49 protein-coding genes, 1 tRNA gene and 2 pseudogenes (2 of these 52 only partly in view) are annotated in these 57,223 nt (G+C 74.6%); 35 read left to right on the top strand and 17 right to left on the bottom strand.

Going from position 1 to position 57,223, the window contains the following annotated elements:
* From ABT006_RS22675 to ABT006_RS22665, 3 genes are all read right to left on the bottom strand, one after another.
* Positions 1–1,782, bottom strand: partial view of an AMP-dependent synthetase/ligase gene (locus tag ABT006_RS22675; RefSeq protein WP_350709312.1) — the 5' portion only. It extends 45 nt beyond the left edge of the window; 1,782 of the gene's 1,827 nt are visible here — the first part of the coding sequence; it begins with the start codon at positions 1,780–1,782; its stop codon lies beyond the left edge, outside the window.
* A 138-nt stretch (positions 1,783–1,920) separates the two neighbouring features.
* The gene (locus ABT006_RS22670) at positions 1,921–2,871 is read right to left on the bottom strand and encodes a terpene synthase family protein (RefSeq protein WP_350709310.1); all 951 of its coding nucleotides are present in this window, start codon (positions 2,869–2,871) and stop codon (positions 1,921–1,923) included.
* A 125-nt stretch (positions 2,872–2,996) separates the two neighbouring features.
* Positions 2,997–3,626 carry a TIGR03085 family metal-binding protein gene (locus ABT006_RS22665; RefSeq protein WP_350709308.1) on the bottom strand — a complete coding sequence of 210 codons (630 nt, stop codon included), beginning with the start codon at positions 3,624–3,626 and terminating at the stop codon, positions 2,997–2,999.
* 146 nt (positions 3,627–3,772) lie between these two features.
* On the opposite strand from ABT006_RS22665, the gene ABT006_RS22660 reads away from it, so the two are divergent.
* The 3 genes from ABT006_RS22660 to ABT006_RS22650 all read left to right on the top strand — a co-directional run bounded on the left by ABT006_RS22660 (position 3,773) and on the right by ABT006_RS22650 (position 8,405).
* Positions 3,773–5,653: an ABC transporter ATP-binding protein gene (locus ABT006_RS22660; protein ID WP_350709306.1), complete on the top strand. Its 1,881-nt coding sequence runs from the start codon at positions 3,773–3,775 to the stop codon at positions 5,651–5,653.
* A gap of 114 nt (positions 5,654–5,767) precedes the next feature.
* Complete coding sequence (locus ABT006_RS22655) at positions 5,768–7,570, top strand: ABC transporter ATP-binding protein (protein WP_350709304.1); 1,803 nt, start codon at positions 5,768–5,770, stop codon at positions 7,568–7,570.
* A gap of 76 nt (positions 7,571–7,646) precedes the next feature.
* Complete coding sequence (locus tag ABT006_RS22650; protein ID WP_350709303.1) at positions 7,647–8,405, top strand: DUF2470 domain-containing protein; 759 nt, start codon at positions 7,647–7,649, stop codon at positions 8,403–8,405.
* Positions 8,406–8,465: 60 nt separating this feature from the next.
* Here ABT006_RS22650 and ABT006_RS22645 read toward each other — a convergent pair whose 3' ends face one another.
* The 3 genes from ABT006_RS22645 to ABT006_RS22635 are packed head-to-tail and all read right to left on the bottom strand — an operon-like array spanning position 8,466 to position 10,623.
* Positions 8,466–9,074: a TetR/AcrR family transcriptional regulator gene (locus ABT006_RS22645; RefSeq protein WP_350709301.1), complete on the bottom strand. Its 609-nt coding sequence runs from the start codon at positions 9,072–9,074 to the stop codon at positions 8,466–8,468.
* 59 nt (positions 9,075–9,133) lie between these two features.
* Positions 9,134–9,889 carry an ABC transporter permease gene (locus ABT006_RS22640; protein WP_350709299.1) on the bottom strand — a complete coding sequence of 252 codons (756 nt, stop codon included), beginning with the start codon at positions 9,887–9,889 and terminating at the stop codon, positions 9,134–9,136.
* Positions 9,886–10,623, bottom strand: coding sequence for an ABC transporter ATP-binding protein (locus tag ABT006_RS22635; protein ID WP_350709297.1), 738 nt, complete (start codon positions 10,621–10,623; stop codon positions 9,886–9,888). Before ABT006_RS22635 ends, ABT006_RS22640 begins: the two co-directional genes overlap by 4 nt.
* A gap of 108 nt (positions 10,624–10,731) precedes the next feature.
* On the opposite strand from ABT006_RS22635, the gene ABT006_RS22630 reads away from it, so the two are divergent.
* The 6 genes and pseudogenes from ABT006_RS22630 to ABT006_RS22605 all read left to right on the top strand — a co-directional run bounded on the left by ABT006_RS22630 (position 10,732) and on the right by ABT006_RS22605 (position 15,696).
* Positions 10,732–11,118, top strand: coding sequence for a MerR family transcriptional regulator (locus ABT006_RS22630; RefSeq protein ID WP_350709295.1), 387 nt, complete (start codon positions 10,732–10,734; stop codon positions 11,116–11,118).
* A complete protein-coding gene (locus ABT006_RS22625) occupies positions 11,115–12,119 on the top strand; it encodes an aldo/keto reductase (RefSeq protein ID WP_350709293.1) in 1,005 nt (334 codons plus the stop codon). Before ABT006_RS22630 ends, ABT006_RS22625 begins: the two co-directional genes overlap by 4 nt.
* Positions 12,120–12,278: 159 nt before the next feature.
* Positions 12,279–12,872, top strand: a pseudogene (locus tag ABT006_RS22620) (phosphoribosyl-AMP cyclohydrolase); the annotation flags it as partial.
* A 183-nt stretch (positions 12,873–13,055) separates the two neighbouring features.
* Positions 13,056–13,493: a phosphoribosyl-AMP cyclohydrolase gene (gene hisI, locus ABT006_RS22615; RefSeq protein WP_350709388.1), complete on the top strand. Its 438-nt coding sequence runs from the start codon at positions 13,056–13,058 to the stop codon at positions 13,491–13,493.
* A complete protein-coding gene (locus tag ABT006_RS22610) occupies positions 13,490–15,079 on the top strand; it encodes an anthranilate synthase component I (protein WP_350709291.1) in 1,590 nt (529 codons plus the stop codon). Before hisI ends, ABT006_RS22610 begins: the two co-directional genes overlap by 4 nt.
* Positions 15,076–15,696: a Trp biosynthesis-associated membrane protein gene (locus ABT006_RS22605; RefSeq protein WP_350709289.1), complete on the top strand. Its 621-nt coding sequence runs from the start codon at positions 15,076–15,078 to the stop codon at positions 15,694–15,696. The genes ABT006_RS22610 and ABT006_RS22605 overlap by 4 nt, the downstream gene beginning before the upstream one ends.
* Here the strand turns inward: ABT006_RS22605 and ABT006_RS22600 are convergent.
* Positions 15,689–15,946, bottom strand: a complete 258-nt coding sequence (locus ABT006_RS22600) for a hypothetical protein (protein ID WP_350709287.1) — start codon at positions 15,944–15,946, stop codon at positions 15,689–15,691. The genes ABT006_RS22605 and ABT006_RS22600 overlap by 8 nt on opposite strands.
* A gap of 486 nt (positions 15,947–16,432) precedes the next feature.
* Between ABT006_RS22600 and trpC the strand changes: the two genes are divergently transcribed.
* From trpC to trpA, 3 genes are read left to right on the top strand one after another with little or no spacing between them, the layout of a single operon-like run.
* Positions 16,433–17,236, top strand: a complete 804-nt coding sequence (gene trpC, locus ABT006_RS22595; protein ID WP_350681602.1) for an indole-3-glycerol phosphate synthase TrpC — start codon at positions 16,433–16,435, stop codon at positions 17,234–17,236.
* 37 nt (positions 17,237–17,273) lie between these two features.
* On the top strand, positions 17,274–18,512 hold the full coding sequence (gene trpB / locus ABT006_RS22590; protein ID WP_350709285.1) for a tryptophan synthase subunit beta: 1,239 nt from the start codon (positions 17,274–17,276) through the stop codon (positions 18,510–18,512).
* 4 nt (positions 18,513–18,516) lie between these two features.
* Entirely contained in the window at positions 18,517–19,320 is an 804-nt protein-coding gene (trpA, locus tag ABT006_RS22585; RefSeq protein ID WP_350709283.1) for a tryptophan synthase subunit alpha, read from the top strand.
* 35 nt (positions 19,321–19,355) lie between these two features.
* On the opposite strand, the gene ABT006_RS22580 is transcribed toward trpA, so the two are convergent.
* Positions 19,356–19,985 (bottom strand): NUDIX hydrolase, encoded by a 630-nt coding sequence (locus ABT006_RS22580; protein ID WP_350709282.1) that lies wholly within the window; start codon positions 19,983–19,985, stop codon positions 19,356–19,358.
* A 101-nt stretch (positions 19,986–20,086) separates the two neighbouring features.
* Between ABT006_RS22580 and lgt the strand changes: the two genes are divergently transcribed.
* Positions 20,087–21,244, top strand: coding sequence for a prolipoprotein diacylglyceryl transferase (lgt, locus tag ABT006_RS22575; protein ID WP_350709280.1), 1,158 nt, complete (start codon positions 20,087–20,089; stop codon positions 21,242–21,244).
* Between the two features lie 13 nt (positions 21,245–21,257).
* A complete protein-coding gene (locus ABT006_RS22570) occupies positions 21,258–22,445 on the top strand; it encodes an FAD-dependent oxidoreductase (protein ID WP_350709278.1) in 1,188 nt (395 codons plus the stop codon).
* A gap of 30 nt (positions 22,446–22,475) precedes the next feature.
* Here the strand turns inward: ABT006_RS22570 and ABT006_RS22565 are convergent, their stop codons facing one another.
* The gene (locus ABT006_RS22565; protein ID WP_350709386.1) at positions 22,476–23,312 is read right to left on the bottom strand and encodes a GNAT family N-acetyltransferase; all 837 of its coding nucleotides are present in this window, start codon (positions 23,310–23,312) and stop codon (positions 22,476–22,478) included.
* A gap of 155 nt (positions 23,313–23,467) precedes the next feature.
* On the opposite strand from ABT006_RS22565, the gene gltB reads away from it, so the two are divergent.
* The 5 genes from gltB (at position 23,468) to ABT006_RS22540 (ending at position 35,000) form a co-directional block, all read left to right on the top strand.
* Positions 23,468–28,162 (top strand): glutamate synthase large subunit, encoded by a 4,695-nt coding sequence (gene gltB, locus ABT006_RS22560; RefSeq protein ID WP_350709276.1) that lies wholly within the window; start codon positions 23,468–23,470, stop codon positions 28,160–28,162.
* The gene (locus ABT006_RS22555) at positions 28,155–29,663 is read left to right on the top strand and encodes a glutamate synthase subunit beta (RefSeq protein WP_350709274.1); all 1,509 of its coding nucleotides are present in this window, start codon (positions 28,155–28,157) and stop codon (positions 29,661–29,663) included. The genes gltB and ABT006_RS22555 overlap by 8 nt, the downstream gene beginning before the upstream one ends.
* A 175-nt stretch (positions 29,664–29,838) precedes the next feature.
* A complete protein-coding gene (locus ABT006_RS22550; protein WP_350709272.1) occupies positions 29,839–31,386 on the top strand; it encodes an MFS transporter in 1,548 nt (515 codons plus the stop codon).
* A 127-nt stretch (positions 31,387–31,513) separates the two neighbouring features.
* The gene (locus ABT006_RS22545) at positions 31,514–34,111 is read left to right on the top strand and encodes an FtsK/SpoIIIE domain-containing protein (RefSeq protein WP_350709270.1); all 2,598 of its coding nucleotides are present in this window, start codon (positions 31,514–31,516) and stop codon (positions 34,109–34,111) included.
* 4 nt (positions 34,112–34,115) lie between these two features.
* The gene (locus ABT006_RS22540) at positions 34,116–35,000 is read left to right on the top strand and encodes a hypothetical protein (RefSeq protein ID WP_350709268.1); all 885 of its coding nucleotides are present in this window, start codon (positions 34,116–34,118) and stop codon (positions 34,998–35,000) included.
* A gap of 117 nt (positions 35,001–35,117) precedes the next feature.
* Here ABT006_RS22540 and ABT006_RS22535 read toward each other — a convergent pair whose 3' ends face one another.
* The 3 genes from ABT006_RS22535 to ABT006_RS22525 are packed head-to-tail and all read right to left on the bottom strand — an operon-like array spanning position 35,118 to position 37,452.
* Entirely contained in the window at positions 35,118–35,564 is a 447-nt protein-coding gene (locus tag ABT006_RS22535; protein ID WP_350709266.1) for a nitroreductase family deazaflavin-dependent oxidoreductase, read from the bottom strand.
* Positions 35,565–35,582: 18 nt separating this feature from the next.
* Positions 35,583–36,071, bottom strand: a complete 489-nt coding sequence (locus ABT006_RS22530; protein WP_350709264.1) for an isochorismatase family protein — start codon at positions 36,069–36,071, stop codon at positions 35,583–35,585.
* A gap of 31 nt (positions 36,072–36,102) precedes the next feature.
* Complete coding sequence (locus tag ABT006_RS22525) at positions 36,103–37,452, bottom strand: pentapeptide repeat-containing protein (protein WP_350709262.1); 1,350 nt, start codon at positions 37,450–37,452, stop codon at positions 36,103–36,105.
* 296 nt (positions 37,453–37,748) lie between these two features.
* On the opposite strand from ABT006_RS22525, the gene ABT006_RS22520 reads away from it, so the two are divergent.
* A complete protein-coding gene (locus ABT006_RS22520) occupies positions 37,749–38,567 on the top strand; it encodes a lipase family alpha/beta hydrolase (protein WP_350709260.1) in 819 nt (272 codons plus the stop codon).
* Positions 38,568–38,722: 155 nt separating this feature from the next.
* On the opposite strand, the pseudogene ABT006_RS22515 reads toward ABT006_RS22520, so the two are convergent.
* Positions 38,723–38,905: pseudogene (locus tag ABT006_RS22515) on the bottom strand (zinc ribbon domain-containing protein); the annotation flags it as partial.
* Here ABT006_RS22515 and ABT006_RS22510 point away from each other — a divergent pair.
* The 5 genes from ABT006_RS22510 to ABT006_RS22490 all read left to right on the top strand — a co-directional run bounded on the left by ABT006_RS22510 (position 38,904) and on the right by ABT006_RS22490 (position 43,866).
* Complete coding sequence (locus ABT006_RS22510) at positions 38,904–39,269, top strand: YciI family protein (protein ID WP_350709259.1); 366 nt, start codon at positions 38,904–38,906, stop codon at positions 39,267–39,269. The pseudogene ABT006_RS22515 and the gene ABT006_RS22510 overlap by 2 nt on opposite strands.
* Positions 39,270–39,800: 531 nt before the next feature.
* A complete protein-coding gene (gene pyk / locus ABT006_RS22505) occupies positions 39,801–41,249 on the top strand; it encodes a pyruvate kinase (protein ID WP_350709257.1) in 1,449 nt (482 codons plus the stop codon).
* Entirely contained in the window at positions 41,246–42,130 is an 885-nt protein-coding gene (locus ABT006_RS22500; protein ID WP_350709255.1) for an acyl-CoA thioesterase, read from the top strand. Before pyk ends, ABT006_RS22500 begins: the two co-directional genes overlap by 4 nt.
* 88 nt (positions 42,131–42,218) lie before the next feature.
* Positions 42,219–42,689, top strand: a complete 471-nt coding sequence (locus ABT006_RS22495; RefSeq protein WP_350709253.1) for an RrF2 family transcriptional regulator — start codon at positions 42,219–42,221, stop codon at positions 42,687–42,689.
* Between the two features lie 202 nt (positions 42,690–42,891).
* A complete protein-coding gene (locus ABT006_RS22490) occupies positions 42,892–43,866 on the top strand; it encodes a sulfite exporter TauE/SafE family protein (protein ID WP_350709384.1) in 975 nt (324 codons plus the stop codon).
* Positions 43,867–43,881: 15 nt separating this feature from the next.
* Here the strand turns inward: ABT006_RS22490 and ABT006_RS22485 are convergent, their stop codons facing one another.
* The 3 genes from ABT006_RS22485 to ABT006_RS22475 all read right to left on the bottom strand — a co-directional run bounded on the left by ABT006_RS22485 (position 43,882) and on the right by ABT006_RS22475 (position 47,207).
* On the bottom strand, positions 43,882–45,315 hold the full coding sequence (locus tag ABT006_RS22485; RefSeq protein WP_350709251.1) for a pyridoxal-dependent decarboxylase: 1,434 nt from the start codon (positions 45,313–45,315) through the stop codon (positions 43,882–43,884).
* Positions 45,316–45,640: 325 nt separating this feature from the next.
* Entirely contained in the window at positions 45,641–46,651 is a 1,011-nt protein-coding gene (locus ABT006_RS22480) for an LLM class flavin-dependent oxidoreductase (RefSeq protein ID WP_350709249.1), read from the bottom strand.
* 76 nt (positions 46,652–46,727) lie between these two features.
* Positions 46,728–47,207, bottom strand: a complete 480-nt coding sequence (locus ABT006_RS22475; RefSeq protein ID WP_350709247.1) for an Lrp/AsnC family transcriptional regulator — start codon at positions 47,205–47,207, stop codon at positions 46,728–46,730.
* A gap of 83 nt (positions 47,208–47,290) precedes the next feature.
* On the opposite strand from ABT006_RS22475, the gene ABT006_RS22470 reads away from it, so the two are divergent.
* Positions 47,291–48,469 (top strand): trans-sulfuration enzyme family protein, encoded by a 1,179-nt coding sequence (locus ABT006_RS22470; RefSeq protein WP_350709245.1) that lies wholly within the window; start codon positions 47,291–47,293, stop codon positions 48,467–48,469.
* 477 nt (positions 48,470–48,946) lie between these two features.
* Here ABT006_RS22470 and ABT006_RS22465 read toward each other — a convergent pair.
* Positions 48,947–49,029, bottom strand: a tRNA-Leu gene (locus ABT006_RS22465).
* An 81-nt stretch (positions 49,030–49,110) separates the two neighbouring features.
* Here ABT006_RS22465 and ABT006_RS22460 point away from each other — a divergent pair.
* The 9 genes from ABT006_RS22460 to ABT006_RS22420 form a co-directional block, all read left to right on the top strand.
* On the top strand, positions 49,111–49,731 hold the full coding sequence (locus ABT006_RS22460) for an ANTAR domain-containing response regulator (RefSeq protein ID WP_350709244.1): 621 nt from the start codon (positions 49,111–49,113) through the stop codon (positions 49,729–49,731).
* 158 nt (positions 49,732–49,889) lie between these two features.
* Positions 49,890–51,059: a hypothetical protein gene (locus ABT006_RS22455; RefSeq protein WP_350709242.1), complete on the top strand. Its 1,170-nt coding sequence runs from the start codon at positions 49,890–49,892 to the stop codon at positions 51,057–51,059.
* A gap of 259 nt (positions 51,060–51,318) precedes the next feature.
* The gene (locus tag ABT006_RS22450) at positions 51,319–52,479 is read left to right on the top strand and encodes a branched-chain amino acid ABC transporter substrate-binding protein (RefSeq protein ID WP_350709241.1); all 1,161 of its coding nucleotides are present in this window, start codon (positions 51,319–51,321) and stop codon (positions 52,477–52,479) included.
* A gap of 107 nt (positions 52,480–52,586) precedes the next feature.
* The gene (locus ABT006_RS22445; RefSeq protein ID WP_350709239.1) at positions 52,587–53,537 is read left to right on the top strand and encodes a branched-chain amino acid ABC transporter permease; all 951 of its coding nucleotides are present in this window, start codon (positions 52,587–52,589) and stop codon (positions 53,535–53,537) included.
* The gene (locus ABT006_RS22440; protein ID WP_350709237.1) at positions 53,534–54,643 is read left to right on the top strand and encodes a branched-chain amino acid ABC transporter permease; all 1,110 of its coding nucleotides are present in this window, start codon (positions 53,534–53,536) and stop codon (positions 54,641–54,643) included. Before ABT006_RS22445 ends, ABT006_RS22440 begins: the two co-directional genes overlap by 4 nt.
* Positions 54,636–55,481 carry an ABC transporter ATP-binding protein gene (locus ABT006_RS22435; protein WP_502891016.1) on the top strand — a complete coding sequence of 282 codons (846 nt, stop codon included), beginning with the start codon at positions 54,636–54,638 and terminating at the stop codon, positions 55,479–55,481. The genes ABT006_RS22440 and ABT006_RS22435 overlap by 8 nt, the downstream gene beginning before the upstream one ends.
* The gene (locus ABT006_RS22430) at positions 55,471–56,181 is read left to right on the top strand and encodes an ABC transporter ATP-binding protein (RefSeq protein WP_350709235.1); all 711 of its coding nucleotides are present in this window, start codon (positions 55,471–55,473) and stop codon (positions 56,179–56,181) included. Before ABT006_RS22435 ends, ABT006_RS22430 begins: the two co-directional genes overlap by 11 nt.
* A gap of 33 nt (positions 56,182–56,214) precedes the next feature.
* Complete coding sequence (locus ABT006_RS22425) at positions 56,215–57,126, top strand: ABC transporter substrate-binding protein (protein ID WP_350709233.1); 912 nt, start codon at positions 56,215–56,217, stop codon at positions 57,124–57,126.
* Between the two features lie 3 nt (positions 57,127–57,129).
* Positions 57,130–57,223, top strand: partial view of an amino acid ABC transporter permease gene (locus ABT006_RS22420; protein ID WP_350709231.1) — the start only. The gene runs 887 nt beyond the window's last position; 94 of the gene's 981 nt are visible here — the first part of the coding sequence; the start codon lies at positions 57,130–57,132; its stop codon lies beyond the right edge, outside the window.

The following is a 57,223-nucleotide window of genomic DNA, read 5'->3' as shown; positions in this document are numbered from 1 at the left end:
GGCGAAGTTGCTCTCCACCCCACTGCGCTTGATCTTGAGTGACGGGGTGATCTCGCCGTCCTCGATGGTCAGGTCGCGCGGCAGGATGGCGACCTTCTTGATCGTCTCCCAGCGGTTGAGCTTGGCGTTGAGCTCCGCGACGTATTCCTCGACCATGGCCTGCGCCTCGGGCGAGGCGACGATCTCGGCGTAGTCGCGGCCCTCCAGCGGGGTGCCGGCGGCCCAGCCCCTGATCGCGTCCGGGTCCAGCGTGACCAGCATCGTGCAGTAGTTGCGGGCCTGGCCGATCACCACCGCCTGGGAGGTGTACGGGCAGGTCGCCTTGAACATCCCCTCGATGTGCGAGGGCGCGATGTACTTGCCGCCCGAGGTCTTGACCAGGTCCTTCTTCCGGTCGGTGATCTTCAGGTAGCCCTCGGCGTCCAGCGTGCCGATGTCGCCGGTGCGGAAGTAGCCGTCCTCGGTGAACGCGGCGGCGGTCTCCTCGGGCAGGTTGTGGTAGCCGCGCATGACCGGCCGGCCGCGGACGAGGATCTCGCCGTCGGTGTCGATCCGGCACTCCAGATCGCCCAACGCCTTGCCGACGGTGCCGATCCGCAGCCCGTCCGGCGGGTTGACGAAGTTGCCCGCGCTGGTCTCGGTGAGGCCGTAGCCCTCGGAGATCGGCAGGTTGGCGGCGGCGAAGAAGGTGGCGATCTCCGCGCTGAGCGGGGCGGCGCCCGAGACGAGCACCCGGATCCGGCCGCCGAGGCGGGCCTGGAGCTTGCTGAACACCAGCTTCTCGGCCACCGCGTACTTCAGTCTCAGCCCCGTCGGGACCGGCCTGCCGGCCTGCTCCAGGGCGACCCTCTCCTTGCCGACCCGCACGCCCCAGGCGAAGATCTTCGCCTTCGCGCCGCCGGCGTCCTGGGCCGTGGTGACCGCCTTGTTGTAGACCTTCTCGAAGACCCGCGGAGCGCCGCACATCAGCGTCGGCTTCACCACCGCGAGCAGCTCGACCAGCTTGTCCACCCGCCCGTCGACGTACGTCGGCAGGCCCACGTGGATCACCCCGCAGAGCAGCGTCTTGCCGAACGAGTGGGACAGCGGGAGCCAGAGGTACTGCAGGTCGTCGTCGCGGAGCAGCCCCAGCTCGGCCTGCGCCACACCCTCCCAGCACCAGCCGCCGTGCAGCAGCTCGACGCCCTTCGGGCGCCCGGTGGTGCCGGAGGTGTAGATCAGGGTGGCCAGGTGGTCGGGGCCGATCCCGGCGACCAGCATCTCGATCAGGTCGGGCTCGGCGGCCAGCGCCCGGGCGCCCTGCTCCTCCAGCTCGGCGAGGGTGAGCTGCGGGACGGCGGCGGACGGGTCGGCCGCGCCGTCGAAGAGCACCACGTGGGTCAGGGCCGGCAGGTCGGCTCCGGCGATCTTGGCGGCCTGGGCCGGGTTCTCGGCGAACAGCACCCGGGAGCCCGAGTCGGCGATGATGTAGGTCGCGTCCTCCGGCTCGGTGGTGGGGTAGACGGTGGTGGTCGCGCCCCCGGCACACATGATGCCGAGGTCGGCGAGCACCCATTCGAGCCGGGTGTTGGCCAGGATCGCCACCGGATCCTCCTGGCCGACGCCGAGCCCGTGCAGCCCGGCGGCGACCGCCTTGGCGCGGCGGGCCACCTGTGCCCAGGTCAACCAGACCGGCCCCGAGTCGTCGGAGGCCGGGTGGGCAAAGGCGTCGCGGTCGGGGGACGCCGCCACGCGCTTGAGGAACATGTCCGGGATGGAGCGGTACGGTACATCGAGAGCCATCGCTGTAGCCGCCTTCGGGGGTGGAGGCGTGACGGTCGTCACGTCAGTATTCGTTACCGAAGAGTATTGCCTGCACCCCGGGCGTCGGCCAGCCCCGGTCGATCACGGCTGGGCCACGTCCCGGGACCTGGAACACCCTCAGGCGTACCGGGCGGCCCGCAGCGACCAGTCGTAGGTGGCCCGGATCCAGTTGCGGCGGGCGAGCACCGCCGGTCGCAGGCCCTCGTCGCCGGTGGCCAGCAGGGCCGACTCCGTCGCCAGGTAGGCCGCCAGGGACTCGTTGAACCGGTCGGCCGCCGCCCGCAGGGCCGACGGCTCGTCGCCGCCGGACCGCCCGGCGGCGATGACGGCCACCAGGTTGTGGCCGTCCGGCTGGGCGAGGTTCTCCTTGCCGTACGAGAAGACGTCGTTGCACCAGCAGACCAGGTCGGCGGCGAGCAGGTCGAGCGTGACCAGCGTGGGCTCGGCGCGGGCGGCCGCCTCCGGCCGACCGCCGGCGGCCAGTTCGGTGAGGGTGAAGCTGGGGTGGACCGCGCCGGTGTGCCGGCGCATCTGGACGTACTCCGCCAGCTCCGGCACCCGGCCGTGCTCGCGGTTCGCGGCCTCCCAGAGCAGCGCCAGCAGGTACTCCCGCACCTGGCTGGTGAAGCGCAGCAGCACCGCCGGCGTCCCGGCGGCGCGCACGCGCCGGCACAGGTCGGCCAGCGCGTCGCCCAGCGGGCCGGCGGCGCCGGCGGGCGCCACCGGGTCGCCGTGCCGGTCCAGCACGTCCAGCATGGCGGCGACGGTCGGTGCCAGCCGGGTGGGGCCGTCGCCGAGGCCGTCCTCGTCGCAGGCGTCGTCCATCACGAACAGCCAGGAGATCAGGTCGGCGAGCAGCCGCAGCCGGTCGACCGGCCCCTCCGGGCAGGCCCGACCGGCGAGGCCGGCGGCGTCGGCCCGGCGCAGCCGGTCGAGTCGGTGCCCGCTAGCGATCAGGCCGTGGCCGAGCACCCACTCGGTGCTCTCCTGTGCCACCTGATCCGTGGCGTCGTGCCGGCGCGCGGGAAAAGGGGGTTCCCGCAGCGCCGAGAGTGCGAAGGTCCGCATGGCGCCCCCTGTCGCGCCGCCCCCGGGCGGGACGGCGCGGGACAGCGTACGGGAGGGGGGATCGGCGGCGGTCGTTGGGGAGAGGCGTCCTGCCGGCGATATGGTGACCGCTTCCGTGCAGTCCGTCACATGCCCAGGTGGGTGTTGCGCAGCCGGTCGGCCAGCGCCGCCGGCCCGTCGATCTGCACCCGGGCCACCCGCTGCCGGCCGGAGAGGAAGAGAACCAGTTCGCCGGGTGCCCCGACGACCCGGACGGGTTCGCCGCCCCGGCCGACGGAGAGCGCGCCGTAGCCCGGCGCCTGCACGAAGACGTCGGCCGGGAACCGGCGCAGTGCCAGCCGGGCCAGCCCGGCGGCGCGCGTCCACAGTGCCGCCTGGAGCCGGGCCGCCAGGTCGCGCGGGAGCCAGCCCGGACGGGCGCGGCGCACGTCCTCGTGGTGGATGAAGAACTCCATCGTGTTGGCCAGCTCGTCGGTCACCGGGTTGCTGACCGGGCTCCACACCGGTGGCCGGCGCACCTGCTCGACGAGGCGGGGCCAGGGGCGCGCCGCGATGTGCCGGCGCACCCGCTCGGCGTACCCGCGCAGGGGCCGCAGCAGGATGCCGCCGGCGGCGTCCGGGCGGCGCTCGCGCAGCACGAGGTGGGCGGCCAGGTCGCGGGTCGTCCATCCCTCGTTGACCGTCGGGGCGTCCGGTCCCAGCGTGAGCATCAGGTCGGCGAGCGCCTCGCGCTCCGATCGGGCGTACCGCGGCATGGCATCGATCGTAAGCGCGGGCGCCCGGGTCGGCGCGCCGGCGCGGCGGGCTGGCCGTGACGGCGGACATAGCGGCCCGGGGCGGCGGAGCTGGCCCCGACCGGTAAGGATGAGGGAGATAATTGCGGCTTACGGCGGGGGAGAGCGTGGCGAGCAGGACAAGTCGGGACGTGCTCGGTCGGGGGTTGGCCGTCCTCGGGGTGGCCATCCGGGAGCAGCCGCGGATCTTCGCGGTCGCGGTGACCGGCAGCGTGCTCTTCGGCGCCATGACGGTGGCCAGCGCGTTCGTGGTGGGCGCGGTGGTCGGCGACGTGGTGGTCCCGGCGATCGAGCGCGGCTCGGTCGGGGTCGGGGCGCTCGCCCTGGCCGCCGTCGCGCTGTTCGGCATCAGCGTGCTGCGGGTGGCCGGCATCTTCGGCCGCCGGCTCGGCGCGGGTTACATGCAGTACCGCCTCCAGGCCGCCTACCGGCGCCGGGTCACCCGGCGCTACCTGGAGCTGCCGCTGTCCTGGCACCACCGCAACGCCACCGGCACCCTGCTGTCCAACGCCAACTCCGACGTCGAGGCCGCCTGGCACCCGATCGCCCCGCTGCCGTTCGCGGTCGGCACCCTGGTGATGCTGGTCGGCGCGGTGGCCTCGCTCTTCGCCACCGACTGGGCGCTGGCCCTGGTCGGCCTGGCGGTCTTCCCGGCGCTCTTCGCGCTCAACGTCGCCTACTCGCGCCGGATGGCCCCCCGCCAGGCGCGGGCCCAGCGGCTGCGCGCCGAGGTCAGCGGCATCGCCCACGAGAGCTTCGACGGCGCCCTGGTGGTCAAGACGATGGGCCGGGAGGCCCAGGAGACGGACCGGTTCGCCGCCCGCGCGGGCGAGCTGCGCGACGCGCTGGTGTCGGTGGGGCGGCTGCGCGGCGTCTTCGACCCCGTGCTGGAGACCCTGCCCAGCCTCGGCACCCTCGCGGTGCTGGTGGTCGGCACGTTCCGGCTGCGGCAGGGCGCGATCAGCGTCGCCGAGCTGGTCAGCGTCGCCTTCCTCTTCACCGTGCTGGCCTTCCCCGTCCGGGCCATCGGCTGGGTGCTGGCGGAGCTGCCGCGCAGCGTCGCCGGCTGGGACCGGGTCCGCCGGGTCCTCGACGCCACCGGCGAGATGCCGTACGGCGACACGACGCTCGACCCGGCCGACCTCCGCCCCGCCCCCCTCACCTTTACCGGCGTCCGGTTCGGCTACGAGCCCGCCGAGGCGCACCTGCCCGGCACGGAGGTGCTCGGCGAGGTCTCCTTCACCGTGCCCGCGGGGAAGACCGTCGCCCTGGTCGGGCCGACGGGCGCCGGCAAGTCCACGATCGCCTCGCTGGCCGTGCGGCTGGTCGACCCCCGGGCCGGCACGGTCGCCCTGGACGGGGTGGACGTGCGCCGGCTCACCGCCGCCTCGCTGGCCCGCACCGCCGCGCTGGTCGCCCAGGTGCCGTTCGTCTTCGACGACACGGTGCGGGCCAACATCACCCTGGACCGGCCGGGCATCGGCGACGACGACGTCTGGGCCGCGTTGCGGCTCGCCGAGGCGGACGGCTTCGTCGCCGCACTGCCCGACGGCCTCGACACGAAGGTCGGCGAGCGGGGCACCTCGCTCTCCGGCGGGCAGCGGCAGCGGCTCACCCTGGCCCGCGCGCTCGCGGGCCGGCCACGCCTGCTCGTCCTCGACGACGCGACCAGCGCCGTCGACCCCCGCGTGGAGGCGGCCATCCTGGCCGGGCTGCGGTCCTCCGCCGGGGAGCCCGGCGCGCCGGCCGCGTCGATCCTGGTGGTCGCCTACCGGCGGGCCACCATCGCGCTGGCCGACGAGGTGGTCTACCTGGAGCAGGGTCGGGTGGTCGCCCGTGGCACGCACGCCGAGCTGCTCGCCACCGTGCCCGGCTACGCCGACCTGGTCACCGCCTACGAGCAGGCCGAGGTCGACCACGCCAAGGACGAGACGTACGACGAGGTCGCCCCGCTGAACTCGGGCCTGGAGATCGAGGTGGACCGGTGAGCGCGAGGAGTGCAGCGGAGCGGAGCCCCGCAGTCGCGAACGAGAGGCGGGCCCGGTGAGCGCGAGGAGTGCAGCGGAGCGGAGCCCCGCAGTCGCGAACGAAAGGCGGGGCCGATGAGCGCGACCACGACCGAGCGCAAGGCGGAGTCGGCCGAGACGGCCGAGGTGACCGAGACGACCTGGCGGACGCTGCGGCGGGGCCTGGCGCTCTCCCCGGAGCTGCGGGTCGGCCTGGCCGGCACGCTCGGCCTGGCCCTGGTCTACATGGTCGGCCGGGCGGCCGTGCCGGTGGCCGTGCAGCAGGGCATCGACAACGGCATCGTCGGTGGTCTGGACCTGACCGTGGTCTGGACGGTGGTCGCCGCCACCGCCGCCGTGCTGGTGGTGACCACGGTCTGCGGCTACCTGATGATGCGCCGGCTGTTCACGGTCAGCGAGACCGCGCTGGCCAACGTGCGGGTACGGGCATTCCGGCACGTGCACGACCTGTCCATGCTGCACCAGCAGTCCGAGCGGCGCGGCTCGCTGGTGTCGCGGGTGACCAGCGACGTCGACCAGATCACCCAGTTCCTCCAGTGGGGCGGCGTGATCCTGGTGATCAACCTCGGCCAGCTGGTGGTCACCACGCTGGTGATGCTGGCGTACTCCTGGCAGTTGACCCTGGTCGTCTACGCCGCCTTCCTGCCCGCCGTGCTCGTGATCCGGGTGCTCCAGCGCCGCCTCGCCGGGGCGTACGGGGTGGTCCGGCAGCGCACGGGAGCGCTGCTCGGCGCGATCGGGGAGAGCGTGGTCGGCGCGCCGGTCATCCGGGCGTACGGGATCGCCGGGCGCACCGCGCGCCGGCTCGACGAGGCGATCGACGGCCAGCGGCGGGCGCAGCAGCGGGCGATCAGGATCAGCATCATGGGTAGCTCCGTCGGTGAGCTGGCCGCCGGGCTCGCCCTCGCGGGCGTGGTGGTGCTCGGGGTGACCCTGGGCGCCGACCGCACCCTGAGCGTCGGCGAGGTGACCGCCTTCCTCTTCCTGGTCACCCTCTTCATCCAGCCGGTGCAGATCGCCACGGAGGTGCTCAACGAGGCGCAGAACGCCATCGCCGGCTGGCGCCGGGTGCTGGACGTGCTGGACGTCGCGCCGGACGTCGCCGACCCCGGCGAGCAGGGGCGCGAGCTGCCGCCCGGCCCGCTGGACATCCGCTTCGCGGGGGTGGGCTTCGCCTACCCGGGCGGCCCGCCCGTGCTGCACGGGATCGACGTGGAGATCCCGGCGAAGAGCCGGGTGGCGGTGGTCGGCGAGACCGGCAGCGGCAAGACCACGTTCGCCAAGCTGCTGACCCGGCTCATGGACCCGACCGCCGGCCGGGTGCTGCTTTCCGGGGTGCCGCTGGAGCAGGTCCGGTTCGCCTCGCTGCGGTCGCGGGTGGTGATGGTGCCGCAGGACGGTTTCCTCTTCGACGCCACCGTGGCGGAGAACGTGCGCTTCGCCCGCCCCGAGCTGACCGACGAGCAGCTCGCCGCGGCCTTCACGGAGTTGGGTCTGGCCGACTGGCTGGAGGGGCTGCCGGCGGGCCTGCGCACCCCGGTGGGGGAGCGGGGCGAGGCGCTGAGCGTGGGGGAGCGGCAGTTGGTCGCGCTGGCCCGCGCGTACGTGGCCGACCCGGACCTGCTGGTGCTGGACGAGGCGACCAGCGCGGTGGACCCGGCCACCGAGGTGCGGCTGCAACGCACCCTGGACGCGGTGACGCGGGGGCGGACGACCCTCGCCATCGCGCACCGGCTCTCCACTGCGCAGTCCGCGGACGAGGTGATCGTGGTGGACCGGGGCCGGATCGTGCAGCGCGGCCCGCACGACGAGTTGGTCCGCGACCCGGAGTCGGTCTACGGCCTGCTCTACGCCTCGTGGCTGGAGCAGACCCGCTGACCCGATCCCGCTGGACGTCTCCGAACCGGTGCTCTAGTCTCCGGGTTAGGTAAGCCTAACCAAAGGAGGTCGTGTCATGCGGCCCAGCCCGGCGGAGATCGTCCGTACCCTTGTCGCGGGCCGGTTGCCCGGCATCGCCCACGTCGCGCACCGACCCGGCCCGCACCAGGTCCGGCACGTGACCGACCCGGACGGGCGGGTGCTGCTGCTGGTGCCGGTGGTCAGCGACCTCGCCGCCGCACTGCGGCCCGCCGACGGCGAGTCCGACGTGGCGTTGGTGCTGGACGTGCTCGACCTGCCGCCCGCCGCGGGCGCGCCGAGCCTCGGCCGGGCCTGGGTCTCCGGCTGGGCGACCCGCCTGGAGGGCGCGGAGGAACGCCGGGCCGCGCTGGACTTCGCGGCGGTCGAGCCGACCGGCGACCTGCTCGACGTCGGCACCCGGTTCCGGCTGCACCGCTTCGAGGTGGCCGAGGCCCGCTGGGAACGCGCCGACGCCGTGCGCCGGATCGACCCCACGGCGTACGCCGAGGCGGAGCCGGACCCCCTGCACGCGGTCGAGGCCGGGTTGCTGGCCGACCTCGCCGAGCACCACGCGGCCGAGGTGGCCGCCTACCTTCGGCGGCAGCTCGGCCTGGCCGACAGCGCCCCGGACGCCGCGCTCCGGGTGGTCCGGATCGACCGGTACGGCCTGCTGGTGGACCACGGCCGGCCCGGCGCCCGCCGGCGGGCCCGCCTGGCTTTCCCGCGCCCGCTCGACGGCGAGGAGGAACTGGCCCGCCTCCTGCACCCGATGCTCTGCCGCCACGCCGCCTCCCGGCACGCCGACCACGCCTGAGCCCGCCGCGGCTGGCCCGCCGCCGGGTGCCGCTCGGCCGGCCAGGGGTGCCGGCGCGGGTCAGCCGGCGAAGACCTCGGCGAGGTCGCCGGTCAGGTAGCGCTGCACCGTCGGGCCGACCGCCGCGACGAGCGTCTCCGGGGCGGCCGAGGCGACCGGCTCCAGCCGGACCACGTGTCGCATCATGGCCAGCCCGATCATCTGGCTGGCCACCAGCGAGCCCCGCAGCGGCAGCTCGGCCGGGTCGGCGTCGAGCTGGTCGAGGACCTTGCGGAGCACCTGGCTGACCAGGAACTCCCGCAGCAGGCGGGCGGTCCACTCGTTGCTCACCGCCGAGCGCAGCAGGGCCACCCCGGCGGTGCCGGCCGGGGAGTCCCAGACGCCCAGGAACGTGCGGACCAGCCGCTCCCCGAGGCCCTCCCGGTCTCCTGCGAGCACCTTCGGCAGCAGCTCGCCCGGGTCGACCGGCGCGTGCATCGCGGCCAGGAAGAGCTGGTCCTTGCTGCCGAAGTAGTGGTGCACCAGCGCCGGGTCCACCTGCGCGGCGGCGGCGATGGCCCGGATCGAGGCCCCGTCGAAACCCCGCTCGGCGAAGGCGGCGCGGGCGGCCCCGAGGATCGCCTCCCGGGTGTCCGGGTTGCCGGGTCGCCGTCCGGTCCGCCGCGCCATCGCCGCCCTTCGCTCGTCGTCGTCCGCCGCCGGTCCCACCGGGGCGGGTGCCGGTGGCGTCAGCCGCTGCGCCGCCGCAGGGTGGCCGCGGCGAGCACCAGCGCCAGCACCGCCGCGCCGGCGACGATCGCCATGTCCCGCCACATGGTGGCGGTCGGCTCGGCGTTCGCGCCCACCTCCTGCAGCGCCTCGACGGCGTACGACAGCGGCAGCACGTCACTGACCGCCTGCAACCAGCCGGCCATCTCGCCCCGGGGCACGAACAGCCCGCAGAGCAGCAACTGGGGCACCACCACGACCGGCATGAACTGTACGGCCTGGAACTCGGTGCGGGCGAAGGCGCTGCAGAAGAGCCCGAGCGCGACCGCGAGCACCGCGTTCAGCGCGGCGATCATGATCACCAGACCGCTGCTGCCGGCGGTGTCCAGGTCGAAGACCCCGTACGCCACGGCGGACGCGATGACGGCCTGGACGACCGCGGCCAGCCCGAACGCGATGCCGTAGCCGAAGAGCAGGTCGAGCTTGCCCAGCGGGGTGGTGAGCAGCCGCTCCAGGGTGCCGGTGGTGCGCTCGCGCAGCATCGCGATGCTGGTCACCAGGAACATGATCACGAAGGGGAAGAAGCCGAGCATCACCAGGGCGACCCGGTCGAACGTCGACGGCTGCCCCGGCGGGGCGGGCTGGTCGACGTACATGAAGTAGACCAGGGCGAGCAGCGCCGACGGCACCACCACGAGCAGCGCCACGGTGCGCCGGTCGTGCCGCAGCTGGCGCAGGATGCGGCCGGTGGTGGCGGCCAGGATCCGCGGGTTCACGACGCCTCCCGTCCGGCGGCGCCCGCCTCGCCCGCCCTGATCAGCCGCAGGAACGCCTCGTCCAGGTCGTCGACGCCGGCGGCGGCGCGCACCGCGTCCGGGGTGTCGTCGGCGATCAGCCGCCCCTCGCGGATCAGCAGCAGCCGGTCGCAGCGGGCCGCCTCGTCCATCACGTGGCTGGAGACCAGCAGGGTGGTGCCGGCGGCGGCCATGGCGTGGAACCGGGCCCAGAGGTCGGCCCGCAGGACCGGGTCCTGGCCGACCGTCGGCTCGTCGAGGACGACCACCTCCGGCTCCCCGACCAGCGCGCAGGCCAGGGACGCGCGGCTGCGCTGCCCGCCGGAGAGGCTGCCGACGAGTTGGCCGGCCGCCCCGGCGAGCCCGACGTCGGCGACCGCCCGGTCGGCGTCGGCCCGGCCCCGGCCGTGCAGGGCGGCGAAGTAGCGCGCGTTCTCCCGCACGGTGAGGTCGGCGTAGACGCTGGGCGCCTGGGTGAGGTAGCCGACCCGGCGGCGCAGCTCCGGCGTTCCGGCGGGGCGCCCGAGCACGGTGACGGAGCCGGCGCCGACCACCTGCACTCCGACGATCGCGCGCATCAGCGTCGTCTTGCCGCTGCCGCTCGGCCCGAGCAGGCCGGTGACCCGGCCGCGCGGCACGGACGCGCTGATGCCGTGCAGCACCCGCCACCCGCCCCGGTCGACGACCAGGTCACGGACGGCGATCGCCTCGTCCATCGCCCACCTCCCCGGAAACTCAACGGCTGTTGAACTCGACGCTAGTGGAGATGTCTTCCGGGTCGCAACGGTTGACTTCGCGTGCACTCGAACTGGAAGCCTGGGGGCGTGGACATCAGCACGCGGGAAACGACCCTCACCGTCGGCGAGGCGGCCGAGCGGGTCGGCCTGACCACCTACACGCTGCGCTGGTACGAGCAGGAGGGGCTGGTCGCCCCGGTCGGGCGGGACTCGGCCGGGCGCCGCCGCTACACCGAACGGGACGTCGACTGGCTGTTCCTGCTCACCCGGCTGCGCCGTACGGGCATGCCCGTACGGGACATGCGCCGCTACGCCGAGCTGGCCCGGCAGGGCGACGCCACCCTGGCCGCCCGGCGGGCGCTGTTCGAGGCGCACCGCTCCCGCGTGCTGAGCCGGATGGCCGAGCTGGAGGAGGACCTGAAGGTGCTCAACTACAAGATCGACAACTACCGCCGGGCGGAGGGGTGCCGATGATCCGCCGTCGGCTGGGCGCGGCCGGGCCGGAGGTCTCCGCGATCGGGCTGGGCTGCATGGGGATGAGTTTCGCCTACGGCGGGGCCGACGACGCCGAGTCGACCCGGACCCTGCACCGGGCGCTCGACCTGGGCGTGAACCACCTGGACACCGCCGACATGTACGGCCGGGGCCGCAACGAGGAACTGCTCTCCCCGGTGGTGCGGGCGCGCCGCGACGAGGTCTTCCTGGCCACCAAGTTCGGCAACCGGCTGCGCGGCGACGGCTCCGGCGCCACCGGCAGCCCCGGTGCGTACGTGGACAGCAGCCCGGCCTGGGCGCGCACGGCGTGCGACGCCTCCCTGCGTCGGCTCGGGGTGGACGCCATCGACCTGTGGTACCTGCACCGGCGCGACCCGGCCACCCCGATCGAGGACACGGTCGGCGCGATGGCCGAGCAGGTGGCCGCCGGCAAGGTGCGGCTCATCGGCCTGTCCGAGGTCAGCCCGGCGACCCTGCGCGCGGCGCACGCGGTGCACCCGGTGACCGCCGTGCAGATGGAGTACTCGCTGTTCAGCCGGGACGTCGAGGGCGAGATGCTGGCCACCTGCCGGGAGCTGGGGGTGGCGCTGGTCGCGTACTCGCCGGTGGGGCGGGGGCTGCTGACCGGGGCGATCACCAGCCGGGAGCAGCTCGCCGCCGACGACTGGCGCCGGGCGGCGCCGCGCTTCGCCGAGGGCAACCTCGACGCCAACCTGAAGCTGGTCGACGAGGTGCGGGCGGTGGCCGACGAGATCGGCTGCACCCCGGCCCAGGCCGCCCTGGCCTGGCTGCTCGCCCAGGGCGGGGACGTCTTCCCGATCCCGGGCACCCGACGGGCGCACCGGCTGGAGGAGAACGCGGCGGCGGCCGACATCCGGCTCACCCCGACGCAGCGGTCCCGGCTGGGCGAGGCGGTGCCGTCGGGCGCGGCGGCCGGCGAACGGTACCCCGAGGCGTCGATGAGGTTCGTCGGGCATTAGCCTTCGGACCGGACACCGGGTCCGCCATCGGGCATTGCGCACCGATCGGGCGTACGGCACGATGGCGCCGTGGGTCACGCTCCGTCACCGGACGAGGGGTTCCTCCGCGAATGGGCCGCCCGGTTGCGGGCCGGCGCCGAGCAGCCCGTCGTCGGCATCATGCTGCGCGGCAGCCACGCCCGGCGGGCCGCCACCGCGCACAGCGACGTCGACGTCGACGTGCTGCTCGGTGGCGCCCCGTACGCGGCCCACCGGGCGTACCTGGCGGAGCACGCCGGGCGACTGACCCACGTCTCCGTGGCCGCCCGCGACGTGCGTTCCTGGCTGAGCCGGCTCGGCGAGCCGGCCGACTGGGCGTTCGGGCTGCCGGTGACGGCGCCGGCCCGGCTGCTCTGGGCGGATCCGCACTGGCGGGTCCGGATCGACCTGCCGGTGCTCTGCCAGCCGGCCGGCGAGCCGCAGTTGGAGGAGTTGATCGCCACTCTCGGCAAGGTGGCGGGCGCGCGGGACGCGGACGACCACCTCGGCGTCCGGCTGGCCGCCGCCGACCTGGCCCGGCTCTGCCCGTCCGTGCTGCGGCCGGCCAACCCGACGGTCCGGGTGGCGTCCCGCCGGGAGGCCTTCGCCGCCGCCCTCGACCTGCCGGTGGCGCCACCGAACTACCGGGAGGACATGCTGCTCTGCCTCGGGCTGCGCCCCGGCTCGGTCGGGCAGGTCTGCGCCGCCGCGGCCCGCCTGGTCGCCGGCGCCCTGCCGCTGATCCGCCCGTACGCCGCCGAGATCGCCGGGGTCGCCGGCGCGGACCTGGCCGACGCCCTGGTCGACGGCCGGCTGGACCGCTACGTCGACCAGCTGACCCGGCCCGCCGGCCGGCCGCCGCGCCCCCGGCGGGAGCCGTCGCCGGTGCCCGCCCCGCGTGCGGGACAATGGGTCACTGTGCCCGTACCTGACGCGCCGGTGACCGGCGTCCACCCCACTCCGCAGGAGCCCGCGGCCGGCGGCCCGGCCCGTGCGTCCCGGCTCGACCCGGCCATCGCCGCCCGGCTGCGCCGCACCCCCGACGGCCTGGTGGCCGCGGTGGTCCGCCAGCACGACTCCGGCGAGGTGCTGATGGTCGCCTGGATGGACGACGAGGCGCTGCACCGCACCCTGACCACCGGGCGGGCCACCTACTGGTCGCGCAGCCGCCAGGAGTACTGGGTCAAGGGCGCCACCTCCGGGCACCACCAGTACGTCCGCTCGGTCGCCCTGGACTGCGACGGCGACGCGCTGCTGGTCGACGTCGACCAGGTCGGCGCGGCCTGCCACACCGGGCACCGCACCTGCTTCTTCACGGAGCTGCCGGTCAGCGGGGAAGAGGCGGGGGCCCGGTGACGAAGCAGCGCGCGACGCCCGGCGGCGGGTCCCGGACCGACGGCGCGGTCAGCCCCGACGTGGCCTCCTTCACCGAGCTGGCCGCCCGCTGGCGTGTCGTCCCGGTCACCCGGCGGCTGCTCGCCGACGCGGAGACGCCGGTCGGTGTCTACCGCAAGCTGGCCGGCGGTCCGGGAACGTTCCTGCTGGAGTCCGCCGAGCAGGGCGTCGGCTCGGCCGGGCTGGCCTGGTCGCGGTACTCGTTCATCGGCGTACGCAGCAGCGCCACGCTGACCGAGCGGGACGGGGCCGCCGTGTGGACCGGGCAGCCGCCGGCCGGCCTGCCCACCTCCGGGGACCCGGTCCGGGTGCTGCGCGAGACCGTCGACGCCCTCGCCGGCCCGGCCTGGGACGCGGCCAGCGGCATGCCGCCGCTGACCGGGGGCATGGTCGGCTACCTCGGCTACGAGCTGATCCGCCGGTTCGAGCGGCTGCCCGAGCTGACCGAGGACGACCTGGGCCTGCCCGAGCTGGGCATGATGCTCGCCGCCGACCTGGTGGTGCTGGACCACTACGACGGCTCGGCGATCCTGGTCGCCAACGCGATCCTGCCGCCGCTGGACGAGCCGGACCGCGAGGCCCGGGTCGCGGCCGCGTACCACCACGCGGTCGGCCGGCTCGACGCGATGACCACCGCCCTGTCCCGGCCCATCCCGCCGATGGTGTCCACCGTCGACCGGCCGCCCGCCGGGGAGGTGCGCAGCCGCACGCCCGAGGGCGGTTACCCGAAGGCGGTGGAGGCGGCGAAGGAGGCGATCCGGGCGGGCGAGTGCTTCCAGATCGTGCTGGCCCAGCGGTTCGAGCGGCAGACGCACGCCGACCCGCTGGACGTCTACCGGGTGCTGCGCACGACCAATCCCAGCCCGTACATGTACCTGCTGCGCTTCGACGGCTTCGACATCGTCGGCTCCTCCCCGGAGGCGCACCTGAAGGTGACCGCCGACGCGGAGGGGCAGCGGCGGGCGCTGCTGCACCCGATCGCCGGCACCCGGCCGCGCGGCGCCAGCCCGGAGGCCGACGCCCGGCTCGCCGCGGAGCTGCTCACCGACCCCAAGGAGCGGGCCGAGCACGTGATGCTGGTCGACCTGGGCCGCAACGACCTGGGCCGGGTGTGCCGTCCGGGCACCGTGGAGGTGCCGGAGTTCGCCACCATCGAGCGCTACAGCCACGTCATGCACATCGTCTCGACCGTCGTCGGCACGCTGCGGGAGGACCGCACGGCCTTCGACGCGCTCGCCGCGACCTTCCCCGCCGGCACGCTCTCCGGCGCGCCGAAGGTGCGGGCGATGGAGATCATCGAGGAACTGGAGCCGGTCCGCCGCGGCCTCTACGGCGGCACCGTCGGCTACTTCGGCTTCGGTGGGGACCTGGACATGGCGATCGCCATCCGCACCGCGCTGATGCGCGACGGCCGGGCGTACGTGCAGGCCGGGGCGGGGGTGGTGGCCGACTCGGACCCGGCCGCCGAGGACCAGGAGACCCGGAACAAGGCCGCCGCGGTGCTCGCCGCGATCGCCGCCGCCGAGACCCTCCGGCCCGCCCGATGACGGCGGCGCAGCCGCGCGGCCACGAGCCGGGGGCGGCCGAGGTCGATGAGCGCGCGCGGGCCGTCGCGGGCCGGCGCGAGCTGACGTACGCGGTGCTGCTCTGTGTGGCCGGCGCGGGCCTGGCGTTCTGGGCGTCGACCCGCACCTGGGCGGTCGAACTGACCGCCCGGCCCACCCCGCTGCCGCCGGTACGTGACGCGCGCACGGGCGCGGGCCTGCTGCCGTGGCTGCCGGCGCTGGCCCTGGTGGGGCTGGCCGGGGGCGGCGCGGTGCTCGCCACCCGGGGCCGGTCGCGGCGGCTGCTGGGCGCGCTGCTGTGCGGGCTCGGCGTGGCGGTGGCGGCCGGCGGCGGCTACGGCCTGGTCGCCGGGTTCGACGGTGAGGTCAGCCGGCACTGGCCGGCGCTCTGCCTGGTCGGCGGGGTGCTCGCCGCGGCGGGCGGGCTGCTGACCGCGCTGCGGGGCCGGTGGTGGCCGGCGATGGGCGCCCGCTACGAGCGGCCGGCCCGGGGCGGCGGCGCGCCGGCCGCCCGGGGCGAGGGCGGCCGCGTCACCGGCCGGCGCACGACGGAGGCGTGGGACGCGCTGGACCGCGGCGAGGATCCGACGGTCAGCTGACGGGCTGGCGGTCGCGGGCGGCGGCCCGGGCGGCCGTCAGCTCCGCCACCAGGCGGTCCAGTTCGGCCCGCTGGTCGGCGCGGGCCCGGTCGGCGCAGACGGCCTCCCAGGCGTTGCCGCGCGCGGTCCGCATCCGGGCCTCGCCGACCACCGCGCGCTCCAGGGTGTGGACCACGCCGGCGGCGAGCGACGCGACGGTACGCGAGATGGTCGTCAGTCCGATGGTCTGGTTGGGCTCGACGGTGCTCATGATCACCCCGCACGGAGATCGTTGGTGTCGGTGGGGCAGGCGCGACATCGAGTCTGCCCGAGAGAGATGCTGGCTGGCTCACGTTTCGCCGTGGTGACCGACACGTCAACTCTCCGTCCGGCCCGTGACCAGGGAAAGGGCCGTTCGCCCTTGAGCTAGGTCACAGGGGGGTCGGCGTCCCGCCGTGGCCGCGCCGGGCGGCCGGGCACGGGAGTGGACAGGATCGGGCCGATGTCCCGCGCGGTGGGGCGACGAGACGGGGTGACAAACGTCGATGGGCGCGGTCGCCCTGCGTGACGTCCCGTTCACCGGAAGTCGGCCATTATGCCGCAGCCCATCTCGTGAGGCACGCCATACCCCCGGCACCCGTCGCCAGGTGGCGCCCCCTAGCATCGGCCCATGACACCCGGAGAGGGGAGTCCGTTGGTGACTGCTGAGCATGCGCACGCGGAGGGGGACGAGGCCGGTCCGGCGGCGTCCCTTGGCGTGCTCGACGAGATCCTGGCCGGCGTGCGTGAGGACGTCGCCCGGCGACAGGAGCAGGTTCCGCTGGAGCGGATCCGCGAACTGGCCGCCGCCGCGCCGCCGCCGCTGGACGCGTACGCGGCCCTGCGCAAGCCGGGCGTCGCGGTGATCGCCGAGGTGAAGCGTTCCTCGCCGTCCAAGGGGCGGCTGGCGGAGATCGCCGACCCGGCCGACCTGGCCGGCGACTACGCCGCCGGTGGCGCGCGGGCGATCAGCGTGCTCACCGAGGGGCGCTGGTTCGGCGGCTCGCTCGACGACCTGGCCGCCGTCCGCGCCGCCGTCAACATCCCGGTGCTGCGCAAGGACTTCGTGGTCTCCAGCTACCAGGTGCACGAGGCCCGGGCGCACGGCGCCGACCTGGTGCTGCTGATCGTCGCCGCCCTGGAGCAGAACGCCCTCGTCGGCCTGCTGGAGCGGATCGAGTCGCTCGGCATGACCGCGCTCGTCGAGGTGCACGACGAGGAGGAGGCCGACCGGGCGCTGGAGGCCGGCGCCCAGGTCATCGGGGTCAACGCCCGCAACCTGCGTACCCTTGAGGTCGACCGCTCGGTGTTCGAGCGGATCGCGCCCGGCCTGCCCAGCAGCGTCGTCAAGATCGCCGAGTCGGGGGTGCGTGGTCCGCACGACCTCATCCGGTACGCCTCGGCGGGCGCCGACGCGGTCCTGGTCGGCGAGGGCCTGGTCACCCAGAAGAGCCCCCGCGAGGCGGTGGCCGAGCTGGTCAACGCCGGCAACCACCCGGCAACGCCCCGCCCGGTGCGCTGATCCCGCGCCGGTTCGTCAGCACCGAGAGGACGATCCCATGAGCGCCGAAGCGCTGGCCGCCCCGGCCGGTCCGCAGCCCGACTCCGCCGGTCACTTCGGCCGGTTCGGCGGCCGGTTCGTACCGGAGGCGCTGGTCGCGGCGCTCGACGAGCTGGACGCCGCGCACCGCACGGCGATGGCCGACGAGTCGTTCCGGGCGGAGTTCGGGGCCCTGCTGCGCGACTACGCCGGCACGCCCTCGCTGCTCTACGCGGCCCAGCGGTTCTCCGCCAAGGCCGGCGCGCGGGTGCTGCTCAAGCGGGAGGACCTCAACCACACCGGGGCGCACAAGGTGCGCAACGTGCTCGGCCAGGCGCTGCTGACCAAGCGGATGGGCAAGACCCGGGTGATCGCGGAGACCGGCGCCGGCCAGCACGGTGTGGCCACGGCCACCGCCGCCGCCCTGTTCGACCTCGACTGCGTGGTCTACATGGGTCAGGTCGACACCGAGCGGCAGGCGCTCAACGTGGCGCGGATGCGCATGCTCGGCGCCACCGTCGTCCCGGTCGCCAACGGCTCGCGCACCCTCAAGGACGCGATGAACGAGGCGATGCGGGACTGGGTCGCCAACGTCGACGACACCCACTACCTGATCGGCACCGCCGCCGGGCCGCACCCGTTCCCGGCGATGGTCCGCGACTTCGTCCGCGGCATCGGCGACGAGGCGCGCCAGCAGTGCCTCGACCTGACCGGCGCGCTGCCGGACGCGGTCACCGCCTGCGTCGGCGGCGGCTCCAACGCGCTGGGCATCTTCCACGCCTTCGTCGGCGACCCCGACGTGCGGCTCTACGGCTTCGAGGCCGGCGGCGACGGGGTGGAGACCGGGCGGCACGCGGCCAGCATCACCGGCGGCTCCGCCGGCGTGCTGCACGGCACCCGCACGTACGTCCTCCAGGACGCCGACGGCCAGACCTGCGAGTCGCACTCGATCTCCGCCGGGCTGGACTACCCCGGCGTCGGGCCGGAGCACGCCTGGCTGCACGACACCGGCCGGGCCAGTTACGTGCCCGTCACCGACGACGAGGCGATGGCCGCGTTCGAGCTGCTCTGCCGGACGGAGGGCATCATCCCGGCGATCGAGAGCGCGCACGCGCTCGCCGGCACCCTCAAGATCGCCCCGAAGCTCGCCGCCGAGCTGGGTCGGGAGCCCACCGTCGTGGTCAACCTCTCCGGCCGGGGCGACAAGGACGTCCACACGGCCGGCAACTACTTCGGCATCCTCGACAAGGAGCAGTGAGAACGTGAGCCGGATCGGGGTGGCGTTCGACAAGGCGCGCGCCGACGGGCGGGCGGTGCTGGTCGGCTGCATGCCGGCCGGGTTCCCGACCGTCGAGGGCAGCATCGCCGCGATGACCGCGATGGTCGAGGCCGGCGTCGACGTGATCGAGGTGGAGATCCCGTACTCCGACCCGGTGATGGACGGTCCGGTGATCCAGAAGGCCAGCGACATCGCCCTCGCCGGCGGCGTACGCACCGCTGACACGCTGCGCATCATCGAGGCGGTCGCGGCCACCGGGGCGCCCGTGGTCACCATGACCTACTGGAACCCGGTCGAGCGCTACGGCGTGGACGCCTTCGCCCGGGACCTCGCCTCGGCCGGGGGCACCGGCCTGGTCACCCCGGACCTGATCCCCGAGGAGGCCGGCGAGTGGCTCGCCGCCTCGGACGCGTACGGGCTGGACCGCACCTTCCTGGTGTCGCCCTCCTCGACCGACGCGCGGCTGGCGATGACCGCGGCGCACTGCCGGGGCTTCGTCTACGCCACCGCGATCATGGGCGTCACCGGCGCCCGGGCGAAGACCTCCGACGCGGCGCCGGTCCTGGTCTCCCGGGTGCGGGAGGTCACCGACCTGCCGGTCGGCGTCGGGCTGGGCGTCGGCACGGGCGCACAGGCCGCCACGGTCGCCGGGTACGCCGACGGCGTCATCGTCGGCAGCGCCCTGATCCGCTGCCTGCTCGACGCCCCGGACGAGGCGTCCGGCCTGGCCGCCCTCCGCGCGCTCAGCGCCGAACTCGCCCAAGGCGTCCGCACCCCCACCCCCTGAGGCGGGAGCGTGGGGACGTAGGGGCGCGCGGGGAGTTAGTGGCGGGTCGCCGTGGGTGGATTGGCCCGCTGGCCCGGCGGGTGTCCGGCCGGGGGTGCGACCGCGCCCGGAGTGGTGTCCCTCTCAGCCGCGGTGTCCCGTGCGAGGCTGCCCGGTGCGGGGGTGGGCGGCGTGGTGGTGGTGTGCAGGACGCCGGAGCGGCCCGCCAGCGCGTCGGCGAGCGCGGCCCGGGTGGTCGGCGTGAGCGCCTCCGGCAGAGCCGTGGGGTCGTGCCAGGACGCCCGGCACCCGCCCATCGGCTCGCCGGTCGGCCCCGGCCCCCGGACGCGCGCCCGGAAGACGTGCACCAGGACGTCGGGCAGCGGCCCGGCGCGACCGGCCGACGACGCGACCCGGCCCGTTGACGAGGCCGGGGCGGCGGGGCTCGTCGGCGGCGGGGCGGACGCGTCGGCCAGGTGGTAGAGGCCGACCAGGTCCACGACCTCGACCTCCCAGCCCGTCTCGGCCCGGATGTCGCGCATCGCGGCGTGCACCGGGCTCTCTGCCGGCCGCAGCCGGCCGCCCGGGAGTCCGTGGCGTCGCTCGCCCCGGCCCTGGCGGCAGAGCAGCACCCGGCCGGCGTCGTCGGTGACGACCGCCGCGACCGCCCAGGTGAGCGCGCCCATGGACAAAGAGCCTACGGGGGCGCAAACCAGAAGTCACCGGGATCGGGCGACGGTGGACCGGGGTGCCGCCGGAGGGGCGCACGGCGGTAGCGTGTGCATCCGTGACTCTCGCCTCGCTGACCCCCCAGGCGGCCCTGCCCAGCCCCAGCACCGCCGTGTGGCAGCTCGGACCGCTGCCGCTCCGGGCGTACGCGCTGTGCATCATCGTCGGCATCGTGGTGGCCTGCTGGGTCACCGAACGGCGACTCCGCCAGCGCGGCGTCGCCCCCGGCGCGGTGCTCGACATCGCGGTCTGGGCGGTGCCGGCCGGCATCATCGGCGCCCGCATCTACCACGTGATCACCTCGCCGGAGAAGTACTTCGGCACCGGCGGCGACCCGCTGAAGGCGTTCGCCATCTGGGAGGGCGGTCTCGGCATCTGGGGCGCGGTGGCCGGTGGCGCGGTCGGCGCCTGGATCGCCGCCCGGCAGCTCGGCATCCCGTTCGCGGTGGTCGCCGACGCGCTGGCCCCCGGCCTGCCGCTGGCCCAGGCGGTCGGCCGGCTCGGCAACTGGTTCAACAACGAGCTCTACGGCGGCCGGACCACCCTGCCGTGGGGGCTGGAGATCCACCGGATGGACCCGGACAACCCGGGCCACGCGCTGCGGGACGACGCCGGCCGGCCGATCCTCGAGCCGGGGCTCTACCACCCGACGTTCGCGTACGAGCTGCTGTGGAACCTCGGCGTCGCCGCGCTGGTCTTCGTCCTCGACCGCAAGCTGCGCCTCGGCCGGGGGCGGGCGTTCGCCCTCTACGTGATGGGCTACACCGCCGGGCGGTTCTGGATCGAGCTGATGCGCACCGACGAGGCGAACACCATCCTCGGCGTACGCCTGAACGTCTGGACCGCCGGCCTGGTGTTCCTCGGCGCCCTGGTCTACTTCGTGCGGGTGCGCGGGCCCCGCGAGTACCTCGTTCCGGTCGGCGCCGCCGCGACGCCGCCCGTGCCGGCCGACTCCGACGTCTCGCAGGTCGACCTCTCCGCCGCCGAGGCGGGGGCGAAGCCGGCCGCGCCGGAGGGCTACCGGGTGGTCGGCGAGGAGCAGTACCGCCGCTGGCGGGAGACCGGCGAGTTGCCCGCCACGACCGGCGAGGAGACGGCGACCGACACGGACGCCGCGGGCGCCGGCGACGGGTCCGCCGAGCCGGACGGCGACGAGGAGAGCTCGGAGGACCGGGCGGGGGCTGCCGGCTCCCGGCCCGCCGACCGCGACAGCTGAGGGGGAGCACCACATGCGTAGCGCGGTGGTGGTGGGCGCCGGCATCGGCGGCCTCGCGGTCGCCGGCGCGCTGGCCCGCTCCGGGTGGCGGGTCACCCTGCTGGAGCGCGCCGACCGGGTCCGCCCCGAGCCGACCGCCGTGGTGCTCTGGCCCAACGGCGTACGCGCGCTGCGCGCCCTCGGTCTCGGCGCGGGCCTGGAGGCGATCGCCACGCCGCTGCCCGACGGCGGGGTGCGCCGCCCGGACGGCCACTGGCTGGTGCAGCCCCGGCCGACCCCCGCCGACCGGATGCCGGTGGTGGTGCACCGGGAGGACCTGCACGACGCGCTGATCGCCGGGCTGGGCGACGAGGTCGAGCTGCGCACCGGGGTGACGGTGCGGAGGGTCCGCGCCGAGCCCGGCCAACGCCCGTCGGTCGGCGACGGCCGGCACACCGTCGAGGCGGATCTGGTGGTCGCCGCGGACGGCACCGACAGCGAGATCCGCCGGCAGCTCGCCCCGGAGTCCGGGGTGGTCAGCTCGGGCTGCGCCGCGTGGCGGGCGGTGATCCCCTGGTACCGCGCGCCGAAGCTGCCCGCCGACCGGCCCGTCGGCGGCGAGGTGCTCGGCGCCGGGTACCGGTTCGTGTCCGCCTCGCTGGGCGAGCGCGGATCCTCCGGCGCCTCCAGCCGGGGCGGCATCTACTGGGTGGCCACGGCCGCCGGGGCGCCGCGCCCGGAGCCGCCGGAGACCCAGCTGGCCCTGCTGCGCCGCTGGTACGCGGGCTGGCCCGCGCCGATCGTCGAGCTGCTCGACGCCACCGACCCGGCGGACCTGGTGCAGCAGGAGATCCGCGAGCTGCGACCGCTGCCCAGGTCGTACGGTTTCCCGGCCGGCCCGGGCGGGGTGGTGCTGCTCGGCGACGCCGCGCACGCCATGCCGCCGCACCTCGGCCAGGGCGCCTGCCTCGCCTTCGAGGACGCGGCGACCCTCGCCTCGCTGCTGCGCGAGTCCCGACTGCCCGACGCCGTGGTCGCGTACGACCGGGCGCGCCGTCCCCGCGCGGCGACGGTGGTCCGGCAGACCCGCCGGATGTCGGCGGTGCTGAAGGCCCGGGGCCCGCTGGCGCTGCGCGCCCGCGACGCCGCCCTCGGCACGATCACGCCCCGCCTGCTCTCGACTGCCGCCACCACGGCCGCCCAGTGGCGCCCCCCGACCTGACCCGCCCACCCCGCCGCGCCAGGGCGGGCGTCAGGGGGTGACGGGGGCGGGCTCGGCGATGCAGGCGGTGCCGACGCGGCGGAAGCCGACGCGGAGGTAGACCCGGGCGATGTCCTCGCTGCCGGCGGAGAGGAAGACCAGGTCGGTGCCGGCGGCGAGCAGCGCGCGGGCCAGCGCGGCCGTGACGGCCGCGCCCAGGCCGCGGCGGCGGGCGGCCGGCAGGGTGGCGATCCCGGCGATCTCGGCCACGTCGCCGACCCGCATCGCCATCCCGCTGGCCAGCGCGCCGTCGGCGGGCGTGCCGGCCAGCGCCGACAGTCGCCGACCGTCGGCGATCCGGGCCCGCTCCTCGTCCAGCGCCGCCTCGTCCAACCCGGCCACGGCGGCGTCCCGCTGCGCCGGGCCGGCCTCGCCGCGGTCGGTGCCGGGCGCGCCGAACCCGACGGCGGCGACCGCTCGTTGCGCGGCCACGTCCGCCGCGAAGCCGGGGTCCGCCGGGTCGAGCAGCCGCACCGGCACGTCGGTGAGGGCGCCGTGGTCGGGCAGGGCGCCCGGGTCGAGCACCATCAGCGGAGCCTCCAGCACGGACAGGCCCGCCGAGCGGGCCACCGCGAGCAGGTCCGGGGTCGTCTCGTGCACCCACTCGAGGGCCTCGGGCAGGCCGAGTTCGCGCTGCCGTTCGCGCACCGCCGCGACGTCGGCCAGCGACGGCGGCTCGGTGGCGTCGAGCCTGGGCCGCGCGTAGAACGGCCAGCCGGCCCCGTTCCGGACGAACAACACGAGTGCGCCGTGCTCCTCCGTGCGGGCGACGTCCCGGGGCACCGCGTCGTAGAAGCGTTCCAACCGGTCGAACAGGTCCTTCGGCAGGCGATCCACCGGGCGAGACTACACGTCCCAGAGTCTGGAAGGTGTGATCAATCTGCACTGGCCTTGCGCGTTGGACCCTAACGTAGACTCAATAGACCCCTGAGGGCCGACGTCGTCCCGATCCAGATCCATCCTGAGTGACGACAGGAGGCCCGGTGGCCTTTCCGTACCCTCACCGCAGCCCCCAGCAGGCCCCGCACCTCGGCCCGGGAGCGCCCGCGGCCGGGCTCTACGACCCCGCCCAGGAGCACGACGCCTGCGGTGTGGCCTTCGTGGCGGACCTGCACGGACGGCGCTCGCACGCGGTCGTGGTCAACGGCCTCGACGCGCTCTGCCGACTGGACCACCGGGGAGCCCGTGGCGCGGAACCGAACACCGGCGACGGCGCGGGCATCATGATCCAGGTGCCGGACGCGTTCCTGCGCGCGGTGGTCGACTTCCCGCTGCCACCCGCCGGAGAGTACGCCACCGGCCTGGTGTTCCTCCCCGACGACGACGCCGCCGAGGCGCGCGCCCGCCGCGTGGTGGAGAAGTACGCGCTGGTCGAGGGGGCAGACCTGCTCGGCTGGCGGGACGTGCCGGTCGACCCGAGCGGCCTCGGCGAGACCGCCCTCGCGGCGATGCCCCGGGTCCGGCAGCTGTTCCTCGCCGCGCACCGGCTCACCGACTCGCCCGCCGGGCCGGCCGGGTCGCCGCTGGGCGGCATCGAGCTGGAGCGGGTGGCGTTCTGCGTCCGCAAGCAGGCCGAGCGGGAGAGCGCCGAGCGGGGCGTGGCGGCGTACTTTCCGTCGCTGTCGGCGCGGACCATGGTCTGGAAGGGCATGCTCACCCCCGACCAGCTCCCCGCGTTCTACCCCGAGCTGACCGACGAGCGGGTGGAGAGCGCGATCGCGCTGGTGCACTCCCGGTTCTCCACCAACACGTTCCCGTCCTGGCCGCTGGCGCACCCGTACCGGCTCATCGCGCACAACGGCGAGATCAACACCATCCGGGGCAACCGGAACTGGATGCAGGCCCGCGAAGCACTCCTGCGCAGCCCGAATCTTCCCGGCAACATCCGCCGGGTCTTCCCGGTCTGCACCCCCGCCGCCTCCGACTCGGCGAACTTCGACGAGGTCCTCGAACTGCTGCACCTGGCCGGGCGGAGCCTGCCGCACGCGGTGCTGATGATGATCCCCGAGGCGTGGGAGAACGACCCGGACATGGCCCCCGACAAGCGGGCCTTCTACCGCTTCCACGCGAGCCTCATGGAGCCGTGGGACGGGCCGGCCTCGGTCGCCTTCACCGACGGCGAGATCGTCGGCGCCGTGCTCGACCGCAACGGGCTGCGCCCGGGTCGCTGGTGGCGGACGGACGACGGCCTGGTGGTGCTCGGCAGCGAGGCCGGCGTGCTCGACCTCGACCCCGCCCGGGTGGTCGCCAAGGGCCGCCTCCAGCCGGGGAAGATGTTCCTGGTCGACACCGTCGCCGGGCGGATCGTGCACGACGACGAGATCAAGGCGGAGCTGGCCGCCGCGCAGCCGTACGCCGAGTGGCTGCACGCCGGCCTGATCGAGCTGACCGACCTGCCCCCGCGCGAGCACATCGTCTACACCCACGACTCGGTGCGCCGTCGGCAGCAGACCTTCGGCTACACGGAGGAGGAGCTGAAGATCCTGCTCGCGCCGATGGCGCGGACGGGCGCCGAGCCGCTCGGCTCGATGGGCACCGACACCCCGATCGCCCCGCTGTCCACCCGGCCGCGGCTGCTCTACGACTACTTCCACCAGCTCTTCGCGCAGGTCACCAACCCGCCGCTGGACGCCATCCGCGAGGAGCTGGTGACCAGCCTGGCGTCGACGATCGGGCCGGAGGGCAACCTGCTCGACCCGGGCCCGGCGAGCTGCCGGCAGATCGTGCTGCCGTACCCGGTGATCGACAACGACGAGCTGGCCAAGATCCTCTCCATCGACGAGGACGGCGACCTGCCGGGCTTCAAGGCCGTCCGGGTCTCCGGGCTCTACCGCGTCCGGGAGGGCGGCGCCGGGATCAGGGCCCGGCTGACCGAGATCTGCCGGCACGTCTCCGAGGCGATCGAGGACGGCGTACGGATCCTGGTGCTGTCGGACCGGGACTCCAACGCCGACCTCGCCCCGATCCCGTCGCTGCTGCTCACCGCCGCCGTGCACCAGCACCTGGTCCGCGAGCAGACCCGTACCCAGGTGGCGCTGGTCGTCGAGTCCGGCGACTGCCGCGAGGTGCACCACGCGGCCGTGCTGATCGGCTACGGCGCGGCGGCGGTCAACCCGTACCTGGCCTTCGAGTCGGTGGAGGACATGATCTCCACCGGCGCGCTCGTCGGCGTCGAGCCGGTGAAGGCGGTCCGCAACTACGTCAAGGGCCTCGGCAAGGGCGTCCTGAAGATCATGTCCAAGATGGGCATCTCGACGGTGTCGTCGTACTGCGGGGCGCAGGTCTTCGAGGCCGTCGGGCTGGACTCCCGGCTGGTCGAGCGCTACTTCCGCGGCACCCCGAGCAAGATCGGCGGGATCGGGCTGGACGGCATCCACGCCGAGGTGGCCGCCCGGCACGCCGTGGCCTGGCCGGAGCCGGGCGCCGAGTCCTCCGGGCGGCTGGCGGTGGGCGGCGAGTACCAGTGGCGCCGCGAGGGTGAGCTGCACCTGTTCAACCCGGAGACGGTCTTCCTGCTCCAGCACGCCACCCGCAGCCGCCAGTACGACGTCTTCCGCCAGTACACGGCGAAGGTCGACGAGCTGGCCGCGAAGGCCGGCTCCCTGCGCGGGCTGTTCACCCTGCGTACGGGAGTGCGGCCGGCGGTGCCGATCGAGGAGGTCGAGCCGGCCACCGAGATCGTCAAGCGGTTCGCCACCGGCGCCATGTCGTACGGGTCGATCTCGGCGGAGGCGCACGAGACCCTCGCCATCGCCATGAACCGCCTCGGCGGCAAGTCCAACACCGGCGAGGGCGGCGAGGACGTCGAGCGGCTGCACGATCCGGCCCGCCGCTCCGCCGTGAAGCAGATCGCCAGCGGCCGGTTCGGGGTGACCAGCGAATACCTGGTCAACGCCGACGACCTCCAGATCAAGATGGCCCAGGGCGCCAAGCCCGGCGAGGGCGGGCAGCTACCCGGCAACAAGGTCTGGCCGTGGATCGCCCGCACCCGGCACGCCACGCCGGGCGTCGGCCTGATCTCCCCGCCGCCGCACCACGACATCTACTCCATCGAGGACCTCGCCCAGCTCGTCCACGACCTCAAGTGCGTCAACCCGTCCGCGCGGGTGCACGTCAAGCTCGTCAGCGAGGTCGGCGTCGGCACCGTGGCGGCGGGCGTGGCGAAGCTCAAGGCCGACGTCATCCTGATCTCCGGCCACGACGGCGGCACCGGCGCGTCCCCGCTGAACTCGCTCAAGCACGCCGGCACCCCGTGGGAGCTGGGGCTGGCCGAGGCACAGCAGACGCTGCTGCTCAACAAGCTGCGCGACCGGGTCACCGTGCAGGTCGACGGCCAGCTCAAGACCGGCCGGGACGTGCTGGTCGCGGCGCTGCTCGGCGCCGAGGAGTTCGGCTTCGCCACCGCCCCGCTGATCGTCGAGGGCTGCGTGATGATGCGGGTGTGCCACCTGGACACCTGCCCGGTCGGCATCGCCACCCAGAACCCGGTGCTGCGGGAACGTTTCACCGGCAGGCCGGAGTTCGTGGAGAACTTCTTCCTCTTCCTCGCCGAGGAGGTCCGCGGCTACCTGGCCGAGCTGGGCTTCCGCTCGATCGAGGAGGCCATCGGGCACGCCGAGCTGCTCGACGTCGCCCCGGCGATCGCGCACTGGAAGGCCGGCGGGCTCGACCTGACGCCCGTGCTGCACCTGCCGGAGCTGCCGGCCAGCGCCGCCCGCCGGGGCGTCCGCGCCCAGGACCACGGCCTGGACCTGGCGCTGGACAACGAGCTGATCGCCCTCGCCGGGCCGGCGCTGCGCGACGGCACGCCCGTACGGGTCGAGGTGGCGGTGCGCAACGAGCACCGCAGCGTCGGCGCGATGCTGGGTGGCGAGGTGACCCGCCGCTTCGGCGGGGCCGGCCTGCCCGCCGACACGGTCGAGTTCACGCTGCGCGGCACCGCCGGGCAGTCGTTCGGCGCGTTCCTGCCGCGCGGGGTCACCCTGCGGCTGCACGGCGACGCCAACGACTACGTGGGCAAGGGCCTCTCCGGTGGCCGGCTCGTCGTGCGGCCGGATGCCGCCGCCCCCTTCGTCGACGCCGACGCCGCACCCGGGGAGCGGGCCGAGGACCAGACCATCGCCGGCAACACCATCCTCTACGGCGCCACGGCGGGCGAACTCTTCCTGCGCGGGCGGGTGGGGGAGCGGTTCGCGGTGCGCAACTCCGGCGCGGTGGCCGTCGTCGAGGGTGTCGGCGACCACGGCTGCGAGTACATGACCGGCGGGACCGTGGTGGTGCTGGGGCCGACCGGCCGCAACTTCGCCGCCGGCATGTCCGGCGGGACCGCGTTCGTGTACCGGCTGGACCGCCGCCGGGTCAACGCGGAGCTGGTCGACCTGGCCCCGCTGTCCGACCAGGAGCAGGCCGTGCTGCACGAGCTGGTGCAGCGGCACTTCGCCGAGACCGACTCGGCGGTCGCCGAGGAGCTGCTGAAGCGCTGGCCGGAGGCGGTGGCGGAGTTCACCGCGGTGGTGCCCCGGGACTACCGCCGGGTGCTGGAGATCATGCGGGCCGCCGAAGCCGCCGGCCGCGACGTCGACGACGCGGTGATGAGCGCGCTCTCCGCGCCCGCCGCGAAGTCCATGCCGACCGCGCCCGCCCCGCGGGCGGCGGTCCAGGAGGTGGCTCGTGCCTGACCCGAACGGTTTCCTGCGCTACGACCGGCGGCTGCCGGCGCGCCGCCCGGTGCCGGTGCGGATCAGCGACTGGCGGGAGGTCTACCCGCCCGCCGGCGAGGAGCTGATCCGCGAGCAGGCCACCCGCTGCATGGACTGCGGCATCCCGTTCTGCCACGACGGCTGCCCGCTGGGCAACCGCATCCCCGACTGGAACGACCTGGTCCGTACGGGCGGCTGGGACGCGGCGGTGGAGTCGCTGCACGCCACCAACAACTTCCCGGAGTTCACCGGCCGGCTCTGCCCGGCGCCCTGCGAGGCGGCCTGCGTGCTCGGCATCGGCGGCGGCCAGCCGGTCACCATCAAGCAGGTCGAGGTGGAGATCGCCGACGCGGCCGTCGCGCGGGGCGGCCGGCTGCCGCGCCTGGTGCCCGCGCCGACCGGCCGGTCGGTCGCCGTGGTCGGCTCCGGGCCCGCCGGCCTCGCCGCCGCGCAGCAGCTCGCCCGCGCCGGTCACGCCGTGACGGTGTACGAGCGCGACGACGCGATCGGCGGCCTGCTCCGCTACGGCATCCCCGACTTCAAGCTGGAGAAGGCCCACATCGACCGGCGGCTGGCCCAGCTCGCCGCCGAGGGCGTGCGCTTCCGCACCGGGGTGAACGTCGGCGTCGACGTCACCGCCGAGCAGGTGCGCGCCGAGCACGACGCGGTGCTGCTCGCCTGCGGCGCGTTGCAGGGCCGGGACACCCCGGAGACCCCGGGCCGGCACCTGCGCGGCGTGCACCAGGCGATGGAGCACCTCGTCGCGGCCAACCGGGTGGTCGCCGCGGCGGCCGGCGGCCGGCCCGACACCGCCGTGCTGCCCGACGGCACGCCCATCGACGCGGCCGGGAAGCACGTGGTGATCATCGGTGGCGGCGACACGGCGGCGGACTGTCTCGGCGTGGCGCACCGGCAGGGCACGGCCGGCGTACACCAGCTCGACCTCTACCCGCGACCGCCGCAGGCCCGCGACGAGGCCCGGGACCCGTGGCCGACCTGGCCGTGGCTCCTGCGCAGCTACCCGGCGCACGAGGAGGGCGGCGAGCGGGTCTTCGCCGTCGCGGTGCAGGAGTTCGTCGACGACGGCACCGGGCAGGTGCGGGCGGTGCGGATCGCCGAGGTGAGCGTGGAGAAGCGGGACGGGCGGCGGATCGTCACCCCGCTGCCCGGCTCGGAGCGGGAGCTGCCGGCCGACCTGGTGCTGCTGGCCATCGGTTTCGAGGGCACCGAGGCGCAGCCGCTGCTCGACCAGTTCGGGGTCGTCCGCAACGCGCGCGGGGCGGTCGACGCCCGGCCGGACTGGCAGACCGACACCGACGGCGTCTTCGTCGCCGGTGACATGCACCGGGGCGCCTCGCTGATCGTCTGGGCGATCGCCGAGGGGCGGGCGGCGGCCGCCGCGATCCACGCGTACCTCGGCGGGGTCGGAACGCTCCCGGCCCCGGTGGACCCGGCCCGGCAGCCGCTCGCGGCCCGCTGACCACCCGCTCGGGCCCGACGTGGCCCCGGCCTGCGCCCGCAGGCCGGGGCCACGTCGCGTGAGCCGCCTCACGAAAGGCGGCAAATCGGTTTAATTGCCGCCAGACTTGGCGGCTGCCGCGCACCGCCACCCGGGTTCGGCACCGTCATGTCGCCGTCCCACGGGGGAATCAGTCGTGTTCGCCGCGCTGCGCCACCGGAACTACCGGATCTGGGCCGCCGCCGGGTTCGTGTCCGTCGTCGGGACCTGGATGCAGGTCCTGGGCGTGAACTGGTACGTGCTCGCCGAGACCGGCTCGGCGACGTCGATGGGCTTCACCGTCCTGCTCCAGGCCCTTCCCACGCTGCTGCTCAGCGTCTGGGGCGGAGCGCTGGCCGACCGGCTGCGCGCGAAGCCGCTGCTGATCGTCGCCCAGGCGCTCCACGCGGCCCTGGCGGCCGGGCTGGCGCTGGTCGCCGTCACCGGCGTGGGCGGCCTCCCGGCGATCTACGCGATCTCGCTGGTGACCGGAGCGGTCTCGGCCATCGAGGGCCCGGTGATGGGCCGCTGGTGCTCGACCCTGGTGGACCGGGAGAGCCTCGGCAACGCCCTGGCGCTCGGCTCGCTGACCAACTCCGCCGGCCGCATCCTCGGCATGAGCGCCGGCGCCGTCCTGGTCGCCGCCGTCGGCCCCGCGCTGCTCTTCGCGGTCAACGCCGCCAGCTTCGTCGCGGTGGTGGTGGCCCTGTTCGCCGTACGCGAGCGGGAGCTGCACGCGGGGGAGCCGGCGCCGGCCGACGCGGAGCCGGCGGACCGCGGCATCGTCGCCGGCTTCCGCTATCTGCTGCGCCAGCCGGTGGTGCTCGTCGCGCTCGCCCTGTCGTTCGTGCTCGGCAGCCTCGGCCGCAACTACCAGGTGACCATGGCGGCCATGAGCGACGGACCGCTGGGCGGCGGTGCCTCCGGCTACGGGTTCCTCTCCACCGTCTTCGCGATCGGCACGGTGCTCGGCGCCCTCGTCGCGGCCCGGCGGCGTGAGCTGGGCTACGGGATCCTGCTCGCCGCCGGCCTGCTGGCCAGCGTGCTGCAGATCGTCGCCGGCGTGGCCCCGGGCACCCTGAGCTTCGCGGCGGTGATCCTGCCGGTCGCCGCCGCGGCCGTGGTCATCGACACCACCGTCGGCGCCCGCGCCCAGCTCGACACCGACTACGCGATGCGGGGGCGGGTGCTGGCCGCGCTGGCGGTCACCGGCTCCGTCTCCGCCGCGGTCGGCGCGCCGCTGCTCGGCTGGCTCTCCGAACACGCGGGCCCCCGGCAGACCCTCGTGCTGGCCGGGACGGTGACGGCGATCGCCACCGTGGTGGCGGGGATCGGGCTCGACCGACTGCGCGGGCGCCCGCTGCGCCGGCGGGTCGCCCTGGCGCTGGCCGTGCCGGCGGTACGGCGTCCGGTGCGTCGGGTCGCCTCGACGGCGGCCCGCGTCGTCCGACCGGCGTCGAGCGCGGTGCGGTCCGTCCGGTCCGTCCGGTCCGTCCGGGCCGTCGCACGGATCGTCCGACCGGCGGGAAGCGACGTCCCGGCCGGCCGCCCCGTGCTGCCCCGGCCGGCCACCGGTCGACCCCGGGCGGGCCGGGAGGCGCACGAATGCGCCGCCTGTACGCCGCGCCGTGCCCGCCGCCGCTCCCGCCTGACCGGCGCGGCACCCCCGGTCGGCCAGCCGGCCGAGTGCCCCCGCTCCGGCTGACCCCACCGCCCCACCAGCTCCCGGTGTACGGAAGGACCGACGCGCCCGCCTCGCCACTGTCCGGGTGTCGCCTGTGTCCGTTAGGGTCCTTGAGGACCAGGCGGGGCGACGGCGACGGGAGCAGAGGGTGGGCAGGCTCGCGTCGGCGTACGGGCAGGCGGTCGCGGCGCACCGCGCCGCCCGGTCCCACCTCGACACCGCCCGTCGGGCGCTCGCCGGGCACGCCACCCCGGCCGTCCCGAACGGCGCGGGCGCGCTCGTCGCCCGGCTCGCCGAACTCGGCGGCGCGCTCGCCACCCCGACCCCCGGGGCCACCCCGGTCGCCGTCGCGCCCGTCCCGGTGCGCGTCGGCGAGGCGTCCACTCCCGACGGCGCCTTCCCCGTCCTCGTGCCGCTGGGCGGCGGCCACCACCTCGCGGTCGACGCGGACGCCCGCGACCCCCGGGTGGCCGGCCTGCTGCGGGCGCTCGTGCTGCGGCTGCTCGCCACGGCGCCGCCCGGCGGAGTCCGGGTCGCCGGGATCGACACCGCCGCGCTGGGCGCCACCTTCGGGCCGCTGCGCCCGCTGGTCGACGCCGGTGTGCTCGACCCGCCCGCCACCGGCGAGGCCGAGGTGGCCGCCCTGCTCGACGCCGCCGAGCGGCATGCCCGCGCCGCCCGGCACGCCGACCGTCCCGACCAGGAGCTGCTGCTGGTCGTCGCCGCGTCGACGCCGCCGCCCCGCGAGGCGGCCCGGCTCGCCGCGCTCACCCACGCCGGGCCGGCCGCCGCCGTCTGCGTCCTGGTCGCCGGCCAGCCGTCCGCCGCGTCCGCCGACCCGCCGCCGCAGCTCGGCGCCACCACCACGGTCCGGCTGACCGAGCGGTACGCCCACGTCGGCGATCCGCCCGGCGCCCCGTTCAGCGTGGACGGCACCGGCCTGGCGGCCCCCGTGCTGCTCGACGGCGACCCGCCGGCCGCGTCGGTGGCGGCCCTCGCCGCCCATCTCGGCGCCGCCGCCCGGCGCGGCGACGCGGTGGGCTTCGCCGAGCTGCTGCCCGAGCGGCGGTGGGCCGAGTCGGCGGGCAACGGGCTGCGCACCGTGGTCGGCCGTGCCGGCCGGGACCGGGTCACCGTCGCCTTCGACGACGCCACCCCGCACTGGCTCGTCGGCGGGCGCACCGGCGCCGGCAAGACGGTCTTCCTGCTCGACGTCCTCTACGGGCTCGCCGCCCGCTACCCGCCCGCCGAGCTGCAGCTCTACCTACTCGACTTCAAGGAGGGGGTGAGCTTCACCGAGTTCGTCCCCACCCCCCGCGACCCGTCCTGGCTGCCGCACGCCCGGGCCGTCGGCATCGAGTCCGACCGGGAGTACGGCGTCGCCGTCCTGCGGGAGCTGCGCCGCGAGCTGTCGCGGCGGGCCGCCGCGCTCAAGCGGCACGGCGTCACCAAGCTCGCCGACCTGCCCCGCGACACGCCGATGCCCCGGATCGTGGCGGTGGTCGACGAGTTCCACGTGCTGCTCGCCGGCAACGACGCGCTGGCCCGCGAGTCGGTCGACCTGCTCGAGGAGCTGGCCCGCAAGGGCCGCTCGTACGGCGTGCACCTGGTCCTGGCGAGCCAGAGCATGACCGGCGTCGAGGCGCTCTACGGGCGGGCCGAGGCGATCTTCGGTCAGTTCGCGCTCCGGGTGGCGCTGCCCGGCGGCGGCGGGGTGCTCGACCCGCTGAACGAGGCCGCCCACACCCTGCCCGTCGGTTCGGCCGTGCTCAACACCGCCGCCGGGGCGGTCGGCGCCGACGCCGTCGTCCGCTTCCCCGACGCCCACGCCGCCGCAGCCGAGCTGGCCGCGCTGCGGCACGAGCTGTGGCAGGCGCGGCCGGCGGGCGCGCGCCCCCCGTCGGTGTTCAGGGGCTACGAGACCGCGCGCGTCGAGGACGACCCCACCTTCGCCGGGCTGCGCCCGGGCGGGCGTCGCCCGCTCGCCCTGGTCGGGCGGACGGTCGACGTGGACGGCACCTCCGCGCTGTTCATGCTGGACGCCACCCCGGGCCGGCACCTGGCCGTGGTGGGCACCTCGGCCACCGGCGCGGAGGTGCTGCGGGCGGCCACCCTGAGCCTCGCCCGCCAGCACGCCCCGGGCGACGCCCGGTTCCTCCTCGCCCCGCTGGTCACCGCCGCCGAGCCCGCCGCCGACGACACCGCCGCCACGCTGATCGCCGCCGGTCACGCCGTCGACCGCCTCGACACCGCCGGCCTGCGCCGGCACGTCGCCACCCTCGCCGCCGGGCTGTCGGCCGCCACCACGCCGCCCGGCCCGACCACCCCGGCCCGGCCGGAGGGCAGTGCCGCGCCGGACACCGGCCGCACCTACCTCGTCGTGTTCGGGATGGACGCCGCCAGCGCGGCGCTCGCCGCCACCGACCCGGAGACGTTCCGCTCCGGCCACGACGACCTGGGGGCGCTGCTGCGCCAGGGCCCCGCGCGGGGCGTGCACCTGCTCGGCTGGTGGCGCGGGCTGCGCCGGCTCGCCGACGACCTCGGCGGCGCGCACAACCGCGACGACGTCGCCTGCCTGGTGGCGCTGAACGTGCCCGGCACCGACCTCGGGCTGCACCTCGGGGTGCACGACCTCGCGTACGCACCCCGGCCCGACCGGGCGCTGCTGGTCGACCGGCACGACCAGCGCACCCGGCTCATCGTGCCGTTCGCCCGCGACGGGCACGTCCCGGACGGGGAGGACTGAGGCGGTGTCCGACTACTCCGAGTACGCGGCGCTGGCCCGCCAGCTCGCCGAGCGGCGTCGGGCCGGTGAGCGCGGCGCCGCCGCCGAGGCCGAGCGCCGGCGCAACCTGCACGCCGCCGCGGACTACCTCCAGCACCGGCTGACCGCCCAGGGGCAGCGCCTCGACCAGCTCGGCCAGGCCATCGGCGTCCCGGCCCCCGGCGTGCCCACCGGCCCCGCGCCCGCGCCGGCGACCGCACCCGCGGGCCCCGTCACCGGGCCGGCCGCCGTGCCCGGCGCCGGGTCGGTCGGTGACGGCGGTCCGGGCGGCGCGCCGACCGGCGGCGCCGGACCGGGGGCGGGGGAGCCCGCCGGCGCAGCCGGCGCCCCGGGGCGGCCGGGGGTCGGGGCGTATCCCCAGGTCGGGGTGGGGGAGACGAAGCTCGCGCTGCCGCCGGGGGCGGGCGGGGTGCCGGGCCCGCGCCCGGCGGAGACAGACCCGACCACCGAGCTGGAGCTGGCCCGGCGCTACGCCGACGAGTCCGACCGGCACGGGCAACAGGCCGAGCTGCTCGCGCAACGCCCCGCGCTGCTGCCGACCTGGTCGCCGGTGGCCCGGGCGCTCGCCGTCTACGCCGGCTGCGCGGCCGTGGCGGCGGTGCTGATGGTGGTGATGGTGCTCGCCTCCGGCGTCGGCCTGGTCGACGGGTTCACCCTCGGCGCCTGGATCTGCGCCGGCCTGCCCGCGCTGTCGTTCTTCGCCGGCTACCTGGTGCTCGGCCGCTGGGGCCGGCCGGCCATGGTCGCCGGCACCCCGCCCCGCTACGTGCACCTCGGCTTCCTGATCTGCTTCGTCGCCGTGCCGGTCGCCTACGTGGCCTATCTGCTGCTGTTCCGCCTCCTCCGCTGACCGGCCGCCTCCTCCGCTGACCGGCCGTCGCCGGGGCGCCCGGCCGCCGGGACCGGTGGAGCACGATGGACGTCATCGGCGCCCGGAGACGGCCGTGGTGTTCCACCGGTGGTTCCGCTACGGCGCGACGTCGGTCGGCACCGGCTCGACCACGACGACGGGGATCTCCCGGTCGGTCCCCTGCTGGTAGCGGGCGTAGGTCGGGAAGACGCCGGTCATCACCTGCCACAACCGGGGCCGCTCCTCGGCGGTGGCGGTCCGCGTCCGGCCCCGGAACCGGTCGGCCCCGACCTGCACCTGCACCTCGGGGTCGGCGCACAGGTTGAGGTACCAGGCCGGGTGCCGCGCCGCACCGCCGTTCGACGCCACCAGCAGGTACCGGTCGCCGTCCCGGCCGTAGATGAGCGCCGTCCGCCGCAGCTTGCCCGTCCGGCGCCCCCGGGTGGTGATCAGCAGGGCGTCGTACCCGTGGTACCTGCCGCCGTCGGCGCCGTCGGTGGCCAGGTAACGCTCCACGTGGCTGGCCACCCAGCCGACCGGACTGTCCTCAATGGTCTCCGCCATCGGTGCAGCCTAGCCGCCTCAGCGGTAGTCGTCGGCGCGTCGGACGGTGCCGAAGCGCGGGAAGATCCGCTCGACGGTGAACTCGTGTTCGTCGGCGGCGAAGCCGGACATCGCGTCGGCCACGAACTCCAGCTCGTAGCCGTGGTCGCTGGCCGCGCGGGCGGTCGACTCGACGCCCATCGTGGTCACCAGCCCGGCCAGCACCACGGTGTCGACCCCGCGCCGGCGCAGCTTCCCGTGCAGGTCGGTGCCGTGGAACGCGCCGACGGTGCGCTTGACGACCACGACGTCGCCCGGCTCGACCAGCCCCTCGGCGAAGTCGCTGCCCGGCGGCTGCTCGGCCACCCCAGGCCGCTCGACCCGGACCTGGACCACCGGCCGGCCCTGGGCGCGGAACGCGGCGGCGAGCCGGCGGCAGCGGTCGAGGACGTCCTCGCCCCGGTGCGGGGCCAGCTCCAGCGCGATGATCCGGGGCATCAGGTCGATGAGCACGAGGGCGGTCGTCACGCTGATGATCGTAAAGGGCGGGCGGTGCGGATCAGGGGTCGGTGAGCAGCAGCCAGTCGTCGTCGAGCCGCGCGACGTTCGTGCCCTCGGGCCAGACGTGCGGGCCGGCCGCCGCCGCCCGCGCCTGGTCGACCAGGGGAGGCCGGGCGAACGTCGCCCCGTCGAAGGTCGCCGCGTCGTGGAAGCGGGCCCGGCCGAAGTTCGCGGCGCCCTCGAAGCGGGCCCGCTCGAACCATGCCTGGCCGCCGAACTCGGTCCAGCGGAACAGGGCCAGGTCGGCGAAGCGGACCTGCCGGAATCCGGCGTAGCCCCCTAACGTGGCGTGGTCCATCGAGAGCCCGCTGAGGAAGACCGCCTCGCGGAACGTCGCGCTTCTGGTGAAGCGGGTCCCGTCGAAGCTCGCCGTCCGTCCGACCGTGGTGCCCCGGAAGTACGCCCACGCGACGGTGGCGTGCCGGCACGACAGGCCGCCGATCTCGGCGCGGTCGAAGCTGAGGCGGCCGGCGATCCGGGCGTCGTCCAGGACGATCTCGGCGTCGCCGCGCAGGTCGTCGCAGCGCAGGTCCGCGAAGGTGGCGCCGAGGGACAGCCGGCCGCGCACGGTCGCGCCGGCGAGGCTGGTGGTGCCGGCGCAGACCGCGCCGGTGAGGTCCGCGTCGACCAGGGTGCAGCCGGCGGCGTCGAAGCCGTCGAGGTGGGCGCCGGTCAGGTCCAGCGTGACGCCGGGCCAGAACGCGTCGTCGTCGGCGCGCAGGTGCCGGGTCAACACCCGCTGCGCGGTGCGGCGCACCTCCGCCTCGCCCGCGTCGTCGTCGCCCGCCGGCATCCGCAGGTACGCGCAGAGCACCGCCACGATCGTCGGCCGCTGCGCCGGATTGTCCTGCCCGAGCCGTTCCAGGGCGTGCAGTCCGCCGAGGCGTACGGCTGCCTTGTCGTTGCCGAGCAGCTCGACGGCGCGGGTGTAGAGCTCGGTCAGCCGGCGCTCGGCGGCGTCGTGTTCGGCGGCCTCGGCCTGCCGGTCCTGGTGCCGCTGCCCGGCCTCGGCGACCGCCTCCACGTGGGCCTGCGCCCGGTCCCGGTGCGCCTGCTCCTGCGCGGCAACGGCCTCCTGGTGCCGCTGGGCGCGTTCGCTGATCCACTGGCGGCGGGCGGCCAGCAGCAGTGCAAGGCCGCCGCCGGTGCCGGCCACCACGGTCAGCCCGGTGCGGATGGCGTCGATGCGCAGGGTGGCGCGGGTGTCCGGCTGGGCGGCCCGGCCGGCCTCGTCGAGCAGCCAGTCCAGGACCAGCCAGCCCAGCAGCCCGGCGGCCAGCAGCCCGACGAGCACGAGCCACCAGGGCATCACCCGCAGCGGCTTCTCGCCGGTCGGTGTCTGAGGCACGGGCCACAGCATGCCACCGGCGTCGGGCTCGCGCGCGCACCGTCCCGCGTGGACGGCAGGCCGCCGGGTCGCCCTGCTCTCGCGTGCCCGCGAAACGCGCCAGCCGTAAGGGCCGACCCGACCCCGCGTCGACCGTGCGCGAATTGCCGGTTTGCGCTCCCGGCGCGACAAGGGTTACCGGCCTGTAACGTAGTTATTGACGACCGTGAATCTAGACCCTCATCATCGTCCCACGATCGATCGGACCCCCGCCCGCCGTCCCGGGTTCCCGGGTACCTCCCGCCGGAGGTGCAGCCATGCTGCTCCGAAAGATCCTCGCCGTCGCCGCCACCGCCGCCCTGCTGCTCGTCCCGGCCACCGCCGCGACGGCCGCCCCCGACCGTCCCGCCGCCGGCACCCCGGCCGCCGCCAACAGGCCGGCGACGGTGACGGCGACGACCACCGCCGCGGGCATCGCCGCCGATCCCGTCATCGTCGTCGGCGGCCTGATCGGCCTCTCCATCGCGTACGAGCCGATCGCCGCCCGGCTGCGCGCCGACGGCTTCCGGGTCTTCGTCTACCAGTTGCCCGGCCTCGGCTTCGGCGACATCCGCGACTCCGCCCGTGCCTTCGCCGCGTACGTCGAGCAGGTCCGGTCCGTCACCGGGGCGTCCCGGGTGGACGTCGTCGGCCACTCCGAGGGCGGACTGGTTTCCCGCTGGTACGTGAAGTTCCTCGGCGGCGAGTCGGCCGTCGGCCGCTACGTCAGCCTCGGCAGCCCCCAGCAGGGCACGTACGTCGCGAACATCCTGCGGGTCGTCGGCCTCGGCAGCTGCGCCGGAGTCGTCGCCTGTCAGCAGATGTCGATCGGCTCCGATTTCCTCGCCGACCTCAACGGCGGCGACGACACCCCCGGCGCGGTCCGCTGGACCACGGTCCGGACGTGGCAGGACGAGCTGGTCCGGCCGGTCGACAACGCCTCGCTCGCCGACGGCGCGACCAACGTGCTGATCCAGGCGGCGTGCCCGCTACGGGTCGTCGGGCACCTCGGGCTCGTGCTCGACGGCACCACGTACACCGTGGTCCGGCAGGCGCTGCGCGACACCCCGATCCGCCCGGACTGCCTGGCCCTGTGACGTCCTCCCGCCATGAATGGCGGGGATTCCGGCCTGCTGCACCCCGCGGGGTGTGAGCTTCCGTGGGCCACCGCCTCACCGCGCTGTGCCGGCACAGGTGCCGGTCTTACCCGCGCTTCACGGTCGTTGAGGTCCGCCCGTCCGGCGGCCCTGATGTTCCGGGCGGCGTTGACGTCCCGGTCGTGGACACTGCCGCACGGGCAGGTCCACCGGGCCGGGGCGCGGACGGAGTTGACCGGAGCGCCCGCGCGGGCCGCCCGCGCGTGCGACGCTGGGCCCGTGCCGGTCGGCGTCGACCACGGGTCGCCGCGCAACGCGACGCGGGAGGGAGCGCCCATGACGGGAGTGCCGCAGGTCGACTTCGCGCTCGACACGTACGAGTGCATCGTGCTGTATCCCGGCGCGGCCGGGCGGGCGCTGCCGGCGGAGACGGTGCAGCGGTTGCAGGCCGAGCACCTCGCGCACATGCAGGCCCTCCAGCGGCGGAGGATCATCCTGGTCGCCGGCTCGGTGGACGGCCAGGCCCGCCAGCCGGACCCGCCGATCGGCTTCGGTCTGGCCCGGACCGGGTCCGTAGACGACGTGCGCAGCGTGATGGAGGCCGACCCGGCGGTGCAGGCCGGGCTCTACCGGGTGGACGTGATGACCTTCCTCTGCCCGGCGGGCTCGCTGGAGTTCCCACTGGTCAAGACGCAGACCTGAGCGGTTCCGCCGGATGCCCGGCGCACCGTGCGCGCGGCGCGGGCCGCCGACCCGGCGTGCACCGCCGGCCTCCCGCAGCGGTCCGCCCCCGGCGCGCGAGCGACCCGGTCGGGCACCCGCGGCCGGGGAACGGCGGCGTCACCATCGCGCCGGCACCCTCCGGCGCCATCAGCGGAACCCGTCGGACCGGCCCGGGGGAGCGGGTCGGGCGTGCGGGCCAGGCCGCCGCGGGTCGGGCGGGGCGGGTGTGCGCGGGCGGGGCCGGGCGGGCGTCCGCGCGGTGGGTGCCGCGGCCAGGGCGCGGCACGGCGTGGACCAGCCATCGACGGCGGGCGCGCCGGCCGGGAGCACCCCGGTGCCCGGTGGCGCCGGGGGCGTACGATTCCGGCGCGCGGTCGCCGTTGCCCGCCGCCTCAACGTTCCGGCGTGGGTTCCGCCCGCCGGCTGCGCGCGTGACGCGCGTCGTTGGACAATTTTCCGCAGCCCGCGAGGGGTCGGCCCGTAGTCCGACCCGGAGGAGAGACTAGCCTGATGGGCGTGACACGCCGCGCGAAGATCGTCTGCACTCTTGGTCCTGCCACCTCGTCCCCGGAGCGGATCCGGGGGCTCGTCGAGGCCGGCATGAACGTGGCCAGACTCAACTTCAGCCACGGCAGCCACTCCGACCACGAGGCGGTCTACCGGCTGGTCCGCGAGGCCGCGGAGGCGGCCGGACACCCGGTGGCCGTGCTCGCCGACCTGCAGGGTCCGAAGATCCGGCTCGGCCGGTTCGCCGACGGCCCGCACGAGTGGCGCACCGGCGACTCCGTCGTGATCACCGGCGACGACGTTCTCGGCACCAAGGACCGGGTCTCCTGCACCTACCGGAAGCTTCCGCAGGAGGTCAAGCCCGGCGACCGGCTGCTGATCGACGACGGCCGGGTCGCCGTCGAGGTCACCGACGTCACCGGCAACGACATCCGCTGCCTGGTCACGGAGGGTGGCCCGGTCTCCAACAACAAGGGCGTCTCGCTGCCGAACGTGGCGGTCAGCGTCCCCGCGATGTCCGAGAAGGACGCCGAGGACCTGCGCTTCGCCCTCGGCCTCGGCGTCGACCTGGTCGCGCTCTCCTTCGTCCGCTCCGCCGACGACATCAAGCTGGTGCACGGCATCATGGCCGAGGTCGGGGTGCACCGGCCGGTGCTGGCCAAGGTGGAGAAGCCCGAGGCGGTCGACTGCCTGGAGCAGATCGTGCTGGCCTTCGACGGGGTCATGGTCGCCCGTGGCGACCTGGGCGTGGAGCTGCCGCTCGACCAGGTCCCGCTGGTGCAGAAGCGCGCCGTGCAGCTCTGCCGGGAGAACGCCAAGCCGGTCATCGTGGCCACCCAGATGCTCGACTCGATGATCGAGAACTCGCGCCCGACCCGCGCCGAGGCCTCCGACGTGGCCAACGCCGTGCTCGACGGGGCGGACGCCGTGATGCTCTCCGGCGAGACCAGCGTCGGCAAGTACCCGGTGCTCACCGTCAGCACCATGGCGAAGATCGTCACCACCACCGAGTCCGGCTCGATCGGGGTGCCGCGCCTCCAGCACGACCCGCGTACGCACGGCGGCGCGCTCACCGTCGCCGCCTCCTCGATCGCCCGGGCCATCGGCGCGAAGGCCATGGTCGCCTTCTCGCAGACCGGCGACACCGTGCGGCGGCTGTCCCGGCTGCACTGCGACCTGCCGCTGCTCGCCTTCACCCCGGTGCCCGAGGTGCGCAACCAGCTTGCCCTCTCCTGGGGCGTGGAGACCTTCCTGATGCCGTTCGTCGAGCACACCGACGACATGTTCCGCCAGGTCGACCAGGCGTTGCTCGGGCTCAACCGGGCCAACCCCGGCGACCACGTGGTGATCGTCGCCGGCAGCCCGCCCGGCACCCCCGGCTCGACCAACACGCTGCGCGTACACCAGCTCGGGTCGTTGGTCGACGCCGCGTCCGCGCGAGCGCTTCAGTGAGTGCCGGGGAGGTCGCGGTCGGCCAGGCCGCGGTCGACCAGCTCCTCGACGTGCTCGACCTGGAGCACACCGGCGAGATGACCTTCCGGGGGATGAGCCCGCCGGTCGGCCCTCAGCGGGTGTACGGCGGCCAGGTCGCCGGCCAGGCCCTGGTGGCCGCCGGCCGGACGGTCGACCCGGCGCGCTTCGTGCACTCCCTGCACGGCTACTTCGTGCGCGCCGGCGACCCGAGCGAGCCGATCGCGTACGAGGTGGAGAACATCCGCGACGGCCGCTCCTTCTCGGTACGCCGCTCCGTGGCGCTCCAGCACGGCAAGCCGATCTTCTTCATGTCGGCGTCGTTCCACCGTCCCGAGGAGGGCCTGGACCACCACGCGCCCACGCCGCCCGACGTGCCGGGGCCGGACGAGGTCCCGACGATGACCGACCGGCTCTCCCGCTACCCCGAGCGGCTCGGCATCTGGGCGCAGATCCCGCGCCCGATCGACGTGCGTTACGTGGGCGAGCCCGGTTGGGTGCGCCCCGGCGACCGGCCGGCCGACCCGCACCAGCGGGTCTGGATGCGCATCGACGGCAAGCTGCCCGACGATCCGCTGCTGCACGCCTGCGCGCTGACGTACGCCTCCGACCTGACCCTGCTCGACTCGGTGCTGTCGGTGCACGGCGAGGTCTGGGGCCCCGGCGGGGTGGTGGGGGCCAGCCTCGACCACGCGCTGTGGTTCCACCGGCCGTTCCGCGCCGACGAGTGGTTCCTCTACGACTGCTGGAGCCCGTCCGCCTCCGGCGCGCGGGGGCTCGCCACGGGTCGCCTGTTCACCAGGGACGGCCGACACATCGCCACCGCCGTGCAGGAGGGGCTGCTGCGCCGCGTCGGGGAGTGACGCCGAGCCGGGGCGGCACATCGCCGTCGGCCGATCGGCCGAGGGGTGATCGGCCGGCCGGGGTGACCAGCGCGTTAATCTTGCCGGCATGCGCCTCTCCGCCCGGGTCGACTACGCCCTCCGTGCGGTCGCCGAGCTCGCCTCGGTGACCGGCGGTGCCGGGGCCGGGCGGGGTCGGCCGGTGACCGCCGAGCAGATCGCCCGCGCCCAGGAGATCCCGCCGAAGTTCCTGGAGAGCATCCTGCTGCAACTGCGCCGCGGCGGCATCGTGCACGCCCAGCGCGGTCCGGAGGGCGGCTACTGGCTGGCGCGGCCGGGCGGGGAGATCTCGCTGGCCGAGGTGATCCGGGTGATCGACGGCCCGCTCGCACACGTACGCGGGCAGCGGCCCGAGGAGCTCGGCTACCACGGCGCCGCCCGCTCCCTCCAGGAGGTCTGGATCGCCCTGCGGGCCAGCGAACGCCAGATCCTGGAACTGGTCACCGTCGCCGACGTGGCCGCCGGCACCCTGCCCGAGCGGGTCACGGAGCTGGCCGCCGACCCCCGCGCCTGGACCTGACCCGGGCCGAACGGCCGGCGTAGGGGCTCGCGCGCCGGCGGTCGACGCGTCGCCCCGCCGCCCGGACCGTCGTCACCGTTGTCCCCGCCGCCGGCCCGCGCCACTGTCGTCTCACTGACCGGTCGGAGTCTTGACCCCGGCACCCCGCGTGCCGCATTGTCGACCAAGTCGATAGGAGATGCCGAAAAGTCAGGGGGCGCTCGTGCGCAAGCTGCTGGTCCTCGCACTGGTCGGGCTCGCCGCGCAACTCGTCGACGGCGCGCTCGGCATGGCGTACGGACTGACCTCCTCCACGCTGCTGCTGCTCGTGGGCGTCGCCCCGGCCGCCGCGTCGGCGTCCGTGCACCTGGCCGAAATCGGCACCACGCTCGCCGCCGGGGTGGCGCACTGGCGGTTCGGCAACGTCGACTGGCGGGTGGTGGCCCGGATCGCCGTCCCCGGCGCGGTCGGCGCGTTCGCCGGCGCGACCTTCCTCAGCGCGATCTCCACCGAGTCGGCGGCCCCGTGGATGGCCGGCATCCTGTTCACGCTCGGCGCGTACCTGCTGGTGCGCTTCTCCCGACCGCTGCGCACCGACCGGCGGGCCGGTCGGCTGCGGGGGCGCTTCCTCGGCCCGCTCGGCCTGGTCGCCGGCTTCGTCGACGCCACGGGCGGCGGCGGGTGGGGGCCGGTCGCCACGCCGGCCCTGCTGGTCAGCGGCCGGCTGGAGCCCCGCAGGGTGATCGGCTCGGTGGACACGGCCGAGTTCGTGGTCGCCGGCGCCGCCAGCATCGGCTTCCTCATCGGCCTCGGCGCGGAGGGCTTCCTGCTGCCCATGGTGGCCGCGCTGCTCGTCGGTGGCCTGATCGCCGCGCCGGTCGCCGCCTGGCTGGTCCGGATCGTCCCCGCCCAACTGCTCGGCGCGGCGATCGGCGGCGTGATCGTGTTGACCAACGCCCGCACGCTGATGCGCTCGGCCGACCTCGGCGGCCCCGCCCGACCGGCGGTCTACGCGCTGCTCGCCGCCGCCTGGGTCGCCGCCCTGGCGCTGGCCGTCCGGGCGCTGCTGCGGACCCGCCGGGAGCGGGCCGTCGCCGCGGCGGCCCTCGCCGCGACCCAGGTCCCGGCCCCGGCGTCCGTCTCCGGCACGAGCACCCGGATCCCGGTGCCGACCGCCGGCACGGCCGACCCGCGCTAGCGGGGGAGTGGTGGGTCAGCGGGGCAGGAGGGCGGTCGCGGCGTCGCGGAGCAGCGACCACGCCTCGTCGACGTGGGCCTCGGCGGTCTGCGGCGAGCCGACGGCCAGGCGCAGCGTGTACCGGCCGTTCACCCGGGTGTGCGTCAGGTGCACCCGACCCGTGGCGTTGACCCGGGCCAGCAGTTCCGCGTTGACCTCGTCGTCGGCGCGCAGCCGGAAGCAGACCAGCGAGTACGGGTGCGCCCCCACCAGCGCGAACCGGTCGTCGGCGTGGACCCGCTCGGCGAACCGGGCGGCGAGCGCCACCCCGGACCGGATGTGCGCCCGCAGCCCCTCGGCGCCGTACCAGCGCAGCACGAACCAGAGCTTCAACGCCCGGAACCGGCGGCCCAGCGGCACCTGCCAGTCCCGGTAGTCGATCACCGCTCCGGATTCGGTGGCGGCGTTGCGCAGGTACTCCGGCAGCACGGTCAGCGCCTCGATCAGCTCCGCGGTGTCGGCGACCCAGAACGCGTCGCAGTCGAAGCCGGTGAGCAGCCACTTGTGCGGGTCGAAACAGTACGAATCGGCGTACTCCAGGCCGGCGTGGCCGAACCGCAGCTCCGGGCAGACCGCCGCCGCCCCCGCGTACGCGGCGTCGACGTGCAGGAACACGCCGTACTCGGCGCAGATCGCGCCGATCTCCGGCAGCGGGTCGATCGCGGTCGTGGACGTGGTCCCGACGGTGGCCACCACGATGGCGGGCACCACGCCGGCGGCCCGGTCCGCCTCGATCGCCGCGCTCAGCGCCGCTGGGGACATCGCCTGCGTCTCGGGGTCCACCTCGATCGGTCGTACGCCGTCGGCGCCCAGCCCGGCGATCCGCGCGGCCTTCTCGATCGAGGAGTGGCCCTGGGTGGACGTGTAGGCGCGGTACCGGCGGTCGACGCCGACCTCGCGCCACCGGCCGCCGCCGGCCCGGTGCAGCGCGACCAGGGTCGCCACCAGCGTCGCCGAGGACGCGGAATCCTGGATCACCCCGCCGCCGCCGGAGCCGGCGCGGAACCGCTTCGGCAGCTCCAGCAGGTCGGCGAGCCAGTCCAGCATCACCGTCTCCAGTTCGGTGCACGCGGGCCCGGTGGCCCAGAGCATGCCCTGCACGCCCAGCCCCGAGCTGACCAGGTCGCCCAGCACGCTGGGCCCGGAGGTGTTGGCCGGGAAGTAGCCGAAGAAACCGGGGTGCTGCCAGTGGGTCAGGCGCGGGGCGATCAGCCTGTCCAGGTCGGCGAGGACGGCCGCCACGGGCTCGCCGTGCTCGGGCGGGCCGGCCGGCAGCCCGGCGGCCACCGCGCCGGGCGGGTCCTGCGACGTCACCGGGCGCTGCCCCACCGTCGCCCAGTAGTCGGCGATCCAGTCCACCACCGCGTGCCCGGCGCGTCGGAACTCGTCCGGGGTCATGTGCTCAGCCACGCCCTGAGTTGATCAATAATCCGGGCCGGCGGCAAGGAAACTGCGGATCGTATCGAGAGGCGGCGCTGCCGGCCTCCGCCCGCCCGGCGTCGGGGCGGGAGCGGGACAGGCCGGGGGCGTGGCGGCAGGACAGGCCGGAGGCGTGGGTAAGTCCGGGGCGTGGGGCAGGCACCGGGCCGCAGCCGCGGAATCCGCACAGCCGCGGCCCGGTGCCCCACACCGCGGCATCCCCGACCCGTCCCGACCGGGGATGCCGTACCACCACCGGGGACAAACCTAGGCGGCCCGCGCGTCTCCCCGGTGACGGCGACGTGAAGATCGTGTTTCAGCCGTCCCGGCGCAGGCCACCGGCCACCTTCGCCGCGATCAGCTCGTACGAGCGCACCCGGTCGGCCACGTCGTACACCAGGGTGGTCAGCATCAGCTCGTCCGCGCCGGTACGCGCCAGCAGCTCGCCGAGCTGCCGCCGCACGGTCTCCGGCGAGCCCATCGCCTGGCCCTCCCGGCGTTGCCGCACGAACTCCCGCTCGACCTCGGTGTACGGGTACGCCGCCGCCTCGTCCGGCGCGGCCAGGGGCCCCGGTCGACCCGAGCGCAGCCGCAGCAGCGACAGCGCGCTCGGCCCCGCCAGCCACTCCGCCCGCTCGTCCGTGTCCGCGCAGACCGCGTTGACCGCCACCATCGCGTACGGCTCGGCCAGCCACTTCGACGGCCGGAAGCTTTGCCGGTACAGCGCCAGGGCGGGCAGCGTGTGCTGCGAGCTGAAGTGGTGCGCGAACGAGAACGGCAGCCCCAGCATCCCCGCCAGTTGGGCGCTGAACCCGCTGGAGCCGAGCAGCCAGATCGCCGGCTGCTGCCCGCGACCCGGGGTGGCCGTGATCGGCCCCGGCCGCTCGCCGGTGAAGTAGTTCATCAGGTCCGCCAGCTCCCGGGGGAAGCCCTCCGCCGACAGCCCCTCCATGGTCCGGCGCAGCGCCAGCGCGGTCACCTGGTCGGTGCCCGGGGCGCGGCCGATGCCCAGGTCGATCCGGCCCGGGTGCAGCGCGTCGAGGGTGCCGAACTGCTCGGCCACCACCAGCGGCGCGTGGTTGGGCAGCATCACCCCGCCCGAGCCCAGCCGGATCGTCGACGTGTGCGCCGCCAGGTGCGCGAGCAGCACGGCCGGGGCGGAACTCGCGATCCCCGGCATGTTGTGGTGCTCGGCCACCCAGAACCGGTGGTATCCCAGCTCCTCGGTGCGGCGGGCCAGCTCGGTGGTGTGCCGCAGGGCCTCGCCGGCCGTGGCGCCGGCCGCGACCGGGGCAAGGTCAAGAACAGACAGCGGTACGTTGATCACACGGCTGGCCAACCCGCCCGGCCCCCGAATTGTTCCCCGGGGCAACCAAGCTCACGCGGCGCGTCGCGCCGGGTGTTCAGCCCAGGCCGCGGGCCTGTTCGAAGATCAGGCTCGTCTGGGTGTGCAGCACCGCCGGGTCCACCGCCAGGTGGTCCAGCACGAAGTCGCGCAGCGCGTCCGCCGAGGCGGCCCGCACGTGCAGCACGTAGTCCTCCGCGCCCGCCACGTGGAACACCGACACCACCCCCGGCAGCCGCACCGACCGGGCCCGGAACGCGTCCACCGCCGCCCGCTCGTGCGCGGTCAGCCGCACCGACACCAGCGCCTGCAACGGCAGCCCCACCGCCGCCGGATCCACCTCCGCGTGGAACCCGCGGATCGCCCCGCACTCGCGTAGCGCGCGGGTGCGGGTCAGGCACGTCGAGGGGGCCACCCCGACCCGCTCGGCGAGGGCGTTGTTCGGCAGCCGGCCGTCCGCGGCCAGCTCGGACAGGATCGCCCGATCGGTGTCGTCCAGGGCCGCGAACCGCCGCACATCGTTCGTCGCAGGGGGCATGGAGACATCCTCCGTCGAATCGCCGCGCCAATCAAAGGGATACAGCCGAATCATCTTCGGAACTATTGCCCCCTGCTGGCTCTATGTTCGATCCTTCCGGCATGACGACCGTGGACACCCGAGCCGTGCACGCCGGCCGCGACGACCTCGCCGCCCTCGGCGTCCACGTGCCGCCCATCGACCTCTCCACCACCAACCCCCTGCCGTCCGTCGGCGCCGGCGGCGACGCGTACGAGACCCTCGCCACCGGGGGCACGCTCCCCGCCGGCGGCAGCGCCGTCTACCAGCGCCTGTGGAACCCCACCGTCGCCCGCTTCGAGACCGCCCTCGCCAACCTCGAAGGCACCGGCGACGCCGTCGCCTTCGCCAGCGGCATGGCCGCCCTCACCGCCACGCTGCTCGCCGCCACCCGGGACGGGAAGCGCCACCTCGTCGCCGTCCGCCCGCTCTACGGCGGCACCGACCACGTGCTCGCCACCGGTCTGCTCGGCACCACCGTCACCTGGGCCTGCGCGGGCGAGGTCGCCGCCGCCGTCCGCCCCGACACCGCCCTGGTCATCGCCGAGACCCCGGCCAACCCCACCCTCGACCTGGTCGACATCGCCGCCCTCGCGCAGGCCGCCGGCGACGTCCCCCTGCTCGTGGACAACACCGTCGCGACCCCCGTGCTCCAGCAGCCCACCCGGCACGGCGCCGCCCTCGTGCTGCACAGCGCCACCAAGAGCATCGGCGGACACGGCGACGTGCTCGCCGGAGTCGTCGCCTGCGACGCCGACTGGGCCGCCCGGCTGCGCCAGGTCCGCGCGCTCACCGGCGCGATCCTGCACCCCCTCGGCGCGTACCTGCTGCACCGCGGCCTGCAGACCCTGCCGGTGCGGGTCCGCGCCCAGCAGGCCGGCGCGGAGAAACTCGCCGCCTGGCTCGCCGCCCACCCCGCCGTCACGCGGGTTCACCACCCGTCGCTGCACGACCCGGCCGGGCTCGTCGGCCGGCAGATGGCCGGCCCCGGCAGCCTCCTCGCCTTCGAGGTACGCGGCGGCGCGCCCGCCGCGGCCGCCGTCGCCGGCGGCTGCCGGCTGATCACCCACGCCGTCTCGCTCGGTGGGGTCGACACCCTCATCCAGCACCCGGCCTCGCTGACCCACCGGCCCGTCGAGGAGGAGGCCAAGCCGGTCGGTGGGCTGCTGCGCGTCTCCGTCGGCCTGGAGGACCCGGAGGACCTGCGCGCGGACCTGGCGCGGGCGCTCGCCGAACTCGGCTGAGCCGGCACGTCCGCGCGCGCCCGACGATCGGGCACCGGTCGCGGAGGACGATCGGCCGCTCCGCACCGCCACGCAGCCTTCTCCTGCATCCGCTGGACCATGTCCGCGAGCACGGCCCGCATCGCGGCGTCGCAGAGGTCAACCAGGCCGGGCCCCGCACCGGCGCGGTGGATTCGCCGGACCGCGCCACCCTGTCGGTGGTGACCGGCTGACCGTCGCCGGGGTGGCGGCCCAGTAGGTAGGAGTAGGCCGCCGGGCCGGTCGGATAGCCGACATCGGGCGAGCAGCGGAGGCCGCGGGCGGCGGTGCCGGTCATGAGTGTTTCGGGCCGGTCGACGCACCGGCACCAGACGGTGGTGCGGGGCCTGCGCGCGGGCAACCGACCGGATGTTGCCGCCTCGGGCGCGGAGGGCGCGGGCGCGGGCCCGCATCTCGGGCGGTGCACCCGCGCATCATGGAACAGCGGTGTGACAGGAGTGCCGGGAGCGGGATTCGAACCCGCAAGCCCTTTCGGGCAGAAGTGTTTGAGACTTCCGTGTATGCCGTTCCACCATCCCGGCGAGTGCCGCTTACTGTACCCGACTACGCTCGTGCGGGAGCATGGGTGGTAGCCGTGCCGGGAACAATGGTGGGAGTGGCTCGTGGCCGAGACGCAGACGGACGTCGAGCGCAGGCGCGTTCTGATAGCCGAGGACGAGGCGCTCATTCGGCTGGACCTCGCCGAGATGCTGGTCGAAGAGGGCTACGAGGTGGTCGGGGAGGCCGGTGACGGCGAGACCGCCGTCCGGCTCGCCGAGGAGCTCAAGCCCGATCTGGTCATTCTCGACATCAAGATGCCGATCATGGACGGGCTGGCCGCCGCCGAGCGGATCGCCGGCGCCCGGATCGCCCCGGTGATCATCCTGACCGCGTTCAGCCAGCGCGACCTGGTGGAGCGGGCCCGGGCGGCCGGCGCGATGGCGTACCTCGTGAAGCCCTTCCAGAAGAGCGACCTGGTGCCGGCGGTGGAGATCGCCCTGTCCCGCTACTCCGAGATCGCCGCGCTGGAGTCGGAGGTCGCCGGGCTGACCGACCGGCTGGAGATCCGCAAGACCGTGGAGCGCGCCAAGGGCGCGCTCATGACGACCTACGGGATGACCGAGCCGCAGGCGTTCAAGTGGATCCAGCGCACGGCGATGGACCACCGGATGACCATGAAGGAGGTCGCCGAGCGGATCCTCGCCGAGACCGCCGGCGGCGAGGTCGCGCAGCCCGCCTCCTGACCCGGGGCGCGACCCGCCGGGCCGCTCGGATCCCGCGCCGGGCCCTCCGTCGCGGTCGGCCGGACGGGCCCGGGAGCGACGCCGCGGGACGGCGCGACACGCGGGGCCCGTGCGACGGGGCTCCCCGGCGGGCCAGCCGATCGATAACATCTGATCCCATGTGGTCCCGGCGGCTGGTGGCGGTGCTCGGTGTCGTCGCCGCGCTGCTGGCCGGCTGCGACCGGGCCCCGGCGGGGCCCGCCGCCGAGTCGCTGCGCCCGGCGTGGCAGCCGCTGACCCTGCCCGCGCCGCCGGGCGCGGCCGGCCGGCCGCTGTTGCGCGACGCCGTGGCCTGCGCCGGCCGGTGGTACGTGGTGGGCGGGCTGGCCGACGCGGCGGGGGAGACGCGGCCGGCGGCCTGGAGCAGCGCCGACGGCGCGGCGTGGTCGGCGCTGCCGGTGGCGGCGTCGAGTTTCTACGGCCGCCAGCACGTGCTGTACGCGGCCGCCTGCCGGGACGGGCGGGTGGCGGCGCTCGGGGCGAAGAACGGCGGCGTGCACGGCAATCCCCGCACGGGCACGTGGGCGCAGGCCCCGGACGGCGCGCTGCGGGAGGTGCCGGCCCCCTTCGAGCTGTACGCGGGGCCGCGGGCGGTGAGCGTGACCCGGTTGGCCGCCGGGCCGGCCGGTTGGCTGATCGCGGGGGCCCGAGTCGACGGCGCGGCGGTCTGGACGTCCCCCGACGGCGAGCGGTTCACCATCCGGGAGGGCGTGCCGGAGCTCGCCGGCGACGGGCGCGGCCGGACGGTGGCGTACGACGCGGTCGCTGTGGCGTCGGGCTGGTGGGTGGTAGGGGCGGTGCTGCCGCCGGGCGCGACCGCGCTGGCGCCCCTGGCGTGGGCATCGGCGGACGGCCGTGCCTGGCGGCGGGTGGCGTTGCCGGCGGCCGACGGGAGCGGCCAGGCGCAGCGGGTGGCGTCGGTGGGCGACGGCGGGCTGGTGGCGGTCGGTCCGGTGCGTGAGGGGTTCGCGGCCTGGCGGCTGGCCGGGGACGCGTGGCGGCGGGTCGGCGGGTTCGGCGTGCCGGGGCCGGGGGTGTCGTCGGTCGACGGTCTGGTGCCGGCCGGGCGTGCTCTGGTGGCGGTGACCGGGGACGGCGGCGGTCACGGACTGTGGCTCTCGGCCGATTCGGGTGATTCGTGGCGGACGATGGCGATGCCTGCCGTGGTGCCCGACGGCGGCAACACGGCGGTGGCGGTGGCGGCGCAGGGAGATCGACTGGTGTTGGTCGCCGATGACGGCCAGGCGTCGCGTGCCTGGTGGACGGGGTTGTCGGTCGTCGATCGGTAGGGAGTGGGCGCTGACCTGCTCGTTACCGATGAAACGAAGGCTAGGGGCATTCATGGCCGACGGTTCTTACAGCGATCGTTTCCGATCCGCCACGGCGTGTAACGGTTCGGTCAACCCGCTCCGCTGGGGCTTTCGTCACAGCTGAAAGGTGGGATAGCGTCCGGCCCCAGACCGGCGACGACGGTCTGGTTCGTCCGCCCCCGCAAGGGCCAATAGGCAGCGGGTGGTTCGGACCATGGGACGGAGGAGGGTTCGGGCCTTGAGGCAGAAGCTCGCGCGCGTTATCGGTGGGGTCGCCATGCTGGCACTCGTCGCCGGCGGCACCGCATGCTCCAGCGGTGGCGACGACACGGCGTCCGGTGGGGAAGCCTGTGGCAACAAGATCGCGTTCTTCGGTGCGCTGACCGGCAGCTCGGCGGCGCTCGGCATCAACGAGAACAACGGCGTCAAGCTGGCCGTCGACAAGTACAACAAGGAAAACGCCGACTGCAAGGTCGAGCTGGTCCCGCTGGACTCGCAGGGCAGCCCGGACCAGGCCCCGAGTCTGGCCCAGAAGGCCATCGACGACGCGAAGATCCTCGGCGTCGTCGGCCCGGCCTACTCGGGTGAGTCGGAGGCCGCCGGTCCGCTGTTCAACGAGGCCGGTCTGGTGACCATCACCCCCTCCGCGACCCGCCCGAGCCTCGCGGAGCAGGGCTGGAAGACCTTCTTCCGCGCGGTCGGCAACGACTTCAGCCAGGGCCCGGCGGCCGGCAACTACATCAAGAACGTGCTGAAGGCCGACAAGGTCTACGTCATCGACGACCAGTCCGCATACGGCGCCGGCCTGGCCGACGAGGTCAAGAAGCTGCTCGGCCCGGCGGTCGTCGGCTCGGACAAGGTCCAGGGCGAGGGCAAGCAGACCGAGTTCTCCGCCGTGGTCACCAAGGTCAAGGCCGCGAACGTCAAGGCCATCTTCTACGGCGGCTACTACCAGGAGGCCGGCCTGATCCGCAAGCAGCTCAGCGCTGCCGGGGTCACCGCTCCGCTGATCGCCGGTGACGGCGTGAACGACGCCGCGTACATCACCTCCGCGGGTGCGGCGGCGGCCGAGGGCACCATCCTCACCTGCCCGTGCGCGCCGGCCGCCGAGGCTCGGGGCACCTTCGTCCAGGAGTACAAGGCCCTCAACGGCACCGACCCGGGCACCTACAGCGACACGGCGTACGACGCGGCGAACATCCTGCTCGCCGGTATCAAGGCGGGCAAGACCACCCGTGCGGGCCTGCTGGAGTTCGTGAAGGGCTACAGCGGCGAGGGCGTCGCGGCGAGCTACAAGTTCGTCGAGGGCGGCGAGCTCGACCCGGCGCAGGTCAAGGTCTGGGCCTTCAAGGTCGTCGGTGGCAAGGTCGTCCCGGATCAGGAGATCCCGAAGTCCTGACGCCGGTCGCTGCTACAGCGATTGAGTTGTGATCGCGGGTGCGGCCGGGAGCTCGCTCCCGGCCGCACCCCCTTTTTCTCTCCAGACCCTGATGGAGCGTCCCTCCCTTGAACTTCGACGGACTGTTCTCCAACTTCGGAGAACTCACCACGACCGGCCTGACGCAGGGTGCGATCTACGCCCTGGTCGCGCTGGGTTACACGCTGGTCTACGGCGTGCTGAGACTCATCAACTTCGCCCACTCCGAGGTCTTCATCGCCGGCGCGTTCGCGGCGATCTGGACCTGGAACGGATTCGGCCTCAACCAGGACTCGCAGGTCAGCGGGCTCGGCTCGATCATGTTCTACCTGCTCGTGGCGATGATCGTCGCGGCGATCGCCTCGGCGGGCACCGCGACGATCATCGAGCGGGTGGCGTACCGGCCGCTGCGTAAGCGCAACGCGCCGCCACTGGCCTTCCTCATCACCGCCATCGGCGCGTCCATCGCCATCTCCGAGGCGTTCGGCGTCTATACCGACCGTCGACCCAAGGGCGCGCCAGTGCTGGTCAGCTCCAAGCCGCTGTTCGAGGTCTTCGGCGTGCCGATCGACGCCGTTCAGCTGCTGACCCTCGGGTCCGCGCTGGTGATGATGATCGCGCTGGACATGTTCATCAACCGCAGTCGGGTCGGTCGAGGCATCCGGGCGGTGGCGCAGGACGCCAACACCGCCGCGCTGATGGGCGTGAACAAGGACCGGATCATCCTGATGGTCTTCATCGCCGGCGGCAGCATGGCCGGCGTCGCCGGTCTGCTCTACGACGTGCGGATCCAGACCCTCACGTACAGCGTCGGCTTCCTGCTCGGTCTCAAGGCGTTCACCGCCGCGGTGCTGGGCGGCATCGGCAACCTGCGCGGGGCGCTCGTCGGCGGCCTGCTGCTGGGCGTGATCGAGAACTACGCCTCCGGCCTGTTCGGCACCCAGTGGAAGGACTTCGCCGCGTTCGCGGTGCTGGTGGTGCTGCTGATGTTCCGGCCGACCGGTCTGCTGGGTGAGTCGCTGGGGAGGGCGCGGGCATGACGACCGTCCTGGAGAAGGTGCGCTCCGGCCGCGAGGCGGCCGGGGAACGGTGGCGCGGCGCGCCGCGCTGGGTGCGCTGGGCGCTGCTCGCCGCGGTGATCGTGTTCTTCTACGCGCTGCCGAACAAGGAGTTCTACCAGTACCTGGGGCCGATCCCGACCCCCGGTGCGAACTTCACCCAGGTGATGTTCACCGTCTCGATCTACGTGCTGCTGGCTGTCGGCCTGAACATCGTGGTCGGCTTCGCCGGCCTGCTGGACCTCGGCTACTTCGGCTTCTTCGCCGTCGGCGCGTACACCGTGGCGGTGCTGACCTCGCCGAGCAGCGACATCAAGACGCTGTGGCCGTGGCTGCTGGCGGTGCCGGTGGCGATCGCGCTGACCATGGTCTCCGGCGTGATGCTCGGTACGCCGACCCTGCGGCTGCGTGGCGACTACCTGGCGTTGGTGACGCTCGGCTTCGCCGAGATGATCCGGATCGGGGCGGTCAGCTCGGAGTTCCTGAAGGGCCAGCGGGGCTTCAACCAGATCCCGCACCCGCCCGGCCAGTACGCCGACGGCAGGCCGGTCTTCGGCGTGCTCGACGCCCGGCCGTACTACTGGCTGGTGCTCACGGTGATCATCCTGGTGGTGATCGGGGTGCGGAACCTGACCCACAGCCGGGTCGGGCGGGCCTGGATCTCGATCCGCGAGGACGAGGACGCGGCGCAGCTGATGGGCGTGCCGACGTTCAAGTTCAAGCTGTGGGCGTTCGCGGCGGGCGCGGCGATCGCCGGGCTGGCCGGCGCGCTCTTCGCCGGCAAGCAGAACTTCGTCAACTCGCAGAACTTCGAGCTGCTGAACTCGATCATCATCCTGGCCGCGGTCATCTTCGGCGGCTCCGGCAACATCGTCGGCGCGATCGTCGGCGGTGGCCTGGTGGCGTACATGATCGAGCGGTTCCGCGGCATCGAGCTGTTCGGCTACGAGCTGTACGAGTTCCGGTTCCTGTTCTTCGGCCTGGTGCTGGTGATCATGATGATCTTCCGGCCCGAGGGCCTGATCCCGAACCGACGACGTGCGGCGGAGTTCAAGGACCGCCGCAAGGAGGTGACCGTCGGTGAGTGACACCGAGCAGACGCCGGCCGTCCCGGCGCAGGCCGGCGCGCCGGCCGTGGAGACGGTGCCCACCCGGGAGCCGCTGCTGGAGGTCGACAACGTCACGCTGCGCTTCGGCGGCGTGGTCGCGCTGAACGAGGTGGACTTCACCCTCTACAAGGGGGAGATCCTCGGTCTGATCGGGCCGAACGGCGCCGGCAAGACCACCTGCTTCAACGCGATGACCGGCATCTACCAGCCCACCGAGGGGCAGATCCGGTTCCGTGGCCAGAAGATCAGCGGCAAGAAGCGGCATCAGATCACCAAGATGGGCATGGCGCGGACGTTCCAGAACATCCGCCTCTTCCCCGAGATGACCGCGCTGGAGAACGTCCTGGTCGGCGCGGACGCGCACCACAAGACCAGCGTCATCTCCGCGCTGTTCCGCCTGCCGCGGTACTGGAAGGAGGAGCGCGAGGGCCGGGAGAAGGCCGAGCGCCTGCTGGAGTTCGTCGGCATCCGCAACCGGATGCACGAGTTCGCCCGCAACCTCTCCTACGGCGAGCAGCGGCGGCTGGAGATCGCCCGCGCGCTGGCCACCGATCCGGTGCTGCTCTGCCTGGACGAGCCGGCCGCCGGCTTCAACCCGGCGGAGAAGGAGGAGCTGCTCCAGCTCATCCGGCAGATCCGGGACACCGGCGTGACCGTGCTGCTCATCGAGCACGACATGCGCCTGGTCATGGGGGTCACCGACCGGATCGTGGTGCTGGAGTTCGGAAAGAAGATCGCCGAGGGGCTACCCGCCGAGGTGCGGGAGAACCCGAAGGTGATCGCGGCGTACCTGGGGGTGCCGGACGATGCTGCTTGAGATCGACGACGTGAGCCTGCTGTACGGGCGGATCCAGGCGCTGCACGGCATCAGCCTGACGGTGGACGAGGGCGAGATCGTCGCCCTGATCGGCGCCAACGGCGCCGGCAAGTCGACCACGATGCGGGCCATCTCCGGGATCCGCCCGGTCGCCAGCGGGAGCATCCGGTTCAACGGTGAGGACATCACCAAGCTCCGGGCCGACCTGCGGGTCAGGCGGGGGCTGTGCCAGGCGCCGGAGGGCCGGGGCATCTTCCCGGGCATGACGGTGCTGGAGAACCTGGACATGGGCGCCTACACCCGGCGGGACCGGGCCGGCATCGCCCAGGACCTCGACCGGGTGCTGAACCTGTTCCCGCGCCTGGCGGAGCGGCGCAAGCAGGCCGGGGGTACCCTTTCCGGCGGCGAGCAGCAGATGCTGGCCGTCGGCCGGGCGCTGATGAGCCGACCGAAGCTGCTGCTGCTCGACGAGCCCTCGATGGGTCTGGCACCGATGCTGATCCAGCAGATCTTCGACATCATCACCGAGATCAACGAACAGGGCACCACCATCCTGCTGGTCGAGCAGAACGCCCAGCAGGCCCTGGCCCGGGCGCACCGGGCGTACGTGCTGGAGACCGGCCGGATCGTCAAGAGCGGGACCGGTGCGGACCTGCTGCACGACCCGGCGGTCAAAGAGGCATACCTCGGCGTGGCCTGACCGGCCGCCACCCCTCATCGCAAGGAGAACGACATGTTCCACATCTCTGGTGGCCGCCGGGCCGTGCTCGGCGCCGCGGGTGCCGCGCTGCTCGCCCTCTCGCTCGCCGGTTGCGGCGAGAAGGAGAGCACCGAGCAGCCCGGCGCCGGACCCAGCGTCACCGCCGCCGCCGACTCGGCGTTGGCGGCGAAGGTGCCCGACGCCATCAAGGCCGACGGCGTGATCAAGGTCGGCACCGACTCGACGTACGCCCCGGCGGAGTTCCTCGACGCCGACGGCAAGACGGTCGTCGGCTTCGACGTCGAGCTGTTCAACGCCGTCGCGCAGAAGCTCGGCCTGAAGGCCGAGTACGAGTCGGCGCCGTTCGACTCGATCCTGCCCGGCGTGGACTCCGGCAAGTACGAGGTCGGCGTCTCCTCGTTCACCATCAACGCCGAGCGGATGAAGACCGTCAACATGGTCAGCTACTTCTCCGCCGGCACCCAGTGGGCGACGAAGGCCGGCAACCCGGCCAAGATCGACCCGAACGACGCCTGCGGCAAGAAGATCGCCGTGCAGGTCGGCACCGTGCAGCTCGACGACATCACCGCCCGGTCGAAGAAGTGCACCGACGCCGGCAAGCCGGCGATCACCATCGACCAGTACCAGGCGCAGAGCGACGCCACCGCCGCGGTGGTCAGCGGCAAGGACGACGCCATGCTGGCCGACTCGCCGGTCGGCGCGTACGCGGTGAAGCAGAGCAACGGCCAGCTGGAGCTGCTCGGCGACATCTACGAGTCGGCCCCGTACGGCTACGCGGTGAAGAAGGACCAGGCCGCGTTCGCCGAGGTGCTGAAGGAGGCCGTGCAGGCGGTCATCGCCGACGGCAGCTACGAGACCGCGCTGAAGAAGTGGGGCGTCGAGGGCGGCGCCATCACGACCCCGGCGCTGAACCCGACCAGCTGACCCATGTCGGTCGAAACAGACACACCCGAGCGGGCACGGCCGGAACCCATCCAGGCCGTGCCCGTGCGGCATCCCGGGCGGTGGGTCGCCGTCGCCG

Origin of the sequence: Micromonospora sp. NPDC002717, assembly GCF_040295705.1 — a bacterium.
Classification (GTDB): domain Bacteria; phylum Actinomycetota; class Actinomycetes; order Mycobacteriales; family Micromonosporaceae; genus Micromonospora.
This window is presented reverse-complemented; position numbering and strand designations above follow the sequence as displayed.

Bases quoted from the DNA above. Each gene is read 5' to 3' on its own strand.
- ABT006_RS22645 (WP_350709301.1), bottom strand. From the start codon at position 9,074: ATGGCGCGGCGGACCGGACGGCGACCCGGCAACCCGGACACCCGGGAG.
- ABT006_RS22635 (WP_350709297.1), bottom strand. From the start codon at position 10,623: ATGGACGAGGCGATCGCCGTCCGTGACCTGGTCGTCGACCGGGGCGGG.
- ABT006_RS22665 (WP_350709308.1), bottom strand. From the start codon at position 3,626: ATGCCGCGGTACGCCCGATCGGAGCGCGAGGCGCTCGCCGACCTGATG.
- ABT006_RS22495 (WP_350709253.1), top strand. From the start codon at position 42,219: ATGCGCCTCTCCGCCCGGGTCGACTACGCCCTCCGTGCGGTCGCCGAG.
- ABT006_RS22425 (WP_350709233.1), top strand. From the start codon at position 56,215: ATGTTCCACATCTCTGGTGGCCGCCGGGCCGTGCTCGGCGCCGCGGGT.
- ABT006_RS22670 (WP_350709310.1), bottom strand. From the start codon at position 2,871: ATGCGGACCTTCGCACTCTCGGCGCTGCGGGAACCCCCTTTTCCCGCG.
- ABT006_RS22605 (WP_350709289.1), top strand. From the start codon at position 15,076: ATGACGGCGGCGCAGCCGCGCGGCCACGAGCCGGGGGCGGCCGAGGTC.
- ABT006_RS22580 (WP_350709282.1), bottom strand. From the start codon at position 19,985: ATGGGCGCGCTCACCTGGGCGGTCGCGGCGGTCGTCACCGACGACGCC.
- ABT006_RS22650 (WP_350709303.1), top strand. From the start codon at position 7,647: ATGCGGCCCAGCCCGGCGGAGATCGTCCGTACCCTTGTCGCGGGCCGG.
- ABT006_RS22510 (WP_350709259.1), top strand. From the start codon at position 38,904: ATGACGGGAGTGCCGCAGGTCGACTTCGCGCTCGACACGTACGAGTGC.
- ABT006_RS22535 (WP_350709266.1), bottom strand. From the start codon at position 35,564: ATGGCGGAGACCATTGAGGACAGTCCGGTCGGCTGGGTGGCCAGCCAC.
- ABT006_RS22655 (WP_350709304.1), top strand. From the start codon at position 5,768: ATGAGCGCGACCACGACCGAGCGCAAGGCGGAGTCGGCCGAGACGGCC.
- ABT006_RS22570 (WP_350709278.1), top strand. From the start codon at position 21,258: ATGCGTAGCGCGGTGGTGGTGGGCGCCGGCATCGGCGGCCTCGCGGTC.
- ABT006_RS22520 (WP_350709260.1), top strand. From the start codon at position 37,749: ATGCTGCTCCGAAAGATCCTCGCCGTCGCCGCCACCGCCGCCCTGCTG.
- ABT006_RS22625 (WP_350709293.1), top strand. From the start codon at position 11,115: ATGATCCGCCGTCGGCTGGGCGCGGCCGGGCCGGAGGTCTCCGCGATC.
- ABT006_RS22430 (WP_350709235.1), top strand. From the start codon at position 55,471: ATGCTGCTTGAGATCGACGACGTGAGCCTGCTGTACGGGCGGATCCAG.
- ABT006_RS22475 (WP_350709247.1), bottom strand. From the start codon at position 47,207: ATGCCCCCTGCGACGAACGATGTGCGGCGGTTCGCGGCCCTGGACGAC.
- ABT006_RS22600 (WP_350709287.1), bottom strand. From the start codon at position 15,946: ATGAGCACCGTCGAGCCCAACCAGACCATCGGACTGACGACCATCTCG.
- pyk (WP_350709257.1), top strand. From the start codon at position 39,801: ATGGGCGTGACACGCCGCGCGAAGATCGTCTGCACTCTTGGTCCTGCC.
- ABT006_RS22455 (WP_350709242.1), top strand. From the start codon at position 49,890: ATGTGGTCCCGGCGGCTGGTGGCGGTGCTCGGTGTCGTCGCCGCGCTG.
- ABT006_RS22470 (WP_350709245.1), top strand. From the start codon at position 47,291: ATGTTCGATCCTTCCGGCATGACGACCGTGGACACCCGAGCCGTGCAC.
- trpB (WP_350709285.1), top strand. From the start codon at position 17,274: ATGAGCGCCGAAGCGCTGGCCGCCCCGGCCGGTCCGCAGCCCGACTCC.
- ABT006_RS22440 (WP_350709237.1), top strand. From the start codon at position 53,534: ATGACGACCGTCCTGGAGAAGGTGCGCTCCGGCCGCGAGGCGGCCGGG.